Raw genomic sequence first — 57671 nt, 5'->3', positions numbered from 1 at the left:
AAACACCGTTCTAACGATTTGCATAAGGGAAAATAATACAGATTGTTGTTCCTTTTCCTACTTCCGACTTTATTTCAATATCATGTTCCAATCTTTTTATAATATTTTTCACAAGATATAATCCCATCCCAGTAGATTCCTTAAATTTCCGACCATTTATTCCCGTATAAAATGGGCGGAATACTCTCGGGAGGTCTTCTTTTGGAATTCCTACACCATGATCGTGTATTTCAAGGATTACTGAGCGCTCTTCTTCTAATGTAGTAATAGTAACGTTTTTTCTACTTCCTGCTGAATACTTAATGGCATTGGATATCACTTGATGAATAACAAACCGAAGCCACTTTCTATCGGTTTCTACCATAATAGTTTGTTTTACTTTTACTTCTGGATAAACATAGCTACGGATAAACAGACGTTTATTTTCACGGATTACTTCTTGAACGATTTCCTGTAACGAAACTCTTTCCACATAAAAATCTTGCTCAAACGTTTGTAATCGCGCCATATATAAGACCATTTCTAATCCGTACTGCATTTGATCTACTTCTTCCACAATACTTTCAAAAACCTCCCCATTCTCTTCTTGTGTGATCAGTTCAATAACTGATAGAGGCGTTTTCATCTGATGCACCCATTGATTAATAAATGTAAGGTGCTCTTTTTGTTTATATTCCCAAGTCTTTAACTGTTGATGATATTGACTGTATTGTGTCTTTAACACACGCTGAAGTGCTACTGATAATGGAGTGGAATCGAGTTCTTCTAAGGAGTCCTCTAATGTTTCAGAAGGGTTGGATAATTTGTTATAAAATCTACGATGGCTAAAGTAGCGATACAGTAAAAACGCAATTAAAAAGCATCCTCCTAAAAACACACTATATAACGCAGTAGATAAGTGGTTATATCCATCCAGCCAATAAACAGTTAGAACGACAAATAGCTGAATGATTGAGAAACAGATGAAAGGGATATGTTCACGTAAAAATAAATTCATTATTATACCTCATCATTCTTCCAAGTTATTTTCAAACGATATCCAGCACCACGAACTGTTTCTAATGCATTTTTTATTCCGATTTCCTCTAATTTTTTTCGGACACGTGTAACATTTACACTTAACGTATTATCATCTACATACGTATAGTCATCCCAAAGTTTTTCTAAGATTTTCTCTCGACTAACAATACTAGGAGATTGTCGTAAGAGAGTTTCTAGTAAAACAGTTTCTTTTTTTGACAGTATACACATGCTATCATTTAGCTTTAATTCCATTTTTTCTGGATAAAGTATTAAACCGGATTGCTGAACAACTCTTTCTTCCGCTTTCGGTGCGTATTCTCCGTAAATTCTTCGAAGATGACTTCGGATTTTTGCCATTACAACTTCATAATGAAACGGTTTAGTGATATAATCGTCTGCACCATGTTCAAGTGCCATAACTTGCTCCATCTCTCCACTACGTGCTGATATAAATATAATGGGACAAGTAGAGACCGTTCTAATTTGTCGGCACCAGTAGAAACCATCAAAACTCGGTAAATTTACATCTAATAAAACTAAATCAGGTTGAATTTTTTCAAAGTTAGCCAAAATATTTTCAAAATCCTCTGTAATATTCCCTTCATACCCGTACTTATTAATATGGGATTGAAGTAGTTTAGAAATTTTTTGGTCATCTTCTACAATCATGATTTTATACATACATTTAGCTCCTTTTATTTATGTATCTATTTATTATCTAGAAATATCTAATTAATACTTTTATCTTTTAGTATAAAGAAATTCCCCTCTTACTTATATTGAATAACCTTACTTCAAACTAACAGTTTTGTAATATTTCTGAAAATAAAGTTAAGTATAATAGCTCTTATTTTTTAAATTTCAATTATCTAATTTAATATTTTAAAATTTGTTATTTTATAATTTTCAAATAAAAAATAATCGTATTTAATTGTGTAAAAAACACGTAATTAAATACGATTATTAAAATCATAAAATCTGCGTTTAGACATAAATTAACCGATTCCTAATATAATCTTGAATCGGTAAGGTTTGTATATTTACTAAAGAAGTAAATTTCACCTTCTAATTAAGTATTATTTCTGAAAAACATGTTTTATTTTTTCACCTGGAACGTTGCTCCCGCCTCTCCCTTTTACATCTTCAATCATCATGGTAACAATCATGTTTGGCGCGCTTGCATCGAAAGCTACAAACCATCCAAGTTCTTTACCCTCTGCTTCTTTCGATTCTTTCAGTTCTGCTGTACCCGTCTTACCAGCGAGAGTTACACCATCAACTTTAGCAATTCTCCCAGCACCATCAGGATCATTAATAACCTTTATTAACGCACTTTTTAATATCTCTTGATTCTTGGTAGAAATTACATTTTCTTTCCAATTTCCCGCTTCTTTTGTTTTTTTCATAAGATGCGGTGACGGAATGTTACCCTCATTGACAATCGGTGCATAAGTCAATGCTAAATGAAGAGGTGTCATTAATACTTGTCCTTGTCCGTACCCCGTGTCTGCTAGTTGAATATCATTTTTTATCCCATCTTTTGCAATGATTGAAATAGGGAATTCGTATTCAATTGGTAATTTTTCATGAAATCCGTATTTCTTAAATTCATTTACATACTGATCTTTTCCTATTTTCAAAGCTTGTTGAGCAAAATAAATATTATCAGAGTACTTCATTGCCTTATCAAAATCAACTGGACTAGCATCCTTCACACGTGTTACATAATAATTTCCCCAAGATGAATCTTTTGTCCACTTTAATCCTTGAATTTTAAATTCTTCCTTAGGATTTATTGTGTTTGTTTCCAAACCAATTGCACCTGTTATCGTTTTAAATACGGAACCTGGTACAAATGCTTGTGTGAAGCGATTCATCATTGGCAGTTTCGAGTCATTATTCCATGCTTCCCGTTGAGCTTTTGATGCTCCTCTAACTATTGTATTTGGATTATAAGCAGGGCTACTTACAAGTGCGATTGTTTCACCCGTTTTAGGATTGACCGCTGCACTAGATCCTGCTTCATTTTTTATCTCATTAAAGATTTTTTCTTGAATTGCAGCATCAATAGTTAACGTAACATTTTCCCCTTTTTTTGCTTCTTGTTTTGCTACGTTTTTAATCTCTTTCCCGTTCTCATCTTCCATAAATACGCGTCCACCCTTTTCACCACGCAATTTATTCTCTAATACTTTCTCTAAACCTGTCTTACCCACTAAATCATCTGCTTGATAACCTTTTTTTTGAAGCGATTTTAACTCCTCTGCATTTACCTTTCCTATATATCCCGTTAAGTGTGCCGCTGCTTCTCCTAATGGATACGTACGAATATTTACTGGGCGAGATAAAACTCCTTCTAATTCAATATAATCATTCTGTCTGGTTCCCTCTTTTAAAATACCAATTGGTACAAAGGAATCTGGTTTTATCCATTTTGCTGCGAGCTTCTGATCGACCTCTTCTATAGACATATCAAGTAATTGTGCTACTATTTCTTTCGTTTGCGCTGCCGTTTCACCTAGTTTCTCTGGAATAATTCCAACTTCAGACGCTTTACCATTCGTTGCAAGCCCTTTTCCATTTCGATCATATATTTCCCCTCGTTTTCCTTGCTCTGTTTGCATACGTACTTTGTAATCTTTTTTCATACCTGGGAAAATGAAGTCTGGTGTCCAATCTATTTTCCAAGATTCCTTATCTTTATCTTTCACGAGTTTTGCTTCATGGATGAATGAAACAGTTCCTCCATCCGTATCCATATTAACTTCAAAAAGAAAAAGTTCTTTATCTTTATTATTCTCTCCTTTCATTTTAATTTTTAAATTCTTAACTCCAATACCCTCATAAATTTTTTGATATTTCTCTGTGAACTCCTTTTTAGAAATCGTTTTTTTTGCATGTTCTGATAAACGATCATACATATTTGTAAATTTTTTATCATTCCATAAATTGATATATTCTTCAAATGCTTGTTTTGGCGGCTCATCTTTATTGCATCCTACCAACATAACTCCAAAACAAAAGAAAAGCAGCATCCATATTTTTTTCAATTCAATCTTCTCCCTTAATTAAAAATGATTATTCCTTTCTAAATATGTTAAATAAAAAATGTTTTAACGCTTAATAGACAGTGTAAGTAATGAAATAGTTCCACATTTACAAAAAAATTAAATTTATGGTTAAGCTGCATTCAAAAAGGGAAGATTTTAAGATTCTTACAAACGACGAATATATTTCGCGAACGTTATCATTATTAGTTTTGTTTTAACAATTCATTTAAAATACCTTTTAGTTCATTTTCGCCAATTTCATCTTTTTTCTTTATAGATTATTGATACAAAAAAAGAATCCTTATAATAAGGATTCTGCAACAGAAAATAACAAAAATATAAACAATAAAAAGAATTACTTAAAGTATAATTTATAGGCACTCTATATCCTTCTTATTCGCACCAAAAACCCCTGTACAGCATGCGACAGGAGTTTAGGTCATTCTACAGCTTATTTAAAAGAGTCATGTACAGGCAAACTACTAAAAATCAATTCAGCAACTTTTACATATCCTTTTGAGTTTGGATGAATTAAATCCGTAGACCAAAGCGTATTGTCATTAACTAAATGATGATCCCAAAAGTCAACATGATGAAGCTTATACTCTCTACTCAGTGAAAGTATAACTTCATTTGCCTCAAATAATTGTTCTTTTAATACTTGTTTTTTTTCAGAAGGAAATGGAAGCCTAACAGTAAAATCTGGAAGGTTTGCTATAATAATATCAGCACCTGCTTTACTTAATGTATCTATCATAAATTCCATATCGTTCTTATATGCTTGATGATTCCAACGTCCTTTTAAAACATCGTTTGCACCTGCAATTAGACTAACCAAATCTGGATTAAAAGTTAATGCCTGTTCCAATTGCTGTGAGCGAATTTCTTTAGTTACTAACCCACGTTTTGCAAAATTAGCATATTTTAAATCATCTACACACAGTTGAACAAAATGATCTACCCAGCTTTTTAATGCTATTCCCTCAACTTCATCCCCTATCCCCTCTGTAAAACTATCACCAATCGCTACAAATCGCTTCCACATATATAGTCCCCCTTTTTTGTTATTCATATCTACACTATACAATAGCCCGCAGCGTAATTGTTCTTCTTAAATGTTTTTCAATTTCAATTAAATTCCATAGGAGATTTTTTAAATGAGCAAGACAACTCGATTAAACTATTTCACATGAACAAAAACATGAAAATCTACGTTATTTTCTCGCAGAAATAGGTTGAGACCAACTATCTTTCCCATTATCATTTAAGCGTACTTGAAAAACATATATAGGTTGAGAAAAGCCTTTTGTATCAGCGTAGTAATCTATATTATAATCTGTAATGACTAATGTATCACCTGCTTTGAAAGATATTATAGGATCAAAGTCTCCTTGTTTTAGTTTTTGAAATACTTCTTTGGGAGACAGAATTTCGACATCTCGAATATGTGATTTTTTTGTAACTGGCTCATTGTCATTAGGCATTTTTGTAATTTCCTCTTTGTAAACAGGCATTTTATTACCTTCGTCTTTTAACTCTATTGATGTTTTTATAGTGACATCAGTCATGTCTGTTTTTGTAATGGGATCTAGAGGCATATTCCCAAATTCCTTCATTTGATACGAAATCATTATTCCAAGTGTAACAAAACTTACTGTAATCGGAAGAAATAAATATTTGGTCATTTGTGTATCTGTTTCTTTTTTCTTCAACAATATAAGAACTATATTTAACATAGAATATCCTAGCATCATTCCTAAAGTATTATGAAGTAAATCGGCTAGTTCCATACTTCCACGTTGCATTATAAATTCAAGGATTTCAATCAATAAACTTGCTATAATTGAGCTGATTAACATCCATTTTGTTTTTTGAAAAACATTACTAAATAAAGGTAATAAAATTCCTAACGGAAAAAGCATACCTATATTCACAATGATATGGAAAAAAGAAGAAAATGAAAAGGTATTCCATGCTTTTTTATAAACACTAAGTACATCAAAGTCAATTGTTCTTGCAAAAGTTATATCATCTGGACGACCAAATGAAGTAGCTGATAATACAAGGGAATAATATCCTATTATCAATATAAACAATATAACTTGTTGTACGGTAAATTCCCCCCCTCCTTTACATACCTTTTTGTATACTACAAAGTAGCTAAAAACAAAAATGAGTAGTAACAAGAATGTGAGTTGTATTGTAGGAATTGCAAAGGTAACAAGTAGTTCGGAAATAAAATTCATTTTACACCTCTGTTTTTACGAATAAAAGATTCAATAGTTTTATATAACATTTTAGATATAGATAGCGATGTGTTGTTCCCCCTAATAATTATTAATACAGAATTAAACCTGTATACATTGAGCATTTCTTCCTCCTGAAACCAGCTTTATTTGACCAAGCAGCTACAAGGAAACTAGCGTTTTACTAATTGTACTTTCGGCTATGTCTGGAAAAACGTTACGAAGATTCTCTTTAGTAAGAGGATTTTTGGAGTTAAGTATAAAATTAAAAATTTGTTCAATTTTAGTATATTTATATAGAATCCGTAATTGACCGATTCCTAATATACTTAAGAATCGGTAATATTCGTATATTTACTAAAGAAATAAAATCCCTTCAAGCATTACACTTTTTTCCGAAAATTTGTTGTTCTTTGTTTTGCCCAGTTGATACATTTCTTTTCAATTAAATGATACGAAACTATAGAAAGAAGTATTGTCATTGAAATACATAAAACAAGAAGGAAAAAGATAGGTATCTTTGTATACAAAAGTTTAAATAGTACCATCATGATTGGAAAATGACACAAATAGATACTGTATGAAATTTCTCCTAAGTATACAAATACACTCTTATTTAAAAATGCTTTCACTTTTAGGTTACTCATGGCCATTATTATAAATATACTAACACCGATTACGACACCCCAATCTTTTAATAAGAAAGTAGTATCATTACGGGAAAAACCATAAATTAAAATGGAATATAAATATAGAATAACCCCTAATGCAATAAGAAATCCTTTATTAAATTTTTTCATATTCCTATATAAGTAGATAAGCTTTTCCTGATGCTTAAAAAGTAACATTCCAACCATAAACATCGATGTGAAATGCAGTGTATCGGCATAACCATTATAAAATCCCTCTGCTTTCCCTATATGCAACATATTAAGGAAAACACTAATTAAAGAAAAGCTCAAAGCAAATAGTATCGTTTTCTTCCAACTCAGTTTATAAAAAAGAAGGAATAACAACGGAAACACAATAGATATACGCATTTCTTGAGCCAATGACCAGATAACTGGATTATAATTTTCCGTAAAAAAGTTATTAAGAAGCACAAAATGGTTTATAATATCTATTTTTGTTATAGACCCTTGCCATCTATCATAGAACCAATCCCGTAGTCCAGCCACTTCATACGGCGAGAACAAAATAAATAAAGCAAAGGTAATGATTATCCAAAAATAATAAGGAATATAGATTCGTACAAATCGCTTAATTAAATATCCCCAATAATTTGTTTTTGAATGATAAAGTGCCATAGATAACACAAAACCACTTAGTACATAAAAAACGATTACAGCTTCCCCGCCAGCCCATAAAAACCTAAGCGGGGAAAATTTAATAGAATTAGGCAACGATGGTAGCATTAAACAAAAATGTCCAAATACCACTGTAAGTGCCGCTAACCCTCGTATGGAATCTAATTCTTTTATTCTCTTACTCATAAAATGTTCTCCTTGTAAATTGTAGATTTTGCTGTTAATAAAGGCCACTATACTATTGTAGTGGGAGAATTATACATATTGTTTCTTTAAATTCCTAATATAAGCAGTACAAAGTCAATCTATGTATCTGTTTTAGGGAACTTTCGTATTTAGGCATAAGTTATATAATAATAGAAAGAAAAAAGAAATTTCATTCTATAAAATCGTATTGTCGTTTAGAAAAAATTTTAAAACTGTTTTCTAAACCCTCGTTATAGTCTGTCTGCTTATTTGTCCATTGAACACCCTTATTCCCAGGCCACCCTGAGGTATTAGCAACATATTTTAATAGTTCTTGTCCTTTTAAATTTTGCTGTAAACCACGGTTATATGCATTTATCATATTAGATATTGCAATTCGGGTATTCGTTTCTATATTTTTCAAATCTTCGTTCGTTAAATCTTTAGGTGCTAGTCCACCTCGATGAAGCTGAAACAGTCCAAATGATGTGCCCTGATCTCCGACTGCGTTTCGATCAAACTTACTTTCATGGAATGCAATAGATAAAGGAATCCATGGCGGTATATCATGCTCTATTGATATTTGTTGAATCGTGTCTCTTACTTTAACTCGGTTAGTATGATGGTCATATGCGTATTTTGTAAGATATAGCCCTCCTGTTAAAACTAAAATAAATACTCCACTTTTTATTAATGTCCCTCTCATCGACGTCACCTCAATTGTCAGTATCAAAGATTATCATATCTTTTTGGTATATTAACTGGTAATCTTGTATCATTTGATTATTCTTTGTTTCATTAATTACCGATTTTCAGGTGAATTTATTAGGGCGTTCCCTCCATATAACATTCGCTTTTATCACTTTCGGTACAATTTACTTTTGTATGGGAGAGCGTTTTCTCTGTATGGTACCGTACTTTTTTCTCGAATACCTTGCTTTTTTATTCGATTGAAATTAAAGAATAACTATATACATAGGGATAAACACTATAAAAAGATACTTAAATTTCTTTAAAAAATTCATTTTTCGGCCTCCATTTCTTTATATAATTAATTTAAAACAAAATATTTAATAAGAAGAAAAGATTTTATTAAATTTTTATAAATTTTAATAACAGGAATAAGTACCAGGTATTTATTTTTATTGTCACTTGATGGAATAATGAATGTTTTTTCATCATGTAACTTTATTAAACTAACCTTGCACCAGAACCCTTTGAATCGAACAATTCATAATAAACGCCATCCTTTCTGTATATTTCTACAAAAAGAATAGCGTTTTTTGATTATATGGATACAAATTTATCTTAGCTTGATTTCAATACCGAAAGTTCCGAAGAACCAGATTTGAGAATTAATGCTATCTTACATTCCAAGCCATCCACATAAGAATCTATAATACTTTGAAACTTTTTATTTCAGGCTAATATTTAGTTTTTTCCTACATAGTTAGCCTTTTACTATATCAACCGCACTATTCCACATACCGCTAAAGAAAGATCCTATTTCGCGCATTAAACGTATAAACCAATTTGCTTGTTCTACTTCAGATTTTGTTACAAGGTCTACTTGTAATGATTTACCTGATAAAAATCCAGGATTTGTACTATCTTTAGGCGATATAATCATTTGACTAATTGTTACACCTTTTTTAATAGGCGCTTCTTGTTCTTTATTCGATACTTTAAATTCTTTTTTATAAACGTCTTTGTTGCCCTTTGGCATTGGAAGTGAAACAGCTTGCTTCGTTTGAACAACTACATCTTTGTCCTTTGCATTTGCTACTCGCACTGTTTCATGACCTTTTACTACTGAATCTTTTTCATAGACCTTCTTCACTTCAAAATTCGCAAATCCATAATCATATAATTTCTTTGTTTCATCAAAACGTGCTGTATGAGAGTTTGCTTTTATAACTACAGAGATTAGACGCATACCGTTTCTTTCTACTGTACCAGTAAAACAATCTCCGGCTTCTGGAGTAGTTCCTGTTTTTAACCCATCTACACCTTCGTATTGCTTAATTAAGCCTTTTAACATCCAGTTAAAGTTCGTCATATCAATCGGATACTTGCCACCTTTTTGGAATGTTTTTTTAGGGATTTTTGCTGTATCTAATATTTTCGGGAAATCTTGAATAAGACGTTGTGCTAAAATCGCACAATCTCTTGCGGACATTTTATTTTTCTCGTCTGGAGTTGTCCCTTCTGGGTGATGTCCTTTTAAATCATGGTTTGTTAAACCTGTAGAGTTTACAAATTTATAATTTTTCATTCCAAACTCTTTTGATTTATCGTTCATCATTTTCACGAAATTGACTTCTTTTCCAGCAATCTCTTCAGCTAAAGCAATTGTTGCACCGTTTGCAGAGTAGATTACCATTGCCTCATATAACTCTTTGACCGTATAAGAGCCACCATTTTCTAATGGAACGTTTGATAATGAGCGATCTTGCGAAATCTTATATGCATATTCAGAAATTTTAACTTTTTGATCCCATTTAAGTTTTCCTTTATCCACCGCTTCATGAACTAAGTATTCACTCATCATTTTTGTCATACTAGCAATTGCTAATGATTCATCTGCATTTTTTTGATATAAAATTTTCCCGGAATTTGCTTCTACTAAAATTGCTGATCCTGCTTCTACGTCTATAGCAGGAACTGTTTCCGCTGATGCTCTTCCAAATGTAACGGCCATGCTACAAAATAGTGTAAGCACTGTTACTATTGTAATAAATCTCTTGCAAAACATACTTTTCACTTCTGTTACCTCCAATATCTTTGTACTCAAAAAAACGTTATTTTAACATAATCCTCCAAAAAATAGACAGCGTTATCAAATTCTATATACATATAAGACATTAGAACCACTTTCATATAGACCATCTCATCCCACCCTTTTAGGCACACTGACACTTAGTGTTCCCACACATACCCCTCTTTTTAATACCTTTGTATTTTTCGAAATGATCTGTACTTTCATATCTTTTAGGATTACACTTAATAGACAATGTAAGTAATACATTTGTTCCACATTTATAAAAAAATAAAACCAGTGTGCCCCGGTTGAATACCAAAACACACTGGTTGCTAAATTTACTATCGTCTCTTACATTATTCATATCAATGAACTTCCCCTTTATTCGATTAATCACTTTATAATAATAAATCAAATTAACTTATCAGTATCATGTCTACTATGAATGGCCTACTTGAATTATTAACTTAAGAAGTTTCTTAAGTTTTAAAAAAAGCTTATGGAACCTTTCATTCCATAAGCCATTCTATTTAATTGGATGTTCAACAATAAAGGACATCCAGCCTACTTTATATTCTGCATGTATATTACCATTATGAAGTTCAACAATTCTTTTTGAGATAGCGAGTCCCAGCCCATTTCCTTGATCATCTTTTCTTGCCTTATCACCCCTGAAAAACCTTTCAAATAATTTATTAGGATCGCTAACAGGCGGCTTCTCGACTTTATTTGATACTTTCAAAATTGCTTTGTTACCTATTAGTTCAAGACATATTGATAATTCGGATGGTTTCATGCTGTACTTTATCGCATTCATAAACAGATTTTCATAAACACGTACCATTTTTTCTACATCCATGAAAATAGGTATTGTTTCTTCCGTTATTGATTTTTGAACACTTAAACCTGCCTTTTCAAATATAGGAATATATTCTCCAACTATTTGCTCCAACAAGCCTGATAAATCAACTTCGTTAATGTTTAACTTAGCATCGATGTCTGATAAACGGGTGTACTCAAATAGTTCATCAATTAGATATTTCAATCTCTGTGATTTTAAATAAGTGGTTTCGAGATACTCCTGTAATTGTGCTTTACTGTCGTATTGCCCTCTTTTTAATAAATCTACATAGCCGATAATAGATGTCAACGGTGTGCGTAAGTCATGAGATACGTTGGTTATGAGTTCATTTTTTGTACGTTCCAATTGTCTTTCTTGTTCAAATGTATTCTCCAATTCCTTGGACATATAATTAATATTTTGAGCAAGATGAGTCAATTCATCCTTTCCCTCAATCCCAATTGTCAAACCCAGCTTTCCATTGGCAATATCATTAACACTATCAGAAATGAGCTTTAAATATATTATTTTCTTTCGAACCAATATCAAAAAAATGATTATAAAAGTAAAGATTGCTAACGCGAATATAAGAAATGTAAGCATATTATTTTCAAATGTACTAAGATCATCAAGATAGTGATTTAGATTTAATGGTATTATGACATATAGAAAAGTGAGGATTGTTAAACCAAACGAAACAAAAAAACTAACTGCAACAGCACCAAGAAGTTTTATAATTATCTTATTTCTAAAACTAACCTTCTTCATATTTTGTACCCAATTCCCCAAACAGTTTTAATATAAATTGGATGTTTAGAATCCTCTTCAATTTTGTCTCTTATTTTTGTAATATGCACCATGACAGTATTATCCGATTTATAAAAAGCATCTTTCCAAACTGCTTCATATATTTTTGCAACACTGAGAACAATTCCTTTGTTACGAGCAAGTAGTTTGAGTATATCGAACTCTTTTGGAGTTAGCCTTACTTCCGTTCCTCTTACCCATACTTGACGTGTATCTGTATTCACGGTTAAATCACCAATTTCTAAGATGCTTTTATTATTATCTGTATGCGTATTGTATTTTTTAAACCTTCTTAATTGGGATTTTACTCTAGCGATTAACTCCAACGGGTTAAACGGTTTTGATAAATAATCATCGGCACCAGACGCTAGCCCCTGAATTTTGTCTATATCCTCTGATTTTGCAGATAGCATGATAATAGGCATATTTCGTTCTTCCCTAATTTTCATACATGCTTCAATACCATCCATATTAGGCATCATAATATCCAAAATAATAAGATCGAACTTCTTTTCTTCTAACAATTTTAAAGCTTCAATAGCATCTTCTGCCTTTTGAGTTTTCAGACCTTCATTTTCCAAATAAACAGAGATAAGATTTCTAATCTCTTTATCATCATCAACAATAAGAATTTTTGACTCCATCATATTCCTCCACATTTTTCTCGTATTGAACAACTAAAGGCAAAAGCAGGGGGTACATTTCTATCCTCTTTTTAGTATATACTTGCAATTAAAAGCGCCAAAATAACATAATCGGTATAAAAGATAATGTCTTAAATATTGTTCGAAATTTTCTTTAGATCCATTTACAATTAATAAGTTTTCTTCTTCATTAAATTTAGCTTTTAATAAAAAATAATTATTTTGAGATTCCTTCTTTTAATTAAACTTTTTTGATTACACCTGTAGTTTATATAACTTATAAAATGAAAAAAGAATCCTCTTCAATACGCTCATTAAAGGAAATTCTTTTTCAAATCTTATTTTCTTTACTCGTTACTTATTTTAACCAGTTTTTCTCCTTGTTCTAAAAGTGTTTCATAGTCATTGTTCTCTTTAATTTCTTTGATTTTATTTTCAATTGTGGGCGTATTATTTATATTAAAGTACGTATTTAATACTTCATATGGTGTCTTTCCTTGTTTGGTTGCACTATCTTCAATAGCTTCTTTCCATGGAATATTTGCTTTGTCCATGCTTAATTCAAGGGCTGAACCAGTCTCATATCTCATATTCCGCTCTAAAAACTTTGGAGATTCTGCCTGTCCATTAGCAACGAAGTTGAACGCCTCCATAAAAGTAACATGATATGGCTTCTGTTTCTTTGCAAGTACCATAAGATTTCCACCAGTTAACTTACTATAACGATACTCTAAGTATCGTGCTGAACCTTCTATTGCTTCAGTTTTTGTTTCTCCAATTAATTGAGGCCATTTTTTATAGCGATAGTTACGTACAATTGTCCAATCATATAATGCCTGATTAATACTTTCTGGGCTTGTATCAATCATTGCTTTATCTAATAGCTTAAATTCTAATCCCATTAGCGCGTAATTTTCTTTATTAATCGGATATTCGTGAATAAACTCTCCACCATTTGCATCATATGTCCAATCTTTTTGTTTATAAGCATGAAAACCTTCATGTAATAAGAAAGATGAAAAATCAAAATATAAATCTGGATTACTAAACATTTTAGGATGATATTTTAAATAAAATACATCCATATCATTAATATTTATTGTCCCAAAGTTCCAAGGAAACCAGGTAGAAATAGTTCTAAAATCAAAACGAGTTAAGCGATAGACTTTAGGTAGATGCAGAGAATTTGAGACTTTTATTTCCTTTGCAAAAATACTATTTTCTAATCCCGTTACATTAACTGCATAAGCTTCTTGTCTAAAGAATCCCCCGTCTTTATTACTACGTATCAGAACCAATGGCATTTTTTCGAAGCGATAATCTTCATTCCAAAGTTTATCACTCGATTCTTCAAAGCTCTTATAAATAGTAGCTAATTCTTTTAACATCTTTTGATCCGTGTTATCTAAAGACTTAAACTCTGTATGATATGTTTTATTTAAAATTATGCTTCCCAACATAATTCCTATAAATATTACTAATAAGATTAAAATTACCTTTGAAAATTTTTTCAACACACACTCCTTTTCTAAAACGATAATCCTTATGATGAATAAGGTTTACAAGTTTTATGTTTATTTACACTCTTTTGGTGCAGACCCAATTTTAAATAATAGCTATAATAGACACAATTTATACAAGATATTATTTTGATAATTGTTCCATCCTGTCAAAATTCCGGTTATAGTTAACAATTAATATGGGATGATTATTCAATTTTATTGTAAGGGGATAGTGCAAGAGTTCCTACAAATAAGGTTAAAGTAGTACTCAATGTAGGAACGATACTATTTTCCCACTTCCTTTCCCTTCATCATAACGGGGGCCAATTATGATGATACTTAGTATACATAACATTATTACATTAACCTTCTTTCGGAAGTACAATTCTTTTATACAATTGAACTGTAATCCAGTAGTAAATCGAGTAAATCACTATGAAAATAACAATTGGTAACCAAATTCGAAAATACGGATCGATTAAAAGAGGGCCAAACATATTCATACCAACTAATATGTGAACAATACCGATAATTGCTGGGACTAAGAATACGAAGGATAACTCCTTATAAATCGATTGTGTTAATAATTCCCGGCGAACACCAATTTTACGAAGCATTTGATAACGTATACTATCTTTAGATGCGCCAGATAGAATTTTAAACATTAAGCAACTTGCCATCATTGCTAAAAACGCAATTCCAACGAAGAACCCCATAAACATTAGTCCGCTGGAAAAACTTTGATTCGCCTTATATGTTTGATACTTACTATCCAGTTCTTCCACTTTCACATTTTTATATTTAACTACCTGCAATTCATCAATTTTTTTCCATTCTTTTACGTATGCTCCAAAAACATCTGTTTTCCCAATAAACACCGTATTTTCTGTATCTTTCATACTATCGTATATGTTTTGATCTACAATTTTTATTTTATGATCAGGATGTATATAATTTGGCTGAATTGTTTCGAAAGCTTCTCTCCATTGTTTTGATTCCGCATCCTCTTTCCCCCATTGTCTTGACAATGCAAATGCATCCATGGGAATCTCTTCTGAAACTTTCATTATCTTCTCATTTTTTCTATCTTTTACTAAAGGACGATTGTTCTCTAGCTCTTCTTTTATATAATAAACATACTTATCATCTACTTTGTAACGATATTCAAGTTTCTCTTGAAATAAAATACTACTCAAAATGTTCTTTTCTTCTGCTGTTGGATTATGAACTACCGAATCGTAAATTGTTCCTTTATCAGTCTGCTTTAAAACGTCATTTTTAAATGCCATACCACACGCAATTCCACCTGCTCCAAGGGCTACTAAGATCGCTACCGTCGCAAGCACATTTGTTAGGCCATTAATGCGGAAGTTTAATTGAGCAAAGGTAAAAGCATTAAGCCTTTTTTCACTACGCTTTTTATTACTTTTTAATTTTTTAATCATAACTGGGAGAAGTGATCCAAACAACATGTAAGTACTAACAGTTGCTGCGATTAATCCAAGAGCCATTAATGTAGGAACGGTTCCTAGATTTTTTGCCTGTGGTATATAGAGCAGTGATGCATAACCAATACCTAACAAAATCAGACCAAGGAATGCAACTACAACTGTCATTTTTCCTTTTACCGCGACACGCTCTGTTTGTGCATCTGCATGTACAAGTTGTAATACAGAAATACGTGATAATTTAATACTATTCATACTTGCTGATAGTACAAATAATGCAAAGAAGAAGATGCAAGTAGCAACCATAGATGGAATGTACAAAGCTTTGTAACCTTCTCCAGTTAACTCCAATTGTTTCATTAATAACTGTCCGATACCTTCTGCAAGTCCTACACCAATTGTGATCCCAATTACAAGTGATGCCGCACCTAATACAATTGTTTCAAGGAACATCAGTAATGTAACTTTATACTTTTTTGCTCCTAACATCATATACATACCAAACTCTTTTTGGCGAAGAGATAATAAGAAAGAGTTTGCATACATAATGTAAAAAAATGTTACAATCGCTAATAAAAAGGAACCTATTTGGAATATTAATACAATAGGACCAACGTTTGCATTAGATTCAAGGAACGTTTTATTTAGTGATAGCGTTTGAAACATATAGAAAGTTGAAATAGATACAATTAGACCAATAAGTAATACAATATAATCTTGTAACTTACTTTTTAGCCCTGACATGGAAAGTTTAAATAACATGCCCAAACCTCCTTTCTTATGCTTTTTGTGTGCCTAAGTCTGCAAGCACGTCTAAAATTTCTTTGTAAAACTCTTCACGTGTACCATTACGGTGAATTTCTTTATATAACTCACCATCTTGAATGAATAAAATACGCTGACAGTAACTTGCACTGTATGGATCATGTGTAACCATCATAATAGATACACCTTGTACTTTATTTAAGTTTGTCATTGCATCAAGTAAACTTGTTGCATTTTTAGAATCAAGAGCTCCTGTTGGCTCGTCCCCTAAAATAATTGCCGGCTCATGCACAAGTGCACGTGCTGCTGCTGAACGCTGTTTCTGTCCACCAGATACTTCAGATGGATACTTTTGAAGTATTGCTGAAATTCCTAACATATCAGCTACCCTTTCTACTTTCGGCCCAATATTTCGTGATGGAACACCTTGAAGGGAAAGTGGAAGTGCAATGTTTTCATAAATAGATAAGTTCTCTAATAAGTTAAAATCTTGGAAAATGAACCCCAATTTTTGTGAACGGAAATCTGAAAGCTCACCTTGTTTCATTTTCGTAATATCCGTTCCTGCAATTTCAATAACACCACCTGTCGCTTTATCAAGTGTCGAAATTACATTTAATAATGTTGTTTTGCCAGAACCAGATGGCCCCATAATACCGACAAACTCCCCCTCTTGAATCGAGAATGAAACACCTTTTAATGCGTGTGATTGATTCTCAGCTTTTTTACCGTACACTTTTTGAACGTTTTTCACGTCTACAACTGGTTTCATCATATATATCCTCCTACGTTTGTATGATTGATAAGCTACTGTTTGAGTTATGTCTTTTTCGTTTCCACTTGCAATGCTTCATCTGTAAAAGTATTAAACTTGTCCACCACCAATACACATCCTTTTATTTTTCAAAATAATAAGTCCTTTCATACTTTTGTAATACATAAAAATAGGTATCAAACGGGATTTATTGTATTTAATTTGAATATCCATTTTTAGTAATACACGTAATAGACAATCTAAGTAATAAATATGTTCCCCTTTAAGATAAGAAAGCACTAGGTGTTTTGTTAAGAAAACACAATGAATTGCACATAAAAAATCCCTTTTCGCCATCTCACAAAAAAGAATCATTGCTGCAGCCATTATAAACTTTATAATGGCTGGCTCATGCACAAGTATACATGTTGCTGCCCACTAGATACTTCAGGTGGATGCTTTTGGAGTATCGCTGAAACTTCTAACATATAAGCTACCTTTTCTACCTCCGGGCGAGTAATTCGTGATGGAACACCTTGAAGGGAAAATGAAGAAACAATTTTGTGTAATCATTTGAATTATAAATAAAACATATTAAGAACTACTGGTTATATTTCTTAATTTTTCTTAAGATAATTTATAAAAACTAAACCATAATGGGGAGATTATTTCATAATTGTTTCTAGTACAAATAATAAAAAAACTACATCCTATATTGAATGTAGTTTTTCTAGCTGATTTATTTATTTTTTACTTCATTTTTATAAAAAGCAAATAATGGTTCAATGGCTGGACTAGATAAAAGAGGAATTGCCTTCTCAATCAACTCTCTATCCCAATCATACCAACGCATTTCCATTAGCATATTCATTTCTGTATCAGTGAACCGTTTCTTTATTTCCTTAGCAGGATTACCGCCCACTATCGTATATGGCGGAACATCTTTACTTACGACAGATCCTGCTGCAACGATAGCACCTTCACCGATTGTAACGCCTGGCATTATAATAGCATTCATTCCAATCCAGGCATCACTTTTAATGATTGTATCGCCCTTCGGTTCATATGAATGTTCTATTTGCTCAGCGAATGGATACACTGTAATCCATTCTGAGTGATGATTATGATTACCACCCATTAAAATGATAACGCCACTTGCAATACAAACATAATTTCCAATAATAAGTTTATCAAGATGCCAACCCATCTGTTCAATTGGATTGAAAAGTGCTTGGGACTTAGCATCGCCCCATAAATACCTTACACAACCATCTTCAAAATTTTGATTTCCATAATACCCTGAATAATAGGAGTACTCCCCTACTTCAATGAGTGGATTTGTTACTATATCTTTTAAATACTTTGTTTCAGACCAATGATTAAATAATGGATGCTTCATAACTATATTCCTCGCTTCTAAGTATTGTAGATTTTTGCAATTTACTTAGAAGCTTAATACGACAGCGACATTTTTAAACTTTTTCAAACGACGAATCATTATCTTCAAGCCTTTCAGTTATAATGAAAAATCATAACGTAATAAATTACACAAGTCAAATTAACCAAGTTATAATAAATCCGAGAGTGCGGACAAGAAAACCATTTTATATTTTTTTGAAACTCTTTATTTTTTTATTTAAATTACGGTACATGAAATTCACATGACACTTGTGTAGTAATACTTTCTCCTTATCAAGGGGGGGTATAATATTACAGTAGAACTTTACATAGGTGTAGCTTTTGAATAAAGTTTGATTAAATTAACTTAATAAACCTTGATAAAAGAGCGAATAGAAAAAGCGTGTTTTGAAAAAAAGATTGATCAAAACACGCTTTTTCTATATTCAATTGAATCATCCTTTTATAAAAAAGTTTGATAATTTTTGTGAACCTTACTCAATTAAAGCGCCCGACTGTGGTAGATACATTATCCTCAATTACTTCTTGGGGTAGTATCAGGAAAATGCGGATTTACAACGCTAAGGAAATGTCACTTATTAAAAAAGCCGATTTCCATCTCAAGGAATCGACTTTTTAGTTCATTAAGTAAGAGGCTTGAAAAAATAGCCTGTATATATTTGAACGATGAATAACTTACCTATTTTCTTGTGTTTGTTTGCATTACATAAAGAAAATTCAGAAAAACATAACGTATTATTTATCTGTTTGTTTTTGCTTCTTTTCCAAATACTCCGCACGCAATTTTTCAAGTTGCTGCTTTTTATCAAATTTGGCAGGCGTCTGTTTTTCATGAAACTTTGCCACAGCTGCCTGACCTTTGTAATCCAATTGATATTTCCCCACTTTGTTCACCTACTTTTCTTGTCTTTAAAGAGAATCTATTCAACAAATATAATATACCTTATTTTACTGAAGTAAACCTTATTAGTCAAAGGAACTTAAAGTAAAAAGCTTGATAATAAGGGAAAAACCAATCTAAAAAGTCGCTTTCCTTAGGTAAAGGAAAGCGACTTTTTGTGTAGTCTTATTCAATTAAATGGCCCGATTGTTGAAGAAAGAGATACTCTGCAAAATAGATCTTTTTATCAAACTTTATTTTAAATCAACAATAGGTAAATTTCTTGGCCATTATTTTGCTTCACATAAAATTCTATACAAAAAAGCAACCTATAAATTTAGGCTGCTTTTTATTCCGTCTTTTATTACTTAGCTAATTCTTTCGTTCCCTGCATTACATCAACGAAAAATCCCCAGTTATTCACAACAGAAGAAATACTAATATGTTCATCTGGAGTGTGAACATTAAAGATATCTGGACCGAATGAAATAGCATCTAACTCAGGCATTTTTTGAACAAATACACTGCACTCAATTCCTGCATGTACTGCGAAGATTTCAGCATCTTTGCTGTATTTTTCTTGGTGCACTTTTTCGAATAGATTACGAATAGGCGAATTAGGATTATATGGCCACTCTGGATATTCAGACTCTTTTTCAAATGTTGCCCCTACTAATTCCGCAATATACTTAATTTCATCTACAATATGTTGTTTTAAGCTACTTACAGAACTTCTCACTTCGCTTCGTAATTTAATCTCATCTTGCAGTGTTTGAATAACTCCTAAATTAGTTGAGCTTTCTACAAGACCTTTAATATCCATGCTCATACTTTGTATACCATTTGGAATTAAGAATAATGAAGAAATAAGCTGTTTTTGTGTTTCTTTAGAAAAGACTTTTTCCGCCTTTTCTTCTACTTTTGTAAGTGAAACATGAACATCCGGATCAACAGCACGTAGCTCTTCTTGTAACATACGTGTCCATGATTTTAGTTTTTCTTCTACTTGCTGTACATCTTCTGCACGTAATAAAATTGTAGCTACACTTTCACGCGGAATTGCATTTGTTTTTAAGCCCCCATGAACTTCACTCATATTAAACTGAATGTGAAGTGATAAATCACGTAAAACTCGTCCTAATACTTTATTCGCATTACCGCGTTGTTTATCAATTTCCAAACCAGAATGTCCACCTTTAAGTCCCCCAACATATAGTCGGTATGTGTCCATATCTACTGACGCTTCATCCCAAATCACTGAAATCGTTTCAACTGCTTTCGCACCACCTGCGCTACTCACTAGTAATTTATGATCTTCTTCAGAATCAATATTAATAAATATTTTTCCGTCAAAATGATTTGAATCAACAGCGAATGCACCGCCCATTGTCGTTTCTTCTTCAGTTGTAATAACAACTTCTAAAGCTGGATGCGGGATGTCTGTTGAATCTAATAATGCTAATGCATATGCAACGGCAATACCATTATCCGCACCTAAAGTAGTTTCGTTTGCATATAACATATCTCCAATAATTCTTAATTCAATTGGATCTTTCTCAAAATCATGAACTGTCGCTTGGTTTTTTTCACACACCATATCAGAGTGCCCCTGAATGATAATAGCTGGAACATTCTCATAACCAGAAGTAGCTTCTTTTTTTATAATGACATTTAATGCTTCGTCTTGAATAACTTCTAAATTACGTTCCTTTGCGAAACTCACTAAGTAATCACTAATTTCTTTTTCATTACCTGATCCTCTAGGAATCTTTGAAATTTCTGCAAAATGATAAAATACAGGGTGCTTTGTTAATTGTTCTAAAGTAGAATACATTTTTAAGCTCCTCTCCAATTGACAAAATAATATGTACGTCCTTTATTATTATACCATGATTCATTATTTTACTTTTATTTTAAGATTTCAAAAATTCATTATAACCTATTCATTCCATCCTCATATTTTTTAATTTAGTGTAAATAAGCTATACTCTTACAAGATTGTAAGAGTGCTGTAATCAAAATCGATTTTTCTATAAAAAAAATAATCGTATACTTTAAATACATAATTTAAAGGAGATAATGAAAATGAAAAAAATTTTATCTGTTATTACACTAAGTTTATTATTTTGCAACTTAACTATCGGGTGTGAAAGAGCTTCTCTAAATAGAATCGGTAAGGATGTATATTACGTACAGATAAAAGGTGAAGGGTTTATTGAAAAGATAGAAGGTAGAAACTTACGGAACTACACATTGCCGGCATATGATGAAGATGGAGTAAGAAAACAAATTACATTTAGAAGTAAAAAACAATCAAACGATCAAAAATTAAATGAAAAGGCATTTTTGTGCATTTATGTAGACCAAGAAAATAAAGATAAAAATGAAATATCATCGATTGAAGTAAAATCCTATGAAGAAATTCAAAAAGCGGATTTACCTTTAAAAGTAAAAGAAAAGTTTAATGCAAAATGAAAAATAAAGGAAAATGCTCTTATGCATTTTCCTTTATTTTTTTCACTCGAGCATATTTCGAACTATTACTATCCATAAGTTTTTCTAAACGATTTATATTTTCTGTTAATGCACCTTTCACAAGAGAGAAATCTGTATTTGATTCTTCTTTTTTAGTTTTAAAAAACGAAGATTTTTGAGCATTTACTTCTGCCATCTCTTCTCCCCCTTTTCAAAAAGATACAACCTTTTATTTATATTATATAGCAAATGCAGACAGAGTGTACACGTATCATTTTCTTTTTAATTCTTCTTCTAACTCTTCTACTTGCTGCAAAGTATCTCCTTTTATTAAAGAGAAATCTGTTGTATCTTCATTATCTTCTTTAAAAAAATCATTGTCATAATCTTTTATCACTACAATCACCTCTACGTGCTAGTGTAGGAATGATTGTCCAATTTTATACAAGCTTGTCTGAATTTGTTCTCCCTTTATGTATAGGTGAAAAGGACAGAAAAAGATTCTGTCCTTATTTACTAAAATAACTATGATGAATTGTTAAATTATATACATTTTCAAAATCTCGATCTTGAAGGTTATTTTTCTTCCCATCAATAACAATGAAAACATCACTAACTATTTTTGCTGGTATAATTCCGACATTTTCTACTTGCACCGCTTTCTGCTCATTCAATTGCTCGATGTGTTCTAATGGAACAATAATACTAAATTGAGAGCGGATACCACGAAAGTTTGTATTTAATTCCTTCACCGCTTCAAATACAACAATTTTCGCACCAATCTTTTCCCCATATGAATCTAAAAATGTGTTTAAGCTTTTTGTATATTCCTCTTCCGTATGCCATTCCATTGTCCCAAAGGCTGTTGGATTCACATTTTGAATAATTGTCGTATATATTTCTCCTCTTGCTTTTGAAGCAATTAATGACCTTTTAATTGATTGGACCGTCTTTCCAATATCGCTGAATTTTGCGCCCCATATTTCTGAAATATTTGGTGTCAAAATGAATGCAATATCAACGAAAATTACCATCGCAGTAAACATTAAAAGATTTTTCCAGAGGGTTAAATCTATTCCTTTTATCGTGAAATAAACTGTGACTGATGTTATGAACAAACCGTACCACGTTTTTCGAATTCGTTGTTTCTTCTCCTCGTACAACTCTTCATTTCTCCAATAAAAGAAAACAAGAACAATAAAGACGATTGCTAAAATAAATAAGCCAATTCGAATGTTAGAGATCGTCAATCACATCACCCTCCATTCCAAAACTACTCACGATACCATTACATGCACAAACAGCTCTCTTTATGACAAAAGACGTGGACAACCTTCTAAAGTTAGCAACATCGCATATACATTAGAAGCAGGCCACGTCTTTTATCCCGCATTAACGGGCAGTAAGCCCCCCCACCTCAAAATTCAGCGAAAGCAAAGACGTTAGGTGAGGGATCAACTGCCCATAAAAGCCCGATTGGTGAAGGCTAATAATCAGTGCGGGATGAACACCCTCCACTGATTAAAGTTTCACTTTATCATGAATCTACATTGTATATGTAGACAAGCATGCGTTTCAAATTTTCATGTTAAAAAGAAATATGTTTCGGAATTTCCCCTTCAGGTACTTCTCCATCCATACTTAAGTAATAATGACGAATCGGACGTAATTTTTCATCTAACTCATAAACAAGCGGAATGCTAGTTGGAATATTTAATGAAACCACACCATCACTTGAAAGGTTGTCTAAGTATTTCACTAGCGAACGAATTGTATTACCGTGCGATGAAATAATTACTTTCTCACCACTTTTTAATGACGGTGCAATTTCTGAATGCCAATAATCAACTACTCTTTTCTCCGTATCCTCTAAACATTCAGTCAATGGGAATTCATCTTTTTTTAACGTTTTATATCTTGGATTGTTCGCCTCATATCGAGGATCATCTTCAGTAAGTGCAGGCGGTCTCACATCTATACTTCTTCTCCAAATATGAACTTGTTCATCTCCATATTTTTTTGCAGTTTCGTCTTTATTCAATCCTTGTAGTGCACCATAGTGGCGTTCATTCAACTTCCATGAGTTATGTATAGGAACCCAAGTGAGATCCATTTCATGCAGTACAATCCATAATGTACGAATTGCTCGTTTTAGTACCGAGGTATACGCAACATCAAATGTATATCCATTCTTTTTTAATATTGTTCCTGCTTCTCTCGCTTCACTTAATCCATTCTTTGATAAATCCACATCTGTCCATCCTGTAAATCGATTTTCAAGATTCCACAAACTTTGTCCGTGACGAATGAGTACAAGTTTTATCATTATAATTCCCCTCTCGGAAATATGAATTTTAAAATTTCAATACGTACACATATAAAGTTTTTGGCAATGTGAATTTTTTATCCATAGTTGCCAAATATACAGATAAAAATTTATGATTTTTCAAACTACAAAACAAGATACTGTTTCTATCTTTTATTCTACTGGTATCTCACGCTTAGACGTCCATGCATCAAATCCTGAACGGCTATTTGCCATTTCATTCATAACTTGATGCCAATTTTCTTCACATGATTCGCCAAACTGTGAGAAAATAGCTCCCATTTGTTCTCTTTGAACATCGCTCAGTTTTTTCTCTAAGTCTGTTCCTTCTTCTGTTAAAGACAGCTGTTTCACACGACGATCATGTGCAGCTTCATTACTCTCAATAAGTCCTTTATCTAACAGTTGGCGCAACGGTCCGTGAAGAGCTTGTTTACTTATTTCTAAAAGTGATAGCAGCTCATTTACACTAAGCCCTGGAAAACGAGCGATAAAAAACAGAATTCTATGATGTACACGCTGTATACTATACTCTTTTATTATTTCATCTGGTTTTTCTGTAAAAGTTTTATATGCAAAGTAAAATAATGCTAATGCCTCATTCATTTGCTCTTCTTTATGTTGTGTCATCTACTTTCCCCCTGTATGTAAATTATACCACAACTCAATTATGAATAATTAAGTTGGTATATTGAGCCTAATTTCTTCATTCTAAAACCAACAAATTTCAACTATTATATTTTTTGAAGGTTGTTTAATTCGTAAACCATACCTTCAAATAAAGTATCCAAATTATTTTTTAAAGAATTCTTAAGGAAATAGGTTAAATTCAAATGATAAATATTGTAAAATTTATTTATTAATATTTTTTTGAAAAACTCAATTGTGATTGGAGTGTTATTGTATGCAAACAAAAAAAGTTTATCTTTATGTATTTAATACGATGTCAGACTGGGAATATGGACATTTAATTGCAGAACTAAACTCAGGAAGATATTTCAAAAAAGAGTTAGCCCCTTTAAAGGTAGTTACAGTAGGAGCTAATAATGAAATTATTACTACGATGGGAGGACTGAGCATAAAGCCAGATATTTCCCTGGATGAATGTACTCTTGAGAGTAACGATCTTTTAGTTTTACCTGGAGGGACTACTTGGGGGGAAAGCATTCATCACCCTATCTTAAAAAAAATTGGTGAAGCGTTAAAACTCGGCACTATTGTTGCTGCCATTTGTGGTGCAACTGAGGGGTTAGCGAATTTGGGATACCTAGATTCTAGAAAACATACAAGCAATGATTTAGAATATATTAAAATGGTTTGTCCTAATTATAAAGGAGAACAACTTTATAAGATGGAACCTGCAGTATGTGATGAAAATTTGATTACTGCATCAGGAGTAGCTCCTCTGGAATTTGCAATGGAAGTATTGAAAAAAATTGATGTATTTGCACCAGATACGTTACATTCGTGGTATAACCTAAATAAGACTTATAAGCCTGAATACTTCTTCCAGTTAATGAATTCAATTACTAGATAAGCTGAAAAATTAAATTAGCAGTTTTATATTATATAAAAAACTTAAAAAGCACCCCTAAAGTCGTTATAAATACAAACGATGACGGTTGTAAAACAAAAAATAAAAGGGATGATACATATTTATCTTGTATCATCCCTTTTATTTTTTATAACATTAATATCACCATATTATTTTAATTATTCATCTCCAGCAAGAGTTAACTGCCAAGATACACCATACTTATCATTTAACCAGCCAAATTTTTCACTAAATGGATAGGCACCTAAAGGCATAAGTATTGCTCCATCCTGCGCTAGTTTATTAAAGACCGTTTCAATTTCTTCTTCCGTCTCACAAGTTACATAAAGAGACATAGCTGGAGTGAATGTAAAATCATGCTTTACATAACTATCAATACACATGAACTCTTGTCCATTTAGCGTGAATGTTGCATGAATTACAGTTCCCTCTTTACCTGGTCCATTCTCATCATAACGAGAGATACTTACAATTTCTGATTGATTAAATAGCGATGTGTAAAAATTCATCGCTTCCTCAGCTTTGCCCTCAAACATTAAAAACGTAGTGATTTTTTGACTTGTGTTACCCATTTAGAGACATCCCCTTATTATGTATTCATGCAAAACATACATCAGACAACAAAACCGAACGTACATTCCGATAAATATATTGTCTATAAAAACAATGAATTTGTCAATTCTCTATTTTTTTATTTCTTCTTAAACAATGCTTTCCAAAGAAATGACTCTCCAAACATCTTATTTGGTTGTTCAATTTGTTTCATCTTCCTAATTTCAATCACTTCAAACTCTTTAAATATTTCCCTTAATTTTTCTTCCGAATAGGCAAGACCACCTTGTAAACTCCAACCTCTATATACGTCCCAATCCGTTATTTCTGATCCATTCCTCTCATCTAAATCGCCAGCTGCAAAACATGTTAATCCGAAATAACCACCAGATTCCAATGAGTTTTTAATTAAATCCACATAATTTATTCTTCTATGCGGTGGAATGTGATGCAAACAGCCCGAATCGTATACAAAATCAAATTCATTTTGAGCACCTAAATTAAAAATTGAATCACAAATAAAGTGAATTTCTATTCCTTTTTCTAATGCTCTCTCTTTCGCCCAATTAATACCTTCTATAGATAAATCTACTGCTGTTACATCAAATCCCTCACTCGCTAAATAAATTGCGTTTCTTCCTGGACCACATCCAAGTTCTAATACTTTCCCTTTTGAAACACTCTCTTTTTGTATATACGAAACTAGGTTCTCATCTGGAACATTTTCAAAAAACGGAACATCTTTTTCTCTATCCGCATAAAATTCATTCCAAAACGGTTCTGCAGGTCTTAATAATGAATCAAGCATTTTTAATATATCTTCTTGAGTGTGTAACGTTTCACTTTTCATTTATACCCCTCCACAATCAATAGTCAGAAAATTATTATATCTCTTTTTGAACTTTCAAACAAAGAAAAACTCCTATATTCAATAGGAGTCAAAAATATTATCTCTTTAAAATCCAAGTACAGTTAACCATTTTAACAACTGCTCTTCTCGCACCTTCAAATCATCGTTTCTATACTTACCCATCTGTATTTCGCTAACAATTTCTCCATCCACCATAAAAAGAACTCTTTCTGTTTTAGCTGCTACCTTTACGTCATGAGTAACTAGCAAAATTGTAGTTCCCATACGGTTTATATTTGCTAAAATATCCATTACTTCTTCTGTCGCTTTTAAATTCAAAGCACCCGTTGGTTCGTCAGCAAAAATAATATTAGGTTTATTTATGAGTGCTCTACAAATAGATACCCTTTGTAATTCTCCTCCTGATGCTTCAGTTATATTATTAGTTGCAATTTGACTAATTCCCATTTTTTTCATCAATTCAAGTGCACGTTTATTTATTATTTTCCTGCTCTCAAATTTTGCTAAATACGCAGGCAAAACTATATTATCAAAAAGATTCAAATTTCTAAGAAGATTGCTCTGTTGAAAAATAAATCCCATTTCGCTGAGTCGTAATTTTGCTAACACCTCTTCTTTCATACATGTTATTTCTTTACTATCAACTTTCACACTTCCTGATGACATTTGATCCATTCCGCTAATATTATATAGTAACGTCGATTTCCCTGAACCAGAAGGTCCCATGACCGATATAAACTCTCCCTCATAAATCTCTAAATTTATATTTTTTAACATATGGTAAGTTTTATTTCCATCCATTGCGTATTCTTTATTTAATTGTTTTACTTCTAAAATTTTTTTCAAATTACACACCTCCTACTCCCCATTTAGCTTTAAATCATTTGTTTGTTTCACTGTAAAACTACTAAAAATTGTTGCTACGGTCACAGATATAAATAAAATAGCTGGACATATTACATAAGAAATGATCGGATTAACAACAAACTTTATGTGAGCTGCTCCCATAAATGAACCTAACCAGCTTATTAGTGTTTCTCCAAACGTAGCAGCTATAAATGTCCCTGTTAAAATACCTACTAATACTATAGAAATAGAACGAGTAACATATTGTATACGAATATCTTTGTATGAAAAGCCGATACTTTTCATAATTAATATTTGCGAAGAATCTTTTACCAATAACATTTTAAAAAACATCGCAGTTATTAAAACCGATATCAATATAGCAATCAAAATTGCCACTTGTGTCACGAGTCTTAATTGTTTAATTGTCTCTCCTAAAGTTTGAGATAAATAATTATCCGTATCTGTTATTTTTGCAGAATTAAAATTTTGTTTATACTCCTTCACTTTTTCTTGTAGATTCACTTTGGGTTTCATATCTACATTTACTACGTACCATAATATATTTTCTTTATTATAAGAAAAACTCGCTTTAGCTGTTTTTCCTCCATTCGTTACATCTTGATATATACCACTAATAGTTAGCATTTTCTCTTTTCCTTCTACAAATAAAACGATTTCATCCCCTATATTCTTTTTTAATTCATTTGCGTTCATATAAGAGAGAGCGATCTCATTTTCATTTTTTGGTGCCATACCTTGAACATATTCTATTGGAAATTGGGCGAAATCTCCCACTTCTACATTTAAGTTTTCATGTGTACCATCAGCTTTCACCATTTTAAATGTACTCGTTACAAATGCTGCATATTTTTCTACCTCTTCATCGTTTCCGACATACGATATAACGTCATTAAACCGTTTTTCTATATTTTCAGATTGCTGTAAATCTATTCGTATATCACTCTTTCCTGTTCCCATATAATTAACAAATTGCGGTGACTGAATCGTGTACAAAAAGTTAACTGGTACAACAATCATGAACACTGCAATAATTAAAACGATACTTAATACTCGATATAACTTAAATCGTTTCACTACATCTTGTATACCAATAAATATATTTACATTTGTAATTTTAGTTTGATAGAGAGAAAAAAATCTTCTAATCTTTCTTTTTCCTAGTTTATCTCTTGATCGTAAAGCGTCTATTGCTGTAATTCTTCTGAAATTCCGCAAAATGATGCGGCAAAAAAGTATAACGGCTAGAAATAACAATGTTGTGACTATCAATGGCACAACATAATATAAAATACTTTTATTAGCTGTCCCCATATAAAGTGCGATGTTAGAGGTAAATATTTTTGTAACAAATAACGAAAGGATATATCCACATATACATCCGATAGCGGAAATAACAACATATTTTGTTACATATAGTTTTTGAATATCTTTACTTTGAATGCCGATAGCTTTCATAACACCAATTTCCCGATAATCTTCTTCCATTGAAGTCATAATCGTAAATCTAATACATAAAATCGCGATTAGCATTAATAATGCACTTATTATGATAAGTACTGCAGCTATTATTCCATCTGTTAATGAATTGAGTGTTTTAAAGAGTGAATACGTAATAGAGGGACCTTTTTGAGGTAAGTTTGATGACTGGTATAAAGTTTCAAATTCATTTATTTTAGTTAAATCTGTTAGCTGGAATTCAATAAGATATTCACTTTCTCCAAAATTCCCCTTTATTCTTTCGAAGTCTTCATCGCTTGTTACAAATCGTTTTGAACTAACAAGTGATGGGTTCATTTGAACATCACGAACAAATGCCGAAATAGTAAATTCTAGCTCATTATTATTTTTAACAACCCAAATTTTATCTCCAATACGCAAATTATATTTTTGCATATAATAAATTGGTACACCTATTTCCCCTTTCCTAACATCGATCAATTCATTATTTAAATCTAATAAAAAGTCAAAAATAGTATTTTGCTTAACGAAGCTAATGTCCATTACACTAGTATGTTCCGCTTGATTTTTCTTCTTTATAAAAATGTTAGACCCGCCTATTTGAACCATCTCTGCTGTTTGTTGTTTTTTTACAAAAGGAGTTTGCGCTACAAATGAATCAATTGACTTTTGGTTTATTTCTCCGGCATGCATTTGTACGAAGTGCGGTGCGTTTGATACTTTAAACAATTGATCCGTTGAGTTCAATAGATTTATAACGTTACTTGAAGCACTTGCGATTAAAAGACTTGATAACATGATAAACATAAATAGAATGGTAATTATCATTTTATTTTGAGAGAAATCTCTTTTTAACATTCTCCTAATCATATGGAGCTAGTTCCCTTCATTCCATAATATTTTCTTCGTCACCATCGCTATTATTATCATTATGAAACTAATAACTAATATAGGTAAATAAATTTTCATACTGAATCCTTCAAACATAAAACCATAAATGACTTGCCCAATTGGTGCCATACATTGAGATACCGCTGTTATAATTGCCATTACTTTTCCTAGGTTTTCATTTGGTGTTTTCTTTTGGACTACAGTAATCACATAGATGGATACAATTGTCACGATCATTGCAATTAGAATAGAAGAAAGTATAAAGAGGATAAATGGTGGATAGTATCCTAAATTAAGAATAACTGGCGTAACTGATAGTGCCATTGGTAGTACTAATAAAGCTATTAAAAGCATCCAGTAATACAATGTTTTCATCTGTAGCTTTTTCGCAAAAAAACCTATCGATAATGCACCTAAAATAGTAGCAAAATCGATCAATCCCATTCCAATTCCGTATAACGTGTCGCTACTTTCCATTGTTACTCGTATAATAATTGGAGCGCCAACAACAAATAGCGGTGTAAGTATTAAATTTAGTAATGCAGCTAAAAGCATAGATTTCAAAATAAATGGTTGTTTTAAAACATATATAAATCCTTCTTTCATATCCTTTACAATTGTCGGTATTATATGGCTTTCTCGTGCTCTTTTTATAAAAGGTATTTTAATAAACATTTCTAAAATCGCAGATAAAAAGAAAGCAAGACAACTTATTATTACGAGCATTTTCAAACCAATTATGCCGTACAGTATTCCTCCTAATACAGGAGCAACTATATTTGACAATGCTTGCACACCATTTACGATACCGTTCGCTTGCTCTAACTTATTCTCTGGAACTAATTGCGGAATACTCGCCATTACAACAGGTGAATACATTGCACTAACGACTGCTAGTAAAAACATAATTGTTCCAATCAATATAATAGATACAGGTCCAGTAAATAACAAAACTATAAAGCTTAATACAATCGCAGCGTTGATAAAGTCAAAAATAACCATTAAATTACGGCGATTGAAACGATCTGCTATCGCTCCGCCGAGAGGAGCTAGTAAAAACGGAATACTCGTTACCGCATATAATCCTGCGAATATATCAGCACGCCCTGTTATATCTAGCACATATAATGACAGGGCAAAACGTACAAGTGTTGAACCTAAAATAGTAATAATTTGTCCACTCACCATTAAGTGAAAATCTTTCATCGAAGACCTTATACTAGCTGACATCCTTATCACACCTTTCATTCGATTCAGACCGACTGTCGGTCGACAATATCCAAACAGAAAATTACTATTTCTGTTTGATTAAAACCTCCACCATGTAATCAAAGGCTCCCTCTTTCGCTCCAACGGATGCTTCCATCATTTTGATATAAGCTTTAGCCCTCCTCATCATTTCTTCCGGCTTCCACTGGAATAAACCCTCATCAAATATGACTTGTGCTGAAGAGAGTAATAATTCAATCGTTTCTTGTGGGTATGGAGTAGAAAATATGCCTTCAGCGATTCCTTGTTCTAAAATCTCTGCTAAAACAGGAGATAAATGAATAATTGATTGTACTATACTTTTTTGATGCATTTCCGCATTATTTGGCTGATGAAATTGTTCAATCATTTTATCTTTTACATCTCCTGATTTTGGTGATTGTTCCATTAAAACTCGAAATAACTTATCCAAAACTGGGATATTAGGGTTAGAGACAATTGCTTTCGCTTTAGCAACATCTGCTTTAATAATCCTCATAATAATTTCATCCATTACTTCTTCTTTCGACTTAAAATAATGATAAAACGTCCCCTTTGCTATACCAATCTCTTTTAAAATGTCATTTACTGTAGTTTTCGTATACCCTTTTGTAACAAACAAACGTTCAGCAGTTTCTAAAATTTCATTTCTACGCTCCCCATATTCTTTTACGATCCTCATTCATGTACTCCTTCCTACGGACCGACTGTCGGTTTATTTAAAGTATATGTTTAGTATGTGAAAAGTTTCCTGTTATCGTACATATACAACAACCTACTTTATATTTCCTTTATGAATTTTAAATTATTTAATACGGTAAATGAAATTTTAAAGGTTGTTTCTATGCAATCACCCTTGTACTTATATCGACTTCGTTGTATAAAAACAAAAAAGAGCCGCAACACTTTGCGACTCTTTTTGAATAATAACTATTTAACGGCCACGTCTTTGCTGACCTTGTTTTGCACTACTTTTCTTATTACTTGGCTTATTAAATGATCGATTGTTATCATTTCTAGAACTATTTCTTGAATCGTTTCTTGGTCCACCTTTTGAACCACTTCTTGAACCTTCACGGCTATCTCTTTGACGATATTGACCTGATTTCTTTGGAGCCGGCTTTTGTACCGGTTTTCCATTTTCATCTACATTTTTTATCATCGGTTGTTCGATTATTTCTCTTTGTATTGGTGCACCAAGCGTTTTTTCAATTTCTTCTAAATGTTTTTCATCTTTCGCTGCAACGAACGTAATTGCAAGACCTGATCCACCTGCACGTCCTGTTCGGCCAATGCGGTGAATATAACTTTCTACATCTTCAGGGATATCAAAGTTAAATACGTGCGTTACACCATCTACATCAAGTCCACGAGCTGCTACATCCGTTGCGATTAAGTACTGAATTTTAGCTTCGCGGAAACTCTTCATAACTCTTTCACGTTTCGCTTGAGGTATATCACCATGAAGTTCAGCACAATTATAACCAAGTCCCTTTAAATCATCATAAAGCTTACTTGCTCTAACCTTTGTACGACAGAAAATAACTGCTAAAAATGGCTGATCACGATCCATAACAAAACGAAGTGCATCTGGCTTTGCACGATCTGTCGTCTCAATGACACGCTGCTCAATTGTATCTACCGTTACTTCTTCACTTTGTACTTGAATCATTTGCGGCTCTTCCATATAACGTTTCGCCAATTTTTTAATATCTTTTGGCATCGTTGCTGAGAATAACATCGTTTGTTTACTATCAGGTGTCTCATCTAAAATATCTTCAATATCATATAAGAATCCGAAATAAAGCATTTGATCTGCTTCATCTAGTACAATCGTTGAAAGATTACTTAAATCAATTGTTTCACGTCGTATATGATCTAATAATCGTCCTGGTGTCGCTACAACAATATGTGTATTACCTTTTAATTTTCTCAATTGTTGTGCTACATCTTGTCCGCCATATATCGCTAGTACATTAATATCTTCTCTTTGAACAAGCATTTTTTTAATTTCAGTTGTAATTTGCAGTGCTAGTTCCCTTGTTGGTGCAACAATTAAAGCCTGAACATCACTAGACTCTGGATCGATTTTTTCTAAAATCGGTAACACGAATGCTAACGTTTTACCCGTTCCTGTTTTCGCCTGTCCAATAATATCTTTACCTGACATAATAACAGGAATTGCCTTCTCCTGAATCGGTGTTGCTTCTGTAATTCCATTTTCACGTAATGTATGATTAAAAGTTTCACTAATTCCTAATTCTAAAAAGTTTTTCAAATAGACCACTTCTTTTCCTTATTTTTCACATTAGCTTTCATTGTACCATTTGTTTCGCCAAATATGAAAAATAAAAAAATTCTTATCTTCTTTTTTTATTTTCATCGTGTATTAGATGCACAAATTCTTTTTGTTTTTTCTCGGATTTTATTAATGCTTCCATGTTTGTCGAATTCAAAATATACTTCTTAATTTTTCTATTACTCCAAATTAGACCTGTATATTTCGGATCTTCGTGTAACCTTCGAAACCACTCAAATTCGCTTAATTTGGCAATATGGTGTTTTAATTTCACGTCATTTCGAGGATAAAATAAAATTATATCTGCTATTACATCAAATAATGAGCCCAAGTTATTCCCTCCTATAACTTCTTTAATGAAGATATTAACGTAATTTTAAAAATCATTGTTTCACCAATTCAAAATAAATTACACCAATATGTACATCAAGGAACTAAGTTCTACAATTTAATATGTAATACGAAAGCATTATATAACCTTCATTTTGATTTAGCATATGAGCTTATCTTTCAGAAAGATGGTTTGCAATATAAAATGGAAAAATCCTAATAGTGCATTAGAGATATTTATTATTTTTCATTATAATTTTTATAGCCTTACCATATCAATTTGGGAATTTTGTGCGTTTAGAAAACCATTTAGATACATTTGGCCATATATTGTACGCCAATAATATAGTAGTAAGAAATTTACAAATGAAGGATATAGAAAGAGTAAGGGGGCATGGTTAATTACTCATGAAGGTATAGTGCGTTAGATGAATAAATAGGCTTCATTTGCAATAACATAGTATGTTTTCCCTTTACTGCTGTGTGCTTTGTACTGTGGCGAACCATTGACACTCACTTTTGCATCAATCATAAATCCCTGCATCTACAGAACCAGCTCCATCTTTATATTTCCAAGATGGAGCATCCTAGAAACGTAGATTGTCCACTTTGAAAACAATACGTTTTCAAGGTGGACAAATAAACTGTGCTTTTCTTATCGAGTAGCAACAGATACTTCTGAAAGAAATAGACTACATCGTAATAGGGGTTATATTCACAGCTGTAATTTTACAAGTTGAAATTGCAAACCTAACGGTTGTAGTTGGATTTATAGGTAATGTCCCTAGTACTATCCCAAGTCCTGTTTGTTCCACGCTAAAATCTGCTGCAATAGAACCATTACTTGCTAAAAGACTTACTGTAGATCCGATAAACGCATCCAGTAATTGTCTAATTGGTCGTTCACGACATTCACACTCGCATCCTACATCGGTAGGTGGAAGTAATGTAATAGGTGGTCCTGGTGGTAAAAAACCTACCCCTGTTACATCAGATATATTGACCACAAAGGTTGTGGTGCCATCTGTAACTGTAACTAAAAAATCATTCACAGAAGTGATAGTAAATAGAAAGAAAAGCGGGGGCGTGTTGGGTGTGTCTGCAATAGTGCCAAGAATAACAGTTTCTCCAATAAGTTGTTGTAAAACGCTTTGCATAGGTAAAACACAGCAATCACAAAGACAACCTTCAGTTCCTCCTGTTGGACCCGTTACTCCCGTTGGACCCGTTACTCCTGTTGGACCCGTTACTCCTGTTGGACCCGTTACTCCTGTTGGACCCGTTACTCCCGTTGGGCCTGTCCCTCCTGTTGGACCTGTGGGTAAAGTAAATGGTGGGATTGGGGGAAGTGTAGGGCCAATTAAATTTGGATTTAATGCATTAGCTTGAAGTATCCCATTTATCTTTGGTATTTCATTTTTATCAAACACATAACTACCTCCTATGAGTGTACTATACTGTAGTAATACAGTTACAAATACATAAACTTCATTGATTGTAATATAATATGTTTTCCCTATACTATTGTGCGCCTTAAATTGTACTGAACCTTCCATATTTAATTTCCTAAAAATTGTAAACACTTCACCTGCATCTACAAAACCATCCACGTCTTTATCCTGCCAAGATCGAGCATCATAGAAACGTAGAATGTTAACTTTAGAAACAACACGCTTTCCTACAATAGAAGAATCTACTGTACTTTTCTTACTAAACTTCACATAGGATGGATTGTTCTTAATCCATTGCTCTCCACCAAGGTTTAACCAACCAGGCTTTTCGCCCCATTCAACATAAGCTTCTGATTTATTTAGTTGACGAATCTTAGAATAGCTTGTGTCTGGTCCTTTACGTAAATTAACGTTGTAGCCTTCAATATAAGCTATACCATCGGTTACAGCTGTTGGTACTTCTGTTGGTTTAGGTGGCTTTCAGGTACAGAAACATCCACACTAGAATTATTGTATGCCCGTTGTACATCAGCACGGGATTGAGCTCCTGATCCCCCATGAGATTTTAAATAATCAAGTTGATCTTCATAATCTGTACCGCCAAGATATTTAATCACATCGTAGTGAATCCACAATCCTTTTCCTAAAGATAACTTGTTATCTTTTAAGATTTCCGCTAAAAGTTTTACGTATTTTTCATATGAACGCTCGAGCTTTATATGGTCTGCTGTTTCACATAACTCTACATGTACAAATCGTTTATTAGCAGCAGGTCCACCACCATATGCAATGTATTTTATATTAGCGATTTGGATTGTTTCATCTCAATCAACAGCATATTGAACAAATACGTTTCTTCATGTACGAGATTCATACTTTTGAATATTTCAGAAGTCGCTGTACTATGAGCTACTACGCCCTCATAAATACCTACACCAAAACGATATGATTGTTTTGGTAAATTAGGGATAAAAATGTTCTATCAGCAAAAATACTTGTAGCAAATGAACCAGCAAGTACTAGAATCATAAGGAACGAGGTAATTAGCTATATTAAAACCAGCTAAAATTGGAATGAATGTAAGTGATTGATTGATTATTTATTTATATCCTTAATTCCTTTCAATATTATTGTTGTATTCGGATTCATATACGCTATAAACAATCTAATAATTATTGTCAAGATAGCTGGTATTAAGAAATCAAAAGTTTTTTCTGCCTTCGTTGCAGAACGCAAATAATTCATTGAAACCTCTATCGGAAACTTATTTGCTTTCCAAAATAGATTTTCTCTTCATCTATCTCCATAATCATATCCGCTTAACAAGCATTGTTTTATTTTGAACAGGTATTCGCTTATAAATATCGAAATATACAATAAGAAAAAACAATAAAATTGATTATTCTTTCGCTTCTTTGTCCATCCTTTTAAAAAATCTATTTTTTGGAAAAGGAGTGTTTATATGGAGAAACAGACACTTTGGAAAAAATTCAAAAAAAGCTCAGCAAACCTCGGGAAATCAAGCGTATATGAAAGTATTATTTTATACTACACAATGAGAAAAAAAGGGTTACCTACTAAAGCTAAATTCATAATATTAGCCGCTTTATCTTATTACGTATTAGCAATCGACTTCATTCCAGATATAGCTGCTATTATTGGGATTGGCTTATTAGATGATGTTTTAGCAATCGCTGTAGCGCATAAATTTGTAATGCGACATGCGGATGCTGAAATTCGAGAGAAGAGTAAAATAAAAATGGAATCATTATTTACTTCAGCACACATTTAACGAAGAAAGATAGGCTCTTACTTGTCTTTTCTCACTGCCTAACCATCATCTATAGCTTTTAAACAAATGATTTGAACAGTGTTAATACAGAAAAAAGAACTAAAATAATCTTTTAGTTCTTTTTTGTCAACTCAATTTATTTTTGAACAATAGTTAAAAGAGCCTATTTTAATTTACCAACTAAAACAGGCTCTTTACTAATTTAAATTTACAAGATCATCATCATTTTACGCTATAGTTTGCTACTTCAACAACATTTCTCTTTCATCGCTTTCATCATAGACATAGTAGTCTTCATCATTTCATCACATTCATTCATTTTCACCATCATTGCCTTATCCATTTCTACATCCATTTGCATCATGTTATTCATCATCATTTTCATACACTTCATTTCACACATCATTTTTTCCATAGACATCATCATGTTTGTTGTTTCTACCATCATAGTTTTTTCCATATTAACATCCCCCTAGAATTTTTATGTTACAAGTATAAAAATTCCTTTTCGTTTTTCTAAAACCTTCTTAGTTTACCTCATACAAATATTTATCAATATATTTCCCTCTCAATTCGTCATTGATTAACTTTATTTATTGTCACGCTGAAACGTAAATATAATAAAAAGCATCTTATTATAGATGCTTCCTTGTCTAACAATTAAATTATTAACACTATGAAACTCCATTTGTTTCGTAAACATAGGGTAAATCTATTATTTTTATAAAATTCATAAATCCAACTATAACGTATTATAGTTTTATTCATATACTGTAGTAGATCACTAGAAAGGAGGCGTGTATATGGAAAGTTGTATTGTGTTCGTAAACGGCCAACCTTTTTTAGTACTCACAGTTGCTGGCATCGAAATTGCTAGATTGGAAATTACTCTTCAAGTAGCACTAGCTTTGAGAGTTCTCGGTATTCCAATCTGTGGGTAATTCATTTAAGTAAGTTTAAAAGAGAGCTTTCGCTCTCTTTTAAACTCTTGTCAAAAAATGCACTTCTATACACTTAGCAAGTGTGACTCATAGCCTTGTAGAAATTATATAATAAATATACAAGCATTTACGTTAAAAGAACTTTCTTTAAGACACACATCTGCAAACAATTTAACATCCTCTTCATATCACGTTCTTTATAGTGATTCAGACATGCTATTTGAATCCAGTTATTCTTTTGTAAATATGCTGATTCATAATGAACAATATATCCTTGTAATGCTAATGCATCACCTACTGCCTTAGAACACTGCCCTTCGTTTAATTGAATGGTAAGAACAATTTGAGCGGCATGATCTTTAGGTGAAACAAGCTTTAAACCCATAGTATTACTAGCTTGCTCAATATAAGCATACGCCTCTTTTATTTTTTCAAATGCCTCTTCATCTTCAAGTCGCTTCAATGCTTCTTGCAATGCATAAATTAAATTCCATGAATGGGAGTATGGGATACTTTCATTTTCTTCGTACATACCAATGTCCATATAAGCAGGTACTGCCTCGTTTACTTTTACAATGTGGTTATGAAAAACGAAAGATAATCCTGTATATGATTTAATCGCTTTTCCGCTTACACCACTTGCAAAATATACATCCTTCAAATTTATTGGTATTGCTCCAATTGAGCTTATACAATCTACACATAGTTTCATTTGATATTTTTTACAAAGAATGTTTAGTTCTTCTAAATTATTTAACATTCCAGTTGATGTTTCATGGTGAACAAACCAAAGCCATTCATAATTTCCAGTTGCCATTATTTTTTCTAATTCTGTATAAAGAAACGGCTCTGCCATTTCTTTTTTATACGTATCATAATGTAATTGCGCACGTGTTGCATGTCCCACTAACCTATTTCCAAATTCCCCATTTGTTAAAACTAGTCCTTTCCCTTTTAAAGAATTCAACTGTAAAGCAATGGCATCATTCGCTAACGTCCCTGTTCCTAACATTATTTGCACACGTTTTGCTTTTGTCATTTGCAGTAAACGTTTTTTTACATTTTCCATTGTTACTTGAAATGACTTAGAACGATGCGAAATAGGCTTAGTAGAAAATGCCTTTCGAACATTTTCTTCAATATCCACTGGACCAGGTAAAAACGTATATTCTTTCGTCATAATACCCCTAACACTCGACTCTTCAAACATAGCTGGGGTAACATACATTGGCTGGAAGGCTGCTGCTTCAGTACCAACTAACGTATGGAAAGATTTGAATCCCATTTGTTCATATAAAGGTAGTTCACGTGTTGTAGCAGAAATGAGTGCCAATTCATATCCATTTAGAAGTAAATAACGATGTAAAAAGCGAATTAAACCTAACAATGCTCTTCCATTTCGATATTCACGTTCTACTGAAAGTAAACGAATTTCATATACATTTTCTCCATGTTCTTGCAAATAAAAATCTAGATTTGGAATTTTATAATCTAACGAGAATGGTCGTTTTCCTCGCAATGCAACCATACCTACTAACTTATCGTCATCTAAACAAATTAAATATGTATTTTCTTCATGGAAACGATCTATACGAACACGATCTTTCGTTTCTTCATGTTGCGGAATTTCTTCTACAAATGTTTTATAATTCAATTTATGTATACTTTCAAATTCCCAAGCTTGATCAGCAACTTTATAAATTAACCCCATGTTGTATCTCCTTTATGTATTTAATAAAAATTATAAGTGGAGATTAACTCCACTTATAAAAAGTTCATTTCATTCTCGATTTACATATAAAATAAGTACAATGATAAGTGCACTTAAAATAGTCGTAACAATAGAGTAAGAATACAAAATCATGCAAACTGGTAAACAAGCGATTGTAATTAGTCCGGGCTTAGTAAATCCTTTAAAGATTAAATAAAATATAATGAAAACAGCAATAAGAGTAAGCGCTATCAAATAATCAAATGCAATTAACCCTCCAATAAATGTTGAAATGCCTTTTCCGCCCTTGCCTTTAAATAAAATTGGGTAAATATGTCCAAGTATAACAGCCAGTAAAGCTAACATTACAAATGTAGAATCTTCGAAAAGGTATTTTGCAATAGAAACTACGATTGCCCCTTTGATCGCATCACCTAAAAATGTAGCGACGAAATACCCTTTTCCATATACGCGCCCCATATTTCTTGCGCCAGGATTACCACTTCCTTCTTCACGAATATCAACATTATGTTTCCATTTCGTTACTATATAAGCGGTCAATATGTTTCCAAATAAATAAGAAGCCACCAAATACAAAAATTGCATACTATTAATCATGTAATCATTCACTTTCTACATGGGAGTACTTATACAATATTCAATGAATATGTATATTGTACTTTTTCTTGCTTTACATCCCTTTGTATATTTTAACATCATATTTTTACAAATCATACAAAAATTCTCATACTTCTATTTTATAAAATATACACCCTTCATTAAATGATATGTTCCTTTCACTGCCATTTCTGATGGTGATACGAATATAACTTCTCCCATACTTTTCTCACAGCATTTCTTAAATTCAGCATATATCTCAGGAACGAAACGCAATATACTGCCACTTACTGCAATTAAAGGTGATAAATCAAACTGCATCTTGTTGTAAATATTCACCGTAATTATCGTTAATTCCTTAGCCGCTTGCAGAATAATTTTATGTGCATCATCATTCCCATTCCTCGCTTCCTCTATAATTAATGGTGCAATTGCTGCAACTTTATCTTTTGAAGAACTATATACTAGTCTTTTTATATGAGATGATGTTAAAAGTCGAAACTCGTCTTGAATCCTTAAGCTTAGTGGACAAAGTCTAACTCCTTGATCAAATTGATTTGCCATTCTCTTTAAACCTTGTAACGCAATCCAATAACCGCTTCCCTCATCCCCTAAAATATGTCCCCATCCACCGCTATACTCGTACACTTCGTCTTTCTTTCCTATACAAATTGCACCTGTACCACCTATAGTTAATATTCCATTCTTACCTTTTAAAGCAGCTGCATGTGCAATCATTGCGTCATTTAAAACTTCAATTTGTGTTTGGTACTTCTTTTTTAGACGTACTGTTAATTCATTTGTATGTGCTCCACTTATACCCGCTAACCCTAAACAAATACAAACGCAGTGCCCATCTATTAAAGCTTTCTTGCATTGATCGATCGCCTCCATAATATGCGAAACTGCTTTTTCATAATCTATTAATATATTTCCAAACCCACTCGTACCTCTTACAACTTCGTTTCCGTCTTGATCAAATGCAATTGCTTCTGTCTTCGTGCCCCCACCATCTACTCCAATCATATACTTCATATGTTCGCCTCATTTTCATCATCTTATTGGAGGGAATGTTATATTCCCTAAAACTACAGATTGCTTTGCACCTGTTGCGCTTGGCACATTACTCGGATTACGATGATGCGTTTCGTTTGCTAATATCGCAAAGGCAATTGCTTCTTTCGCCTCTGAAGAATAGCCTATATCTTCTTGAATGAATATCGCGCACTTTTCTTCCTTCAATCCATTTCGTATCATTTCAACAAGTGTACGATTATAACTGCCCCCACCACCTAAAATTACTTCATCGATTTCATAATACGGCAGAATAAACTCCTTATAATGATGAACAATTGAACTTGCTGTAAACATCGTGACAGTCGTCAAAAGATTTTCTTTACCATGCTTTTCAAACCACTTCAATAATTCACTTACAAACTCTTCTCCAAACTGTTCTCTACCAGTTGATTTCGGTGGATTCATTTTCAAAAATGGATGGTTCATACAATATGTCAAAATTTCATCTACAACTACTCCTTGTTTTGCAATCCTACCATTTTGATCATATGGCAACTGAAATAATCTTTGACATACATCATCGATTACCATATTTCCTGGGCCAGTATCAAAAGCAATAACACTCTTATCACTTAGATGACTTGGTACTACCGTAACATTACCGATTCCGCCAATATTTTGTAGTAATCTATTTTTAGTTTGATGACGATACAAAATGACCTCTGAATATGGCACAAGTGGTGCACCTTGTCCCCCTGCTGCCATATCCATCGTTCGAAAATTAGAGATAACCGTTGTATTCGTTTCATATGCAATAACTGCTGGTTCTCCAATTTGCAATGTCGAAGAAATACTATTGCCTTCTTGCTTTGGCTGATGATAAATCGTTTGTCCGTGAGAACCTATTAAATCTAATTGTTCCAATGACAAATCAGCCTTTTTACAAACTTCCTCCACAGCATTGGCAAAACATAAACCAAGCTTAAAGTTCAAACTGCATATCAATTGAACATTAGATGTATCAATTGATAAAGCCTGCAGTATCTCATTTTTTATATCCTTACAAAATGGAACAGTAGTAAAATGAATGAGTTCGACTTTAGAATCTACACCGTTTCCTTCTACATGAACGAGCGCTACATCTATTCCGTCTAACGATGTACCGGACATTATCCCTGCAATATACATAATATGCATGCCCCCTATTCACTAAAAAACAATTATGTAAGTAAACAACGTACAACCTACAGAAAACAATATAAATCTAAAAAACAACTGTGCTTTCGATGCAAACGATCCATCAATGAAAGAAACAACTACCGTAAGCAAAATACTTGCCGCAAAGCTTGTAACGAGCCATATACTATGCATTTGTGATAGATTTAGCATTCTTAATAAAGGTACGAAAAGTAAATTTGCACATATCACTCCAAATAACAATAAAAATACACCTTTATAGCTAAATTTTATATTCATTCTATTTCACCCTCTCTGGACTTAATGTGAAAGAAGTGATAGACAAAATGCCTATCACTCAAAAATAAAATATAAAACTTACGGATTAACAGCTTCCCCATCACCATTTTTCTCAATTTCAAGCATGTTTTTGTCGTACATTTTAAAGAATGGTAGGTAAATAAGGAATGATATTGCTATATTTATAAAAACTAATACCACTGCACGCCAATCTCCACCTGTGGCTAAATACGCGCCAATTGGAGCTGGTAATGTCCACGGCGGCATAATATGTGTTGGCGTTACAAATCCCATCGCAGTTGCTGAATATGCAACAGTTGCTGTTACGAGTGGTGTAATGATAAACGGGATAATTAAAATTGGATTTAGTACAATCGGTAATCCGAAAATAACAGGTTCATTAATATTAAAAATACCAGGAACAATACAAGTTCTTGATAATGCTTTCGAATATTTTGATCGACCAAATACAATCATAGCTAATACAAGCCCTAACGTCGCACCAGAACCACCAATCCATATAAACCATTGGTATAACGGCTCTGGTGATATGAATGGCAACTGATCTGCTCCACTAGCAACTGCTTCACCATTTTTCCCTAAGTATACTTCCCATAATGGCCGGGCAACAGTTCCAACAACCGACACACCATGGATTCCGAATGACCAAAAAAATGTAATTAAAAACACTGGAATGATTACACCGAAATAACTATCACCAGCTTTTACTAACGGTGCTGCTAATTTATCAACTACATGATGTAAATCAATACTAAAAACGACAGTTACTAAACTCATTAAAATAATTACGAATGCAGCAGGTATAAGTGCTTCAAACGAACGTGAAACAGACGGCGGTACTTGTTCTGGCATTTTAATCATTACATTTTTCGTCTTACAAAATCTTAAAATCTCTACTGATAAAATAGATACGATCATCGTTACGAATAATCCATGCCCCCCGAGATTTGTCATCGGAAGCATAAATCCTTTTTTATCGATTAATTCGGGCGTCAATGTTAAAAGTAGTGAGCATACTGCTAACTGTGCCCCTGATAAAGCATCTAACTTATAACTTTTCGCTAAATTGTATCCTATACCAAATGCTATATATAAAGACATAATAAACATCGTTAAACGATATGGTATTAATATACTTGTTTGATTTTTCAATGCCCAAACTGATATGAAACTATCTTTCGGTAATGGTGGAAATGCTACTATTAAAAAGAAACTCCCTACGATAATAAATGGTAACGCCGAAATAACTCCATCACGGATTGCTTGTAAATGCCTCTGTTCAGAAAGCCTTGCCATCGGTCCAGATAAGTTTTTATCAAGAAACGTGACAAACTTATTCATAACGCTTCCCCCTAACTAATTAATTCATTTACAGTTTTTAATAAAGTCGGTCCACCAAGCGGCGTGTATGCTTGCGGCGGAATAATACCGCACGGAATAGATTCTTGTTCTGTAAGTTTTTTTACAGCGTCAAATCGATGTCTAACTTGAGGTGCAACCATTACAACATCCCAACCATTCTTTACTTCTTCCTCCACCTCACTTGTTCCGATAGCATGCACTTCCATGTTCATACCTTTTTTCTCTGCTTCTTTTTTTAAAGCGTTTACAACAATTGCGCTGGACATTCCTCCAGAACAAACGAATAAAACTTTCATTATTGAATCCTCCTATACTTATAAATTGTTTCTTTCAAATGAAAGAAAGTTTCACTTTACTAACAAGCATATGAAGAAATGAAACGATTTAGTTATACTGAAAGTAAATTTCACTAAAAATATTTTTCCTATTAAATTAATGTTTCAATGTTTATTTTTCTCAATTGCAGGGCCAACCTAACATCATATATTATTTTAAATAATCGTATAATAGGGAGGCGTATAAATGATTATGAAACGTTTAGTAATGATGTGCTGTATCGTCATATTGTTTACTCCTTTCTCTTTCATTTCCCCTCACTCTACTTATGCTGAAGTAAATACTACTTACAAAAAACATGAATTACGCGCTGTATGGCTAGCATCTCTTCTCAATATTGATTGGCCTTCAAAAACTGGCTTACCTATTGAAAAGCAGAAACAAGAATTTATAAGACTATTAGACGATGTAAAAAACACTGGTATGAATGCAGTCGTTGTACAAATTAAACCGACTGCTGATGCTTTCTATCCTTCAAATTACGGTCCTTGGTCTGAATACATTACGGGTACACAAGGAAAAGACCCTGGATACGATCCGCTCGCATTTATGATTGAAGAAGCACATAAAAGAAATATAGAATTCCACGCATGGATTAATCCATACCGAATAACGATGAATCACACTGATATAAATCGATTATCAAATAATCACCCTGCAAGACAACATCCCGATTGGGTTGTACCTTACGGTGGGAAGCTATATTACAACCCTGGTATTCCAGATGTGAAAAACTTTATAACGGAAGGCGCTTTAGAAATCGTAAAAAATTATGATGTTGATGCAATTCATATGGACGATTATTTTTACCCTTATAAAGTAGTTGGCGAAGAATTTCCTGATCAAAAAACATATAAAACGTATAATAATGGTCAGTTTTCAAACATAGAAGATTGGCGACGTAACAATGTAAATGAGCTTGTAAAAGGATTAAATATTGCTATAAAACAAGAAAAATCATACGTGAAATTTGGCATTAGTCCATTTGGTGTATGGCGAAATATAGCTGACGATCCAACTGGCTCTAATACAACCGCAGGTCAAAGAAACTACGATGACCTTTATGCTGACACACGTGAGTGGATACAAAAAGGGTACATTGACTACATTACACCTCAAATATATTGGAATATAAGTTTCACACCTGCTGCATATGATATATTAGTAGATTGGTGGGTAAAAGAAACAAATAACAAACCGATTCACCTATACATCGGTCAAGCGGCCTATAAAATTAATAATAACTCTGTGCCTGCTTGGTCTGAGCCAGAAGAATATCCAAAGCAAATCGCTTTAAACCATCAATATCCACAAATAAAAGGTAGTATGCATTTCAGTTTAAAAGATATAAATAACAATCCACTTAGAATTAAAGATAGACTCTCAAAAGACATATATAAACACCCTGCATTAATTCCACCTATGCCTTGGCTTGATCATGATCCGCCAAAACAACCTACTTTAAAAGGTGCCATTCCAAAAGATGAAGGTATTGCCGTAGGAATAATTGACAATAGAGATAATGACTCTTCTTATTACGCCATTTACCGTGTGAATGGAAAAAATGAAGTGGATATACAAAACCCAAAACATTTACTTACTACTGTAAGAAAAACAAAACTCGGAGAAATTTACGTAGATAAAACGGCTATTTCTGGAGAAACGTATACGTATGTGGTAACTGCAGTTGATCGATTGCATAATGAAAGCATTCCTTCTAGTTTTACTACCGTTAAGGCAAAATAAAATCTCAAAAAAAACGCCTTAAAGCTGAGAAATACTTAGCTTTTAAGGCGCCTTTTTTATTTATTCTTAAACTTCTCAGTCGCTGCTCTCATCTTCACATTCAAATCATGATCAATGGAGTCGCGAATATCACGCTCTACTACTTCCATTTCTTTTTGGAAATTTTGCAAGTATATTTTTAGTTCTTCTTCTTTTTCAGGACGTTGTGATGGTGGTAATTGTACCACTAATGATAACATCGCTGTTAAATCTTTCATTAAGAACGTTTCAAGTTTATGTTGTTGTTCAAACATGCGTTGTTCTTGATAGTACGGCAATGCATTTAATACTGAAATTGTAATGTCATCAACCGTTCTTTGTAGTGAAGGATTAATCGAGCGTTTATATGCTTGAATTGTATTTAATGCATCTGGATATCGATCATAGAAATACAATTTATAAAACGATAAGTCTGTCGGTTTTACAGTTTGCTGCGTTTCTTGTCTTAAGAAATCTTTCACTTTCATCGCGGCCACATCGATATCTTCATTTGTAAGCTTTTTCGTTGTTTTTGCCATTACATGCACTTTTTTCTGTTTTTCTTTCGGTAACATTGAAAATACTTGTTCTCTCGTACGTTGACCTGATGTACAGAAAAGAGTATTCAATGTATGTTGTTCTTTCTTTCCTTCCGTACGAATCCAGCGATAAAAGAGTGGATGTTGCGTAAACTCTTGTAAAAACGGTGTCGATTTGTTTGATAATTTCTCAATGGAATCTTGTGCTCTCTTATATGGTTTCGTCCATGAAAAATAAAGTTTACGTCCGAAGTATACAACTAAAACAACGACAGTAAATGCGATTAAAAGTAATGATCCTAATAGTAATAATACTCCTTGAATGAAACTCATTTTTTCACCTCCTCTAAAAGTCTGTTATTTCCTTGGACGCTGAATGAGTTTCTGCTTCATCTCATCATTAAATGTATCTAGTTCAATTACAAATTTCTTACTAGACTCAATAATACGTTCTGACGATTTCTCAGATGCTTCAATAGCGGCAAATACATTTTGGAATGATTCACGTAATTTATCCATGCTAATTGCAGGATTTTCAAGGAGTTTTGTTGTTTCTTCTGTATTTTGTTTTAATGCTTGAGAATTGCTTAATACCATTGATTCAATCGCTTCATTTGTCGCATTAACTGCATCAATTGTTTTACGTTGATTTGTTAATGCGAGCTGAATTGCAGCTGAAACCGTTATAACGTTTTGCGTCATCGTAATTGCATTACGAATTGCCTCTGATAGCTTTTCATTATTTTTCTTAATGATGTCTACAGATGCGATAGATTGTAATAATACACTTTTTGCTTGTTGCATATTACGAGTACGCACAAGTATCTTTTCTAATGCATCATTTATTAACGGAATATCCCTTTGACGTTCTGGATTTTGTTTCTCAGCTTCAAGCATACCAGCGAGTTTTCTTCCTAAGTATACTTGTTTATCAAGAGCGTGAATTTTATCGTGTGATTGCTCTTTTAACATTTCAAGACCAACCGTATCCTCTTGCAAGTTATCACGGCCAATGAGAAGTGATCTTATAATCTCCTCGATTTGCTTATCTATAGATTGATATTTATGCACGTAATTTTCAAGCGGATTTTTCTTAAACACTTTAAACATAAGTTTCTTCATACCAGTTGCTTTTAATGAGTTTGGATCAAGTTCTGATACCACTTTTCGTAATTCTAACAATGTATTTGGAATTTCTTCATTCTTTCCATTCATCATCGCTGTCACAGGACGTTTTAAAGCTGATAGCGTTTGTCCTGCCGCTTGCTGCTCTTTATCCCCTAAGTCTCCAAGCTGCGACAATACTTTTGATAAATCTGTATTTTGCTCGCTATTTAACTTTTGTACATAAAGATCTGCTTCTTTATTCAGTTCTTCAAGTTCTGCATCTTTTATTACTGTATCCACTACTACTTCTACATTATTATCTTTCACAATCGATACAGGTTCTTTTTTCTCGAGTTCAGTCAACAAAATCGCTCCTTTATTTATATGTGCGAATTTATGTGCACTATATTTCATCTAATATATCGTATTTCATATACATTTTTGCTTGAAATCGATTTTTCAAGAAATACCTGCTTATGCAGTCATTCCCTGTTTCATAGTATAAGTATACCTGTTCTCGTCATTATTTTCCTCAGACTTAAGACCTAGAGAACAACATACTGAAGACGGATTCTTCATAGCTTACCTTACTTATCACCACTGACTATTAATTTGAAATTCCATTTAGTTACCTTCTTAAATTCATACAATGCTCTATCTTTTGACATATACTATCTTTCAATGTGATAATTATATTAGGTCCACTTCTAATTATTCTTCCGCGCAACAAATGCTCCCTTTTGAAAAGCTAATAACACGGTTTCAAACGTAACGTCTTCTTCAATCATCTTTATAAATCCAGCTAATTCCCCCGCATGAGAAGTTGCATTATCAATTACAAGAAAACCTTTTGGCTCTAAAATACGTTTTATATGTTCCCACCACCACATGTATTGCGTGCGCTCTGAATCTAGGAAAATAAAATCAAATGAACGATCTACTTGCGAATCTAAAAATGCCCCAGCCTCTTGATTATGAATATCGATTCTCTGTGTAAGATTTGCCCTTTCAAAATTTCCAAGTGCCTCTCCAACCCGTTCTGAAGAAAGTTCTACAGTTATAACATTTCCATTTGTTTCTTCTACCGCATTTGCTAGCCACAATGTAGAATAGCCATTTGAAGTTCCAATTTCTAAAATTTTTTTTGCATTGCAGCCCTTTACTAATACTGATAAAAACTGCCCCATTTCACGAGAAATATTTCTTAATTTTTCTTCTCTTTTTTCTTTATGTCGATCATGCTCTTCTCCATATTGTTCAAGTTGCAATAATAATGAATCTAGAGTATTCATTTTCTCCATCGCCTTTCCAAGCAATATGATGAAAAAGTACATGATGCCCGTCTACTTTTCATTATATGCGAAATGCACACCTTTTTCCTGTTATACGACAAAGAATTAAAATTTTTTATAGCATATTGTTTCGTTTTTTGGTAAAGTTAATTTCTACGTGCAATTATTTAATTCACATTATTTTACAATCAGTTTTCAATTATAAGATAATCTAAACCCCATTTAAATGAATCGGTATTTCTAATTCAACTAAGCGCCCTTTTCGGACGCATTTTCTTTTGTTTATATATTTCTGTAAGAAAGGATGCTTACACATGAACGTGATTAACTTAGATGCTGTTAGAAGACGTAAACAGCATAAAAAACTAATGATAACTATACCGATTATTAAACGCATTTATGAAGAAGACGGGGAAATTAAATTCGAGGTAGCCGGCGAAAAAGATGTACCTCTTGAAATGTTAGAAAAATAAAAAAAAAGACGCACTTCTAAAGAAATGCGTCTTTTTTATACTATTACATTTAAGTGCATAAGTTTTTCTGGATTAACCATCATATAAATGTTTGAAATTTTCTCATCCTCAAATATGAATGAAAGTACATACGTCACTTTATTATTTATTGTAACTATAACGCCTGGTGCACCATTTACTATTTTGAAATCAACACTATACTTTTCTGGCAATCGTTTTGCAATTCCAAAGAACAAACGTATAATTTTATCTGCAGAATAAATCGGATTAATTGCAGTTGTAACTTTACCACCACCATCTGCTTTAAATATCGCATCTGTTTTTAAAACTTCTAACATGCCTTGCGTATCCCCACACTGCAATGATGATACAAATTTCTCCACGTAAGCAGCCATCTTCTTCGTACTTAATGTTGACTGCTTCGGCTTATCTAAAATACTTTTTCGTGCACGTTGAAAGATTTTTCGGCAATTCACACTACTCTTTTCTACAATCGAAGCGATTTCTTCGTAGTCATAACTAAAAACCTCTCTTAATATGAAAACAACCCTCTCTACCTCAGTCAGTTGTTGTAAAAGTAATAAATATGCCGTAGAAATTGATTCTTTCATTACAAATGACTCTGATGGATCATCAATCTCTTCCACAAATGGCTCTGGCAACCACATTCCGACATATACGTTACGTTTATGTGCTGCCGAACGTAATTTGTCAATTGAGCGATTTGTTACCATTTTACATAAATAGGCTCTCATATTTTCTATAGATTGAACGTCCTCCATATTATTAAACGATATAAATACTTCATGGACGATATCTTCAGCATCCATAACACTCCCAAGGATTCTATATGCTAACGAAAATAATAATGGTTGATACGCTTCATATAACTGCTCCGTTTCCATGATGAACTGCCTCACTTTCAAATTTCTTTAAAATGTGTAACGCTGCACGTTTCCCGCTTGCTACCGCAGCATCAGCTAATATTTCATCATGCCCAGCCCAATCTCCTGCAACGTAAACACCTGGCATTTCAGGTATATTAGGGCCTGGTTTTTCAACACGGTCAATATGAGGAAAATCATGTACTACCGTAATTTTCGGTAAATATTGCTGTGCAACAACTTCTCTTTTCCAATTCGGATGTAACAATTCCATCATATTTTCTAACTGTTCTTTCTCTTCTTGAATATGATTCAGTTCTAGTACAGGATTATGGTATTTAATTAGACTCACTACAATTGATCCATCTTCACTTAATTTAGCTGCTCTCGATTGATTCGTGAAAAATATAGGTTGATCCAATCCCAATGCAAAATGATGCAAAGGATTTGGTAATTGTTTTAAACCAATATCTAACGCTGCCACGGTCACTTGTATAGATTGTTCACTCCATTTTTGCAAACTTGTTCCTTCTGTACCTTTTATAATTTTACATGCCTCTTTCGGTGGAATTGTTACAATAACTGCCCCTGCTTCAAATACTTCATCTTCAAAACAATGTATTCTTTGTTTTCCTTCACAATGCTCTATTTTTAAAACATGCTTTTTAGCCAGAAATTTTACACCACTAGTATTCGCTATTCCTCTTAAATTTGTTATTATCGTCTCCCAACCACCATCTACATAAAGTACTCCTTCTTTCATAGAAAGCTGTATTTGCTTTAGTACGGAAGATGCTAATTGTATTGTAGGAGCATACGTATATGTTGTTGTTCGGCATAATGCATAAAATATATTTCGAACCATTGGATCTTTAATTTCATTTTCTGCCCATGTAGTTAGGCTTATTTTCGGAACTTTTTCTACATCTAAGTTTCCTAAATGAATCATAAGACGAGCGAACTGTACTTTTGCAGACCATGAAAGTAACGGTGTTGATAAAATAGAGCGAAAATCTGTTGGAATGGTATAAATATCCCCTTTCCATATTCCATGTGCTTTTGTAGATGGGATTCCACCTGGAAGATTTACTCCTAGCTCATTAAAAGTTATAAACGCTTCTCCACCTCTATATAAAGCATGTGCACCAAGATTCATACAAATGCCGTTTTTATTTATAGTCATCCCTCGACCACCGAAGTGACTGGACTTTTCTAATACAATAACTTTCCTTCCAGCTTTCGCTAAATATATAGATGCTGTTAATCCAGCAAGCCCACCACCAACAATTGCTACATCAAAATGTTTCATAATAAAATCCCTCCTTATCCGTTCTACATACGAGACGAACGATTAAGGAGGGATGTGACATGAAAATATATTTTTACTTATCTATTTTATTTCATTTTTTTTATTCTGTCATATTGCATACGAAATAACTCAATTGCAAATGGAATATCCTCTTCACTCTTTATATAATAACTTATCCATCCTGATTCAGGTAATACGTGATGTGGTTTCACCAATCCTTGGCTCACTAATTCATCCCGCTTTACCTTTGGAAATGGTAAATCAACTAACTTATCGCCATGCAAATGACCAAGTTCTTTCTTACCATAATTTATTTCAATACCACCAAATCGATGCGGCTTTTCAGAAACACCTGCCCAGCCAAGTACTTCATTTCTAATCATTTCACTAAATGACATAAACCTTCACCCCTTTTTAATGATTGATGTAATATTAAATTAACACGTTCATTACTTTTTTCCATCAATCCAAAGTATGAATGGATATACGAATATAGTTTAATCTCAATATCTTTATTTTTTTACACACTGAAAACAATTTCAAAGGGTATTTATTCTATAAACTATTTCGAGGATAATATAGCACTTGAAAATAGCCATTTTAATAACAACTTAAAAACTAAAGTCAATATGAATGATGCTGAACAAACAATTATCATTCAAACACAAATAGCAAAAACGTTGAAAGATAACGGTATTTTTTCTTTATTGAATGATAGAACTGCAAATATTCAAGCAATATCTTATAAAATAATGGATGATACAATTGTGAATAACAATTTATTAACTACAGATCCAATCACTTTCCGTAGTTTAGTATCGTATGAACTATTTGAAAATACTATTACAGCTTATACTATAGATTTACAACCAGTTTATTTACCTGATGGTGCTACAATCATTGATTTTTCTTTCTCTGCATTTCCAAAAATTGCACATAGCATGAAAAAAGTAAAAGTAAATGGGATGCCTGTTCCACTTAAAACAAAGATATCTCATTTAGACGTAATTGAAATCCATTTTGATTTAAAACAAAACTTGGCAATAGAATGGCTAAATTACGCCAATACTGCTAAAGCACAATTAATGATTCATCAAAAACTATCTTAAATAAAAGGCCAATTCCTTTCTATAAGGCATTGGTCTTTTCATATAACGTAACCATTAAAATATACGAAATAAATTTCAACATTTTTACTCCTAACCTAACATCAATAATTCCGACTTTCATTAGTTCGCTCTAATTTTTATCCGTATTTACATTATGAGAAATAAGAAGCACAACCTATATTCTTTATAAAACAGGTGAATTTATTATGATACAGACAAATACACATAACTAACGCTAGGCACATATCCTAAAGTTGTATCCATACTTACCTATAGAAAGGCAGGTAATACGATTGACTTCTACTATTGACTACACCTCTCCTTCAACGAACTTCACTCATGATTTAAGTAAAAGTAATTTTTTTAAGAAAGATGCCCAAAATTATATAAATGTACTTGGCATAAAACAATTAAACACTTTAGAAAATACTTCTTTATTAGATATTTATTTAAGTACAGGCAACGTTGTAGAACCACATATTCATCAAAATGCAGCTGAACTTGTCTACTGTATTTCAGGATCTGCTGTTGTTTCTTTACTTAATCCATTTACGAATCAAATATTAAACTTACCGATAAAACCAGGGCAAGTTGCCAACATTCCACAAGCGTGGTGGCATTATGAAATTGCTTCAGCAGATAATACTCATTTATTAGCTATATTCGACGCCCCGACCCCAGAAGTTATTTTTGGTTCTGATATTTTAAGATTAACTCCCGCTAATATGATGGCTCATACTTATTGCCTCAATGAACAACAATGGAAACAAGCAGTATCCCCAATTCAATCCACTACAGTAATTGGTCCTCCCGGAAACTGTAATCAAAACCGCGACATGATAAATCAGTCAACTCAGCCCCCTACTCAACAACAAAATCTATATTACCAAGATTCTTATTACTTCCCTCTATACTGGGGGTATTAATTAGTATCATTTTAATAGAACCACCATTTATCTCCTCGGAAAATATCGAGGAGATTTTTTATCGTAACAATTAATAGAGTACATACATATAATATTTATATATTTAATTGGAGGTGATAGTACTATGAGTAATTATAACTATCGAAAAAACTACTCTAATAATAAAAATAGTAGCTCTTCAGCATCCTCTCAATCTTCGAACTCTCAATCTTCCGATTCCCAGTCACAAAGAGATTTAGCCGAGCAAGGCTATGTAAAGAAAAAAGGATGTAACTGTAATAAAAATAAATAGTTTATTACTAATTTGAGCAATGACATTTCACCGCTCATGATTAACAATTTAACCCAGTAGTATATAGTTTATTTAATGGATGAATTCTGTTTTTAATAGAATTCATCTTTTTTGTTTATATGTAATTTTTCAAACCATATAACTTATTCCATAAACAATAAAGTGCAAATCATAAATTTTAATTTTTCTTATATACCAACTTAACAAAGAGTAACTTTTCAATTGATTTATTTCTAATTTCCCACAAAAAATATAGCCCCACCTAATAAAATTAGGTGGGGCTATATACAAATGCCTGTTTAAATTTCAAACAAACATTGTAACAAGTTAGACGATATTAATACCTGCACTTACAAATCCAGCAACTGCAGCTATTGGACTAGCAGCTGTTAATGAAACATATAATAATACTTTATCCCCAGCGGCTACCGGAATTGCTTCAGGTATGATACCTGATGCTGTAGCACCAATCGCTATTACAGCAAATGCTGGTGCTAATAATAAAGGCGCGCCCTGTACTGTAAACGTATTACTTGCTGCTGGTGCAGTTAATATTTGTATCTGCACTTGAACAGGTGATAATGGAGCTAATGCAGCTGTTGCACTAAAGAAACCTGCTAATGACGTAATAGTCCCTGCACGTGGTGCTACAAATGCATAAGAACCTATCCCTAACGCTAATGTGATACTTGTTCCACCCGTTAAAGCAACTCCAGGCTGACTAAATCCAAATCCAAGAAGAGTTCCTGTATTAGCTATTAACGCGTTAACTAACGCAGATGGTGTTGTACCTGAAGCAAACGGAATAATAGCTCCGCCACCAGTTGCTCCTGTTGCTCCTGTTGCTCCTGTTGCTCCTGTTGGACCTGTTGGACCTGTTGGACCTGTTGCCCCTGGAGTAGCATTGATTAATTGAATTAATAAACCAAAAAGAACTTGTAAAGTTGCAGGATCGATATTTGAGTTGCAGGATATAGGGATAAGATCTAGAGCGAAGAAGAATTGTGCAAGAGCGCTATAGAATTGTTGCAATAATGTTGACAATTGTCCTAAATTAGGTGCTGGAGATTGTAATAAAACTATAATACTTTGAGTTAATTGTTTCAAAAAATTAACTTCTGGAGAAGGTAATAAGGAATTTAAGAAAATTAAAAATTGATTAAATAAATCGAGTAACGCTAATCTGTTTGCATTACTTGGATTTGCAAAAAATGCTGAAATAGCTGATATTAATGAATTTAGTAAAGTAATTAATTGACTTAATTGTTGGCTAGTAATAGGAACTGACTGTGGATTTTTACAACAATCTGCTGAAAAAACAATCGGATTACAGTTATTATGACCAAAACAATTATTATTTGACATTTATTTCCTCCTTGCTTTTCTTATAGTTGAGTGTTTTCCTATTCTAAGAACTATAAAAGATGCGATTGAAAAAAGTAGTTGAGTTATATGTTTCTCTTAAAATAGGAAACATGAATTATAATCAAACTTGAAAACGTAATTTAATTATGTTCATGACTCACATATTAATTATATGTTTTTAATAATTGACTGCTTAGATTAAATACCTAAACTTAAGAGTTTATTTTATTTTTCCACGTTTATCTCCCAAATTCAATTGCCTATCAATTTAATTATCCATAGTAATCACTAAAACAATCGATAACATATGTTCCACTTATAATGGCATCACTTTTTCCATACTAGAATAATTAGTATTTTACCTATACAAAAATTGTGTTGAAACTATAATCAGGATGCCGTTTCTAATATAGAAAATTCTCATATTATATAGTGGACAAGTTATTCTATACTTCGTTCAAAAAATAATTAAAGGAGTGAAATTTAATTGCCAATTATTCAACCATTTATCGCTTCTAGAAGATTTACATCTACACTAGGAGCTGGAACAGGAACAGGTGCAGCTTTTGCAATTGCTGCAACAGCTTGTTTAAACGATGCCGGTACTACTGCAACTGCCTTTCCGACTTTTACGTATTACAACCTCTATGTAAACGGGATAATTCAACCTAGCGTGAACTCCAGTGTCACCACAGGTCCTACTGGTGCTATTACAATTCCTGGCGGAGATGTATTAGACGGTGGAATTCCAATTACAATTGAATTTATCGTCACTTAATTTTAACTAACCAAATTTAGAACAAAAAGGGCAGATTTCTCTTTATAGGAAATCTGTCCTTTTTAATTGATAATAATAAATTGTAGGATAATTGAAGATCCTTGTGAGGGTGGTTCAGCATCTAATAAAATCAACTGACCAGCTGTAACTTCATAAAAAGGTTGTGGTTGAAGAATTCCATTTATAAATAGATTAATATAAGAAACTTCACTTGGTGATAAGATTTGTGTTGTACCGTATTGTGCTATACCATCTGCATTAGTATATATAAGTTTTTCCCCATCTGAAAAAGTAAAATATAATAGGTTTGTTGTTGGGATTGTTCCCGGTATTCCCGTTGGGCCGGTTATTCCTGTTTCTCCGGTTGCTCCGGTTGCCCCTGTTTCTCCCGTTATTCCTGTTTCTCCGGTTGCCCCTGTTTCTCCTGTTACTCCTGTTGCTCCGGTTACTCCGGTTGCCCCTGTTTCTCCTGTTTCTCCGGTTACTCCCGTTATTCCTGTTTCTCCCGTTATTCCTGTTGCTCCTGTTGCCCCTGTTTCTCCCGTTATTCCTGTTTCTCCCGTTATTCCTGTTGCTCCTGTTTCTCCGGTTGCTCCGGTT

Annotated in this window: 54 protein-coding genes and 5 pseudogenes; 10 read left to right on the top strand and 49 right to left on the bottom strand. The window is 32.9% G+C overall.

Features of this window, described 5'->3' with window-relative positions:
* Window positions 1-10: 10 nt before the first annotated feature.
* From MR066_RS24410 to MR066_RS24325, 17 genes and pseudogenes are all read right to left on the bottom strand, one after another.
* Window positions 11-997 carry a sensor histidine kinase gene (locus MR066_RS24410; protein WP_002017026.1) on the bottom strand — a complete coding sequence of 329 codons (987 nt, stop codon included), beginning with the start codon at window positions 995-997 and terminating at the stop codon, window positions 11-13.
* 2 nt (window positions 998-999) lie between these two features.
* On the bottom strand, window positions 1000-1704 hold the full coding sequence (locus MR066_RS24405) for a response regulator transcription factor (protein WP_002085493.1): 705 nt from the start codon (window positions 1702-1704) through the stop codon (window positions 1000-1002).
* 395 nt (window positions 1705-2099) lie between these two features.
* Complete coding sequence (locus MR066_RS24400; RefSeq protein WP_219302284.1) at window positions 2100-4073, bottom strand: penicillin-binding transpeptidase domain-containing protein; 1974 nt, start codon at window positions 4071-4073, stop codon at window positions 2100-2102.
* 451 nt (window positions 4074-4524) lie between these two features.
* A complete protein-coding gene (locus MR066_RS24395) occupies window positions 4525-5118 on the bottom strand; it encodes an SGNH/GDSL hydrolase family protein (RefSeq protein ID WP_242248777.1) in 594 nt (197 codons plus the stop codon).
* Window positions 5119-5287: 169 nt separating this feature from the next.
* The gene (locus tag MR066_RS24390; protein ID WP_219302282.1) at window positions 5288-6319 is read right to left on the bottom strand and encodes a VanZ family protein; all 1032 of its coding nucleotides are present in this window, start codon (window positions 6317-6319) and stop codon (window positions 5288-5290) included.
* A gap of 162 nt (window positions 6320-6481) precedes the next feature.
* Window positions 6482-6613 (bottom strand): annotated as a pseudogene (locus MR066_RS24385) (Fic family protein); the annotation flags it as partial.
* Window positions 6614-6702: 89 nt separating this feature from the next.
* Window positions 6703-7860, bottom strand: coding sequence for an acyltransferase family protein (locus MR066_RS24380; RefSeq protein WP_219302281.1), 1158 nt, complete (start codon window positions 7858-7860; stop codon window positions 6703-6705).
* 142 nt (window positions 7861-8002) lie between these two features.
* Entirely contained in the window at window positions 8003-8518 is a 516-nt protein-coding gene (locus MR066_RS24375; protein ID WP_242248774.1) for a transglycosylase SLT domain-containing protein, read from the bottom strand.
* Window positions 8519-9262: 744 nt separating this feature from the next.
* Complete coding sequence (locus MR066_RS24370) at window positions 9263-10576, bottom strand: D-alanyl-D-alanine carboxypeptidase family protein (protein ID WP_313954392.1); 1314 nt, start codon at window positions 10574-10576, stop codon at window positions 9263-9265.
* 523 nt (window positions 10577-11099) lie between these two features.
* Complete coding sequence (locus MR066_RS24365) at window positions 11100-12182, bottom strand: sensor histidine kinase (RefSeq protein WP_016101995.1); 1083 nt, start codon at window positions 12180-12182, stop codon at window positions 11100-11102.
* Entirely contained in the window at window positions 12179-12865 is a 687-nt protein-coding gene (locus MR066_RS24360; RefSeq protein WP_002085507.1) for a response regulator transcription factor, read from the bottom strand. The genes MR066_RS24365 and MR066_RS24360 overlap by 4 nt, the downstream gene beginning before the upstream one ends.
* A 347-nt stretch (window positions 12866-13212) precedes the next feature.
* The gene (locus tag MR066_RS24355; protein ID WP_242248772.1) at window positions 13213-14379 is read right to left on the bottom strand and encodes a hypothetical protein; all 1167 of its coding nucleotides are present in this window, start codon (window positions 14377-14379) and stop codon (window positions 13213-13215) included.
* A gap of 350 nt (window positions 14380-14729) precedes the next feature.
* Window positions 14730-16577: an FtsX-like permease family protein gene (locus MR066_RS24350; RefSeq protein ID WP_113769426.1), complete on the bottom strand. Its 1848-nt coding sequence runs from the start codon at window positions 16575-16577 to the stop codon at window positions 14730-14732.
* A 16-nt stretch (window positions 16578-16593) separates the two neighbouring features.
* Window positions 16594-17355: an ABC transporter ATP-binding protein gene (locus tag MR066_RS24345; protein ID WP_215589031.1), complete on the bottom strand. Its 762-nt coding sequence runs from the start codon at window positions 17353-17355 to the stop codon at window positions 16594-16596.
* A 718-nt stretch (window positions 17356-18073) separates the two neighbouring features.
* A complete protein-coding gene (locus tag MR066_RS24335; RefSeq protein ID WP_061675943.1) occupies window positions 18074-18733 on the bottom strand; it encodes a CatB-related O-acetyltransferase in 660 nt (219 codons plus the stop codon).
* Window positions 18734-19488: 755 nt separating this feature from the next.
* Window positions 19489-19638 carry a hypothetical protein gene (locus MR066_RS24330; protein ID WP_187770547.1) on the bottom strand — a complete coding sequence of 50 codons (150 nt, stop codon included), beginning with the start codon at window positions 19636-19638 and terminating at the stop codon, window positions 19489-19491.
* 359 nt (window positions 19639-19997) lie between these two features.
* Window positions 19998-21467 carry an aminoacyl-histidine dipeptidase gene (locus tag MR066_RS24325; RefSeq protein ID WP_016102002.1) on the bottom strand — a complete coding sequence of 490 codons (1470 nt, stop codon included), beginning with the start codon at window positions 21465-21467 and terminating at the stop codon, window positions 19998-20000.
* A gap of 251 nt (window positions 21468-21718) precedes the next feature.
* On the opposite strand from MR066_RS24325, the gene MR066_RS24320 reads away from it, so the two are divergent.
* Window positions 21719-22108: a YxeA family protein gene (locus MR066_RS24320; protein WP_002085522.1), complete on the top strand. Its 390-nt coding sequence runs from the start codon at window positions 21719-21721 to the stop codon at window positions 22106-22108.
* Between the two features lie 19 nt (window positions 22109-22127).
* Here MR066_RS24320 and spoIISB read toward each other — a convergent pair whose 3' ends face one another.
* From spoIISB to MR066_RS24295, 5 genes are all read right to left on the bottom strand, one after another.
* A complete protein-coding gene (spoIISB, locus tag MR066_RS24315) occupies window positions 22128-22304 on the bottom strand; it encodes a stage II sporulation protein SB (RefSeq protein WP_002017052.1) in 177 nt (58 codons plus the stop codon).
* Window positions 22305-22379: 75 nt separating this feature from the next.
* On the bottom strand, window positions 22380-22505 hold the full coding sequence (locus tag MR066_RS24310) for a hypothetical protein (RefSeq protein WP_000588712.1): 126 nt from the start codon (window positions 22503-22505) through the stop codon (window positions 22380-22382).
* Between the two features lie 112 nt (window positions 22506-22617).
* Complete coding sequence (locus MR066_RS24305; RefSeq protein ID WP_002032139.1) at window positions 22618-23358, bottom strand: type II toxin-antitoxin system SpoIISA family toxin; 741 nt, start codon at window positions 23356-23358, stop codon at window positions 22618-22620.
* Window positions 23359-23696: 338 nt separating this feature from the next.
* Window positions 23697-24434, bottom strand: coding sequence for a 2,3-diphosphoglycerate-dependent phosphoglycerate mutase (gene gpmA, locus MR066_RS24300; protein ID WP_002032137.1), 738 nt, complete (start codon window positions 24432-24434; stop codon window positions 23697-23699).
* A gap of 153 nt (window positions 24435-24587) precedes the next feature.
* A complete protein-coding gene (locus MR066_RS24295; protein ID WP_002017049.1) occupies window positions 24588-25064 on the bottom strand; it encodes a MarR family winged helix-turn-helix transcriptional regulator in 477 nt (158 codons plus the stop codon).
* Between the two features lie 274 nt (window positions 25065-25338).
* On the opposite strand from MR066_RS24295, the gene MR066_RS24290 reads away from it, so the two are divergent.
* On the top strand, window positions 25339-25971 hold the full coding sequence (locus MR066_RS24290; protein ID WP_219302277.1) for a type 1 glutamine amidotransferase family protein: 633 nt from the start codon (window positions 25339-25341) through the stop codon (window positions 25969-25971).
* A 176-nt stretch (window positions 25972-26147) separates the two neighbouring features.
* Here the strand turns inward: MR066_RS24290 and MR066_RS24285 are convergent, their stop codons facing one another.
* The 8 genes from MR066_RS24285 to MR066_RS24250 form a co-directional block, all read right to left on the bottom strand.
* Window positions 26148-26561, bottom strand: a complete 414-nt coding sequence (locus tag MR066_RS24285) for a VOC family protein (RefSeq protein ID WP_242248770.1) — start codon at window positions 26559-26561, stop codon at window positions 26148-26150.
* 119 nt (window positions 26562-26680) lie between these two features.
* A complete protein-coding gene (locus MR066_RS24280; RefSeq protein WP_242248769.1) occupies window positions 26681-27391 on the bottom strand; it encodes a class I SAM-dependent methyltransferase in 711 nt (236 codons plus the stop codon).
* Between the two features lie 105 nt (window positions 27392-27496).
* Entirely contained in the window at window positions 27497-28258 is a 762-nt protein-coding gene (locus MR066_RS24275) for an ABC transporter ATP-binding protein (protein WP_193665627.1), read from the bottom strand.
* 12 nt (window positions 28259-28270) lie between these two features.
* Window positions 28271-30610 (bottom strand): ABC transporter permease, encoded by a 2340-nt coding sequence (locus tag MR066_RS24270; RefSeq protein ID WP_242248767.1) that lies wholly within the window; start codon window positions 30608-30610, stop codon window positions 28271-28273.
* Between the two features lie 6 nt (window positions 30611-30616).
* Window positions 30617-31879: an MFS transporter gene (locus tag MR066_RS24265; protein WP_277929111.1), complete on the bottom strand. Its 1263-nt coding sequence runs from the start codon at window positions 31877-31879 to the stop codon at window positions 30617-30619.
* 46 nt (window positions 31880-31925) lie between these two features.
* On the bottom strand, window positions 31926-32561 hold the full coding sequence (locus MR066_RS24260) for a TetR/AcrR family transcriptional regulator (protein ID WP_002069302.1): 636 nt from the start codon (window positions 32559-32561) through the stop codon (window positions 31926-31928).
* Between the two features lie 252 nt (window positions 32562-32813).
* Window positions 32814-34166 (bottom strand): DEAD/DEAH box helicase, encoded by a 1353-nt coding sequence (locus tag MR066_RS24255; protein ID WP_044439603.1) that lies wholly within the window; start codon window positions 34164-34166, stop codon window positions 32814-32816.
* 73 nt (window positions 34167-34239) lie between these two features.
* On the bottom strand, window positions 34240-34509 hold the full coding sequence (locus MR066_RS24250) for a hypothetical protein (protein WP_242248765.1): 270 nt from the start codon (window positions 34507-34509) through the stop codon (window positions 34240-34242).
* Between the two features lie 18 nt (window positions 34510-34527).
* Between MR066_RS24250 and MR066_RS24245 the strand changes: the two are divergent.
* Window positions 34528-34716: pseudogene (locus MR066_RS24245) on the top strand (hypothetical protein); the annotation flags it as partial.
* A gap of 216 nt (window positions 34717-34932) precedes the next feature.
* On the opposite strand, the pseudogene MR066_RS24240 reads toward MR066_RS24245, so the two are convergent.
* The 3 genes and pseudogenes from MR066_RS24240 to MR066_RS27335 all read right to left on the bottom strand — a co-directional run.
* Window positions 34933-35134, bottom strand: a pseudogene (locus tag MR066_RS24240) (N-acetylmuramoyl-L-alanine amidase); the annotation flags it as partial.
* Window positions 35135-35200: 66 nt separating this feature from the next.
* Window positions 35201-35938: an exosporium leader peptide-containing protein gene (locus tag MR066_RS24235; RefSeq protein WP_313954393.1), complete on the bottom strand. Its 738-nt coding sequence runs from the start codon at window positions 35936-35938 to the stop codon at window positions 35201-35203.
* A gap of 42 nt (window positions 35939-35980) precedes the next feature.
* Window positions 35981-36988, bottom strand: a pseudogene (locus MR066_RS27335) (N-acetylmuramoyl-L-alanine amidase); the annotation flags it as partial.
* 433 nt (window positions 36989-37421) lie between these two features.
* On the opposite strand from MR066_RS27335, the gene MR066_RS24230 reads away from it, so the two are divergent.
* A complete protein-coding gene (locus tag MR066_RS24230; RefSeq protein WP_002141768.1) occupies window positions 37422-37751 on the top strand; it encodes a YkvA family protein in 330 nt (109 codons plus the stop codon).
* A 247-nt stretch (window positions 37752-37998) separates the two neighbouring features.
* Here MR066_RS24230 and MR066_RS24225 read toward each other — a convergent pair whose 3' ends face one another.
* Window positions 37999-38211 carry a hypothetical protein gene (locus tag MR066_RS24225; protein ID WP_000416118.1) on the bottom strand — a complete coding sequence of 71 codons (213 nt, stop codon included), beginning with the start codon at window positions 38209-38211 and terminating at the stop codon, window positions 37999-38001.
* 343 nt (window positions 38212-38554) lie between these two features.
* On the opposite strand from MR066_RS24225, the gene MR066_RS24220 reads away from it, so the two are divergent.
* A complete protein-coding gene (locus tag MR066_RS24220) occupies window positions 38555-38692 on the top strand; it encodes a DUF3956 domain-containing protein (RefSeq protein WP_002127410.1) in 138 nt (45 codons plus the stop codon).
* Window positions 38693-38819: 127 nt separating this feature from the next.
* Here MR066_RS24220 and MR066_RS24215 read toward each other — a convergent pair whose 3' ends face one another.
* The 7 genes from MR066_RS24215 to MR066_RS24185 form a co-directional block, all read right to left on the bottom strand.
* Window positions 38820-40403 carry an aminotransferase class V-fold PLP-dependent enzyme gene (locus tag MR066_RS24215; protein WP_242248760.1) on the bottom strand — a complete coding sequence of 528 codons (1584 nt, stop codon included), beginning with the start codon at window positions 40401-40403 and terminating at the stop codon, window positions 38820-38822.
* Between the two features lie 69 nt (window positions 40404-40472).
* Window positions 40473-41021, bottom strand: coding sequence for a glycerol-3-phosphate 1-O-acyltransferase PlsY (gene plsY / locus MR066_RS24210; RefSeq protein ID WP_002085555.1), 549 nt, complete (start codon window positions 41019-41021; stop codon window positions 40473-40475).
* Window positions 41022-41156: 135 nt separating this feature from the next.
* Window positions 41157-42056, bottom strand: a complete 900-nt coding sequence (locus MR066_RS24205) for a BadF/BadG/BcrA/BcrD ATPase family protein (protein ID WP_242248758.1) — start codon at window positions 42054-42056, stop codon at window positions 41157-41159.
* 18 nt (window positions 42057-42074) lie between these two features.
* Complete coding sequence (gene anmK, locus MR066_RS24200) at window positions 42075-43226, bottom strand: anhydro-N-acetylmuramic acid kinase AnmK (protein WP_242248797.1); 1152 nt, start codon at window positions 43224-43226, stop codon at window positions 42075-42077.
* 21 nt (window positions 43227-43247) lie between these two features.
* The gene (locus tag MR066_RS24195; protein WP_002136308.1) at window positions 43248-43514 is read right to left on the bottom strand and encodes a hypothetical protein; all 267 of its coding nucleotides are present in this window, start codon (window positions 43512-43514) and stop codon (window positions 43248-43250) included.
* 78 nt (window positions 43515-43592) lie between these two features.
* Complete coding sequence (locus MR066_RS24190; RefSeq protein WP_002136305.1) at window positions 43593-44876, bottom strand: PTS sugar transporter subunit IIC; 1284 nt, start codon at window positions 44874-44876, stop codon at window positions 43593-43595.
* 11 nt (window positions 44877-44887) lie between these two features.
* Entirely contained in the window at window positions 44888-45193 is a 306-nt protein-coding gene (locus MR066_RS24185) for a PTS sugar transporter subunit IIB (protein ID WP_000865888.1), read from the bottom strand.
* 226 nt (window positions 45194-45419) lie between these two features.
* Between MR066_RS24185 and MR066_RS24180 the strand changes: the two genes are divergently transcribed.
* A complete protein-coding gene (locus MR066_RS24180) occupies window positions 45420-46979 on the top strand; it encodes a glycoside hydrolase family 10-like protein (protein WP_242248756.1) in 1560 nt (519 codons plus the stop codon).
* Between the two features lie 56 nt (window positions 46980-47035).
* On the opposite strand, the gene MR066_RS24175 is transcribed toward MR066_RS24180, so the two are convergent.
* From MR066_RS24175 to MR066_RS24165, 3 genes are all read right to left on the bottom strand, one after another.
* On the bottom strand, window positions 47036-47869 hold the full coding sequence (locus MR066_RS24175; RefSeq protein WP_002035109.1) for a DUF3974 domain-containing protein: 834 nt from the start codon (window positions 47867-47869) through the stop codon (window positions 47036-47038).
* A gap of 24 nt (window positions 47870-47893) precedes the next feature.
* Window positions 47894-49006 carry a toxic anion resistance protein gene (locus tag MR066_RS24170; protein WP_002085564.1) on the bottom strand — a complete coding sequence of 371 codons (1113 nt, stop codon included), beginning with the start codon at window positions 49004-49006 and terminating at the stop codon, window positions 47894-47896.
* 344 nt (window positions 49007-49350) lie between these two features.
* On the bottom strand, window positions 49351-49944 hold the full coding sequence (locus tag MR066_RS24165) for an O-methyltransferase (RefSeq protein ID WP_002085565.1): 594 nt from the start codon (window positions 49942-49944) through the stop codon (window positions 49351-49353).
* Between the two features lie 305 nt (window positions 49945-50249).
* On the opposite strand from MR066_RS24165, the gene MR066_RS24160 reads away from it, so the two are divergent.
* Window positions 50250-50408 (top strand): hypothetical protein, encoded by a 159-nt coding sequence (locus MR066_RS24160; protein ID WP_242248754.1) that lies wholly within the window; start codon window positions 50250-50252, stop codon window positions 50406-50408.
* A 35-nt stretch (window positions 50409-50443) separates the two neighbouring features.
* On the opposite strand, the gene MR066_RS24155 is transcribed toward MR066_RS24160, so the two are convergent.
* The 3 genes from MR066_RS24155 to MR066_RS24145 form a co-directional block, all read right to left on the bottom strand.
* Window positions 50444-51313 (bottom strand): sigma-70 family RNA polymerase sigma factor, encoded by an 870-nt coding sequence (locus MR066_RS24155; RefSeq protein ID WP_242248753.1) that lies wholly within the window; start codon window positions 51311-51313, stop codon window positions 50444-50446.
* A complete protein-coding gene (locus MR066_RS24150) occupies window positions 51291-52601 on the bottom strand; it encodes a phytoene desaturase family protein (RefSeq protein ID WP_242248752.1) in 1311 nt (436 codons plus the stop codon). The genes MR066_RS24155 and MR066_RS24150 overlap by 23 nt, the downstream gene beginning before the upstream one ends.
* Window positions 52602-52687: 86 nt before the next feature.
* Window positions 52688-52999 (bottom strand): luciferase domain-containing protein, encoded by a 312-nt coding sequence (locus MR066_RS24145; RefSeq protein WP_088033028.1) that lies wholly within the window; start codon window positions 52997-52999, stop codon window positions 52688-52690.
* A 156-nt stretch (window positions 53000-53155) separates the two neighbouring features.
* Between MR066_RS24145 and MR066_RS24140 the strand changes: the two are divergent.
* A pseudogene (locus MR066_RS24140) lies at window positions 53156-53710 on the top strand (TGS domain-containing protein); the annotation flags it as partial.
* A 293-nt stretch (window positions 53711-54003) separates the two neighbouring features.
* On the top strand, window positions 54004-54636 hold the full coding sequence (locus tag MR066_RS24135) for a cupin domain-containing protein (RefSeq protein ID WP_002189603.1): 633 nt from the start codon (window positions 54004-54006) through the stop codon (window positions 54634-54636).
* A gap of 619 nt (window positions 54637-55255) precedes the next feature.
* On the opposite strand, the gene MR066_RS24130 is transcribed toward MR066_RS24135, so the two are convergent.
* Window positions 55256-56293 carry an exosporium glycoprotein BclB-related protein gene (locus MR066_RS24130; RefSeq protein ID WP_242248750.1) on the bottom strand — a complete coding sequence of 346 codons (1038 nt, stop codon included), beginning with the start codon at window positions 56291-56293 and terminating at the stop codon, window positions 55256-55258.
* Window positions 56294-56780: 487 nt separating this feature from the next.
* On the opposite strand from MR066_RS24130, the gene MR066_RS24125 reads away from it, so the two are divergent.
* Window positions 56781-57071 (top strand): DUF4183 domain-containing protein, encoded by a 291-nt coding sequence (locus MR066_RS24125; protein ID WP_002031992.1) that lies wholly within the window; start codon window positions 56781-56783, stop codon window positions 57069-57071.
* A gap of 62 nt (window positions 57072-57133) precedes the next feature.
* Here the strand turns inward: MR066_RS24125 and MR066_RS24120 are convergent.
* Window positions 57134-57671: DUF4183 domain-containing protein (locus MR066_RS24120; protein WP_242248749.1), on the bottom strand; the 538-nt coding region annotated here is incomplete at its 5' end.

This window comes from Bacillus cereus group sp. BfR-BA-01523 (assembly GCF_022662615.1).
Taxonomy (GTDB): Bacteria; Bacillota; Bacilli; order Bacillales; family Bacillaceae_G; genus Bacillus_A; species Bacillus_A mycoides.
Note: the sequence above shows the minus strand (reverse complement) of the source record. Positions and strands in the feature narration are given on the sequence as shown.

What these genes read in the sequence shown, in the direction of transcription:
- gpmA (WP_002032137.1), bottom strand. Translation starts at nt 24,434, where the DNA reads ATGATAAAACTTGTACTCATTCGTCACGGACAAAGTTTGTGGAATCTT.
- anmK (WP_242248797.1), bottom strand. Translation starts at nt 43,226, where the DNA reads ATGTATATTGCAGGGATAATGTCCGGTACATCGTTAGACGGAATAGAT.
- MR066_RS24395 (WP_242248777.1), bottom strand. Translation starts at nt 5,118, where the DNA reads ATGTGGAAGCGATTTGTAGCGATTGGTGATAGTTTTACAGAGGGGATA.
- MR066_RS24205 (WP_242248758.1), bottom strand. Translation starts at nt 42,056, where the DNA reads ATGAAGTATATGATTGGAGTAGATGGTGGGGGCACGAAGACAGAAGCA.
- MR066_RS24360 (WP_002085507.1), bottom strand. Translation starts at nt 12,865, where the DNA reads ATGGAGTCAAAAATTCTTATTGTTGATGATGATAAAGAGATTAGAAAT.
- MR066_RS24180 (WP_242248756.1), top strand. Translation starts at nt 45,420, where the DNA reads ATGATTATGAAACGTTTAGTAATGATGTGCTGTATCGTCATATTGTTT.
- MR066_RS24185 (WP_000865888.1), bottom strand. Translation starts at nt 45,193, where the DNA reads ATGAAAGTTTTATTCGTTTGTTCTGGAGGAATGTCCAGCGCAATTGTT.
- MR066_RS24410 (WP_002017026.1), bottom strand. Translation starts at nt 997, where the DNA reads ATGAATTTATTTTTACGTGAACATATCCCTTTCATCTGTTTCTCAATC.
- MR066_RS24325 (WP_016102002.1), bottom strand. Translation starts at nt 21,467, where the DNA reads ATGTATTCTACTTTAGAACAATTAACAAAGCACCCTGTATTTTATCAT.
- MR066_RS24260 (WP_002069302.1), bottom strand. Translation starts at nt 32,561, where the DNA reads ATGAGGATCGTAAAAGAATATGGGGAGCGTAGAAATGAAATTTTAGAA.
- MR066_RS24165 (WP_002085565.1), bottom strand. Translation starts at nt 49,944, where the DNA reads ATGGAGAAAATGAATACTCTAGATTCATTATTATTGCAACTTGAACAA.
- MR066_RS24270 (WP_242248767.1), bottom strand. Translation starts at nt 30,610, where the DNA reads ATGATTAGGAGAATGTTAAAAAGAGATTTCTCTCAAAATAAAATGATA.
- MR066_RS24265 (WP_277929111.1), bottom strand. Translation starts at nt 31,879, where the DNA reads ATGAAAGGTGTGATAAGGATGTCAGCTAGTATAAGGTCTTCGATGAAA.
- MR066_RS24290 (WP_219302277.1), top strand. Translation starts at nt 25,339, where the DNA reads ATGCAAACAAAAAAAGTTTATCTTTATGTATTTAATACGATGTCAGAC.
- MR066_RS24365 (WP_016101995.1), bottom strand. Translation starts at nt 12,182, where the DNA reads ATGAAGAAGGTTAGTTTTAGAAATAAGATAATTATAAAACTTCTTGGT.
- MR066_RS24280 (WP_242248769.1), bottom strand. Translation starts at nt 27,391, where the DNA reads ATGAAAAGTGAAACGTTACACACTCAAGAAGATATATTAAAAATGCTT.
- MR066_RS24405 (WP_002085493.1), bottom strand. Translation starts at nt 1,704, where the DNA reads ATGTATAAAATCATGATTGTAGAAGATGACCAAAAAATTTCTAAACTA.
- MR066_RS24150 (WP_242248752.1), bottom strand. Translation starts at nt 52,601, where the DNA reads ATGAAACATTTTGATGTAGCAATTGTTGGTGGTGGGCTTGCTGGATTA.
- spoIISB (WP_002017052.1), bottom strand. Translation starts at nt 22,304, where the DNA reads ATGGCAGAAGTAAATGCTCAAAAATCTTCGTTTTTTAAAACTAAAAAA.
- MR066_RS24230 (WP_002141768.1), top strand. Translation starts at nt 37,422, where the DNA reads ATGGAGAAACAGACACTTTGGAAAAAATTCAAAAAAAGCTCAGCAAAC.
- MR066_RS24145 (WP_088033028.1), bottom strand. Translation starts at nt 52,999, where the DNA reads ATGTCATTTAGTGAAATGATTAGAAATGAAGTACTTGGCTGGGCAGGT.
- MR066_RS24390 (WP_219302282.1), bottom strand. Translation starts at nt 6,319, where the DNA reads ATGAATTTTATTTCCGAACTACTTGTTACCTTTGCAATTCCTACAATA.
- MR066_RS24335 (WP_061675943.1), bottom strand. Translation starts at nt 18,733, where the DNA reads ATGAAGCATCCATTATTTAATCATTGGTCTGAAACAAAGTATTTAAAA.
- plsY (WP_002085555.1), bottom strand. Translation starts at nt 41,021, where the DNA reads ATGATTAATAGTATGCAATTTTTGTATTTGGTGGCTTCTTATTTATTT.
- MR066_RS24215 (WP_242248760.1), bottom strand. Translation starts at nt 40,403, where the DNA reads ATGGGGTTAATTTATAAAGTTGCTGATCAAGCTTGGGAATTTGAAAGT.
- MR066_RS24350 (WP_113769426.1), bottom strand. Translation starts at nt 16,577, where the DNA reads ATGTTATTTAAACTTTCCATGTCAGGGCTAAAAAGTAAGTTACAAGAT.
- MR066_RS24285 (WP_242248770.1), bottom strand. Translation starts at nt 26,561, where the DNA reads ATGGGTAACACAAGTCAAAAAATCACTACGTTTTTAATGTTTGAGGGC.
- MR066_RS24195 (WP_002136308.1), bottom strand. Translation starts at nt 43,514, where the DNA reads ATGAATATAAAATTTAGCTATAAAGGTGTATTTTTATTGTTATTTGGA.
- MR066_RS24220 (WP_002127410.1), top strand. Translation starts at nt 38,555, where the DNA reads ATGGAAAGTTGTATTGTGTTCGTAAACGGCCAACCTTTTTTAGTACTC.
- MR066_RS24225 (WP_000416118.1), bottom strand. Translation starts at nt 38,211, where the DNA reads ATGGAAAAAACTATGATGGTAGAAACAACAAACATGATGATGTCTATG.
- MR066_RS24375 (WP_242248774.1), bottom strand. Translation starts at nt 8,518, where the DNA reads ATGAGAGGGACATTAATAAAAAGTGGAGTATTTATTTTAGTTTTAACA.
- MR066_RS24160 (WP_242248754.1), top strand. Translation starts at nt 50,250, where the DNA reads ATGAACGTGATTAACTTAGATGCTGTTAGAAGACGTAAACAGCATAAA.
- MR066_RS24345 (WP_215589031.1), bottom strand. Translation starts at nt 17,355, where the DNA reads ATGATGAAACCAGTTGTAGACGTGAAAAACGTTCAAAAAGTGTACGGT.
- MR066_RS24175 (WP_002035109.1), bottom strand. Translation starts at nt 47,869, where the DNA reads ATGAGTTTCATTCAAGGAGTATTATTACTATTAGGATCATTACTTTTA.
- MR066_RS24320 (WP_002085522.1), top strand. Translation starts at nt 21,719, where the DNA reads ATGAAAAAAATTTTATCTGTTATTACACTAAGTTTATTATTTTGCAAC.
- MR066_RS24190 (WP_002136305.1), bottom strand. Translation starts at nt 44,876, where the DNA reads ATGAATAAGTTTGTCACGTTTCTTGATAAAAACTTATCTGGACCGATG.
- MR066_RS24295 (WP_002017049.1), bottom strand. Translation starts at nt 25,064, where the DNA reads ATGACACAACATAAAGAAGAGCAAATGAATGAGGCATTAGCATTATTT.
- MR066_RS24155 (WP_242248753.1), bottom strand. Translation starts at nt 51,313, where the DNA reads ATGGAAACGGAGCAGTTATATGAAGCGTATCAACCATTATTATTTTCG.
- MR066_RS24130 (WP_242248750.1), bottom strand. Translation starts at nt 56,293, where the DNA reads ATGTCAAATAATAATTGTTTTGGTCATAATAACTGTAATCCGATTGTT.